Consider the following 57,038-nt stretch of genomic DNA (forward strand, 5'->3'; position numbering starts at 1 on the left):
GCGAATGCTCCGCGCCTTCGGCGGGCGCACTTCGTCCACCGGCTGGCTGATATCGTCGCTGTCGGCCGTCTCGCCGGGATTGCTCGCGTCCATCGGGGCGGGACATAAGGCGGGCCGCGTTGGAAATCCACCGCATCCGCGGATCGCGGGATCGGTCTTCCCCGATTGTGCGTTGCACAACGAAACGAATGCAGGCACGGTGCACTGCAACAAGCGCTCGGGAGAAGCGCCCAGCAGGGGAATACGGTTGCTTTACCACGCTTACGAACTGCAGCGCGCCTGGCTCACCGGAGTCAGCGCCTGGGCCTCGATCGGGTCCGAACTGATGGCCAATCCGCGCTTTCCGATGGGCTACATGGGCCTCGGCCCGATGGCTTCCAGCGCGCTCGAGGTGTTCGCCCACGCCACCCAGCCGCGCGGCAAGCCCACGTTCGGCATCGACGCTGTGACGGTGGACGGCCACCCGCGGGCGGTGACCGAGGCGATCGTCCTCAACCGGCCCTTCGGCGACTTGCGCCGGTTCACGCACGACGCGCTCGCGTCCGATGCGCCGAAAGTGCTGATCGTCGCGCCGATGAGCGGCCATTTCGCCACCCTGCTGCGCGGAACCGTGGAACGGATGGTCCAGGGGTGCGAGGTTTATATCACCGACTGGGCCGATGCGCGGCAGGTGCCGACGCGCGAAGGTCGCTTCGACCTCGACGACTACATCGACTACCTCGTCGATTACCTCGAATTCATCGGAGAAGGCACGCACGTCATCGCGGTGTGCCAGCCTTCGGTGCCCGCGCTGGCTGCGACTGCGGTGATGAACGCCGCACGGCATCCGGCGCGCCCGGCAACGCTGACCATGATGGGCGGACCGATCGACACCCGCTGTTCGCCCACGTCGGTCAACGACCTGGCGATGGAGCGCCCGATCGCGTGGTTCCGCCAGAACGTGATCGCCACCGTGCCGATGCAGTATCCCGGCGCCGGACGCCGGGTCTATCCGGGCTTCCTGCAGCTTGCGGGTTTCATGAGCATGAATCTCGGCAACCACCTCATGAGCCACTACGAGATGTTCAAGCATCTCACCGTCGGCGACGAGGCGAGCGCCGACGCGACCAAGGCGTTCTACGATGAATACCGCTCGGTCTGCGACATGACCGCCGAGTTCTATCTCCAGACGGTCGAGGAAGTGTTCCAGAAGCACTCGCTGCCCAACGGGACGTTCGTCCACCGGGGTAAGGCGGTCGATCTCGGCGCGATCCGCGATACCGCGATTCTCGCGATCGAGGGCGAGCGGGACGATATCTCGGGCATCGGCCAGACGAAGGCGGCGCTCGATCTCGCCACCGGATTGCCGAAAACGAAGAAGCAATACCTGCTTGCCGAGGGCGCCGGGCATTACGGCATCTTCAACGGCAGCCGCTGGCGCGACAAGATCGCGCCGGTCGTCGAAGGCTTCATCGAACGTCACGCGGCCCGCAAGCTCAGGGCCGCCGCCTAACGGTAGGCGGCTAGACCGGAGGCGGCGGGATTTCGGTCGCCGCCGGTTTGGGCCGCCCGAACAGGCTCAGGAAAACGCGGCGCGCCATCAGCAGCAGCACGACGGTCAGCGCAAGCAGGACCGCTGCGATCCCCGCCGCCGCATAGGGGTATTCGAACGCGGCCCACAGCAGGCCCGCCGACGCGACGTCCTCGACCGAAGAGACCGCGACGTTGCTGAACGGTTCGGGACTGGTATTGACCACCGCCCGCGCGCCGGCCTTGCCGCCGTGCGCCGCCAGGGCAGCGCCGCCGCCCAGGATGAATGCGACCGCCTGCGTCGCCGGATCGCCCGGATCGACGATCGCGAGCGCCAGCATCGCGCCGCCGACCGGACGCACGAACGTGTGCACCGCGTCCCACACGCTGTCGAACCAGGCGATCTTGTCGGCGAAGAACTCGGCGACCGCGGCGATGCCGGCGATCCCCATGACCCAGGGATTGGCCAGGACGTCGAGCGCGGCGAGATGTTCGGGAAGGGGCAACGCGCCGAGCCGCATCGCCATGCCGGTCGCGAAGATCGCGAGGTAGAGCCGCCAGCCCGCCAGCAGACTGACGCTTCCGGCAACGCCCAGGATTTCGATCAGACCCATCGTGCGCCCTCTCCTCCGGCTATCGACCGGAGGAGAGATTGCGCTTCATTTCAGGCGATGACAACCACGTCCGGCGGGGCACCCATCGCTCAGGGACCAGATCCGGCTTCAATTAGCTAAGCGGTAGGCCGTTCAGAATACCTCGAACAGGCCTGCCGCGCCCTGACCGCCGCCGATGCACATCGTGACGACGGCATACTTCACGCCGCGGCGCTTGCCTTCGATCAGCGCGTGGCCCGCGCAGCGCGCGCCGGTCATGCCGAACGGGTGTCCGATCGAGATCGAGCCGCCGTTGACGTTCAGCTTGTCGTTGTCGATGCCGAGCTGGTCGCGGCAATAGAGCACCTGCACCGCGAACGCCTCGTTCAGTTCCCACAGGCCGATGTCGTCCATCTTGAGGTCGAACGCCTTGAGCAGCTTGGGGATCGCGAAGACCGGGCCGATGCCCATCTCGTCGGGCTCGGTACCGGCCACCGCCATGCCGACATAGCGGCCCAGCGGCTCCAGCCCGCGCTTGGCGGCGACGCCGGCTTCCATGACCACGCAGGCCGAGGAACCGTCGGAAAGCTGGCTGGCGTTGCCGGCGGTGATCACGCCGCCTTCGCCCATCACCGGCTTGAGGCTCGCGAGACCTTCGAGCGTGGTGTCGGGACGGTTGCAATCGTCCTTGTCGGCGGTGACGTCCTTGTACGAGACTTCCTTGGTCTCCTTGTCGACCACGGCCATCGTCGCGTTGCAGGCAACGATCTCGTCGTCGAACTTGCCCGCGGCCTGCGCCGCGGCGGTTCGCTGCTGCGACTGGAGCGAGTATTCGTCCTGCGCTTCGCGGCTGATGTTATATCGCTTGGCGACGACTTCGGCGGTGCCGATCATCGGCATGTAGATGTGCGGGTGCATCTCGAGCAGCTCGCGGTCGGGTTCGACGAACATCTTGCCCGCACCGACGACCTTGGAAATCGATTCGAGGCCGCCCGCGACGCAGATGTCCATCCGGTCGATCACGACCTGCTTGGCTGCGGTCGCGATGCTCATCAGGCCGCTCGAGCACTGCCGGTCGATGGTCATGCCGGGGACCGTAACCGGAAGACTGGCACGAAGCGCGGCGAGCCGCGCGACGTTGCCTCCGGTCGAGCCCTGCTGGACCGCGCAGCCCATCAGCACGTCGTCGACTTCGGCGCCGTCGATCCCGGCCCGCTCGACCGCGGCCTTGATCGACCATGCGCCCAGCGTCGCGCCGGTGGTGTTGTTGAATGCGCCGCGCGCTGCCTTGGTCAGCGGGGTGCGGGCGGTGGAAACGATGACGGCGTCACGTGACATGATGAAATTCCTGAATTGCGTTGGGTTGATGCGGTCCCGGGGAGGGCGTCGATCAGACGAAGAACTGGCTCATCCACTCGGCGATCAGCGCGGGCTTGTCCTCGCCCTCGATCTCGATCGTGGTTTCCATAGTTTCCTGCCACTGTCCGGGGCGCTTCTCGACGAGTTCGAGCAGCTTGAAATGGCCGCGCACCCGCTTGCCGGAGCGGACGGGAGCGAGGAAGCGGACTTTGTTGCCGCCGTAGTTGACGCCCATCTTTACGCCTTCGGGGCGCGGGCAATCGGACTTGGCGCGCATCATCGGGATCAACGACAGGGTCAGGAAGCCGTGGGCGATGGTGCCGCCGAACGGCGTCATCTTGGCCGCTTCCTCGTTGACGTGGATGAACTGGTGATCGCCGGTCGCATCGGCGAACTGGTTGATGCGTTCCTGGGTCACCTCGACCCACTCGCTGGTGCCGATCGTCTCGCCGACCTTGGCCTGCAGTTCCTGCGGGGTCATGCGCCTCTCCTTTGGCTTGCCGTTAACGTAAAGCAGCCAGCCTCATGGCGCATGTGGAGCCTCAGCGCAACGGCGCAACCGGTGCCGTTACGGCATCCCCTGCACGAGGTGGGGCCAAATGTCGGCGCGGGCGCTTGCGGCTGACCGAATCGGCGTTGCGGCACCAGCTCCACAGCGCGCACTGCACGCCGACGAGCGTCAGGATGAACGGCTGGTACGCGATTCCCTGGAACAGCGATCCGACGAGGTAGATGACCTGCGCGAACTGCAGCGCCATCGCGAGCGGCGCCTGCCACTGCTGCCCCGCACCCGCGCGGTCCTTCCAGCGGCGGCGGATGCGCTCCATGTGCCACAGGCCCAGCGCGTGGATCCACAGCCACAGCAGCAACCCGGGCCAGCCCTGCTCGCCCAGCATCTCGAAGATCGCCGAGTGATAGGCGCGGGCCTGGTCGGTGTGATCCTGATAGGTGACCGACCGGGTGTTGCCTTCCCCGGTGCGGATTGGAACCTTGTAGGCGAATTCGTTGCCGCGATAGGCATCGAAGCCGCCGCCCATCGGATGGCTGTTCGCGTAATCGATCGTCCATTCCCACACCGCGACGCGGGTGGAGGCGGAGGTATCCTCCTCGTGGCTTTCGAGCGTGGCCATCCGTTCGTACCAGGTCTGCGGCAGGAACGGCAGCGCGACGAGGCCGAGCGCGCCGGCCGCCGCGATATAGACGAACCGCCGCTTCACTTCGCGCAGCATCAGCACGCCGAGCACCGCGATGCACAGCAGGCCGGTGCGCGCCTCGGTCCCGACCGGAATCAGCAGGCACGCGAAGATCAGTGCATAGCCGAAGGTCTTCACCCGCCAGTCGGGCGCGAACACCGTGCCGTGCCGCATGGCCCACAGGATCAGCGGGATGATCGCGATCGCCACGGTCGACAGCGTCGAGCTTTCGTACATCCCCGTGTTCGTGTTCACGAGCAGGTAGAGCGTGCCGTAGCCGCCACCGCCGGTTGCGGTCTTTATCCCGCCGCCGATGATGATCGCGCTGGCGGTCAGCACCATCGTCAGCACCGTGGCCTCGATCCGCAGCCGCGTGGTCAGCGTCAGCGGCAGGAAGATCGCGAACACCATCGCCTTCCACACCCAGTCCCACTTGGCCGCCGCTTCCACCGGGAAGTCGGCATTGGCAGTCGTGATCGCGCACCAGACCAGCAGGATCGTCATCAGCCACTGGCGAAAGCCGAACGTCGCGCCGCGCTTGGGATCGGCCAGCAGCCATCCAGCGAAAGCCGCGCAGAACGCGATCAGCGATACGGGCAGCGATGCCACGATCCGCCAGCCGATGTCCTGCGGGCTCAGCGTGTCGATGTAGATATAGGCCAGCACCCACACGAACGGACGGCGCAGGCCGAGCAGCATGACGACCGCGATGAACAGGAACAGCGCGGCGTCGGTCACGCCGGATCGTCCTGCGATTCGGCGCGCGGGGGATCGGTATCGAGATCGTCACGGCCCATCAGCCGCAGAACCATCAGCAGCAACAGGCCATGCGACAGCGCCAGGGCGAACAGGTCGATCATCGGTCCCAGCGCGCCTACACCCCGGCGGTTGACGCGCCGTTAAGCCTGTCGTGCGACAACCTCTGCATGACCCGCGTGCTCCACGTCCTCGACCATTCGCTGCCGCTCCACAGTGGTTACACGTTCCGCACCCGCGCGATCATGGCCGCGCAGTCGGCTTCGGGACTCGACGTGCGCGGCATCACCGGGTTGCGGCACACTGCTACCGGAATCGAGGACGGCGGCCCGGTGGCCGAAGTCGCCGAAGGTCTGCTGTTTCACCGCACCGACGGCGGGGCGGCGAGCGGCCCGGCGGGAATGCGCGAGTGGCGCGAAATCGGCCGACTGTCGGACGCGATCGCCGGGCTGGCGCGCGAGTGGCGGCCCGACGTTCTCCATGCGCACTCACCGGCGCTGTGCGGGCTCGCCGCGGTCCGCGCCGGCAAGGCGCTCGGCATCCCGGTGGTCTACGAGATCCGCGCCTTCTGGGAGGATGCGGCGGTCGGCAACGGCACGGGCAGGGCCGGATCGGTCAGGTATCGCCTGACCCGCGCGCTCGAGGACCGGGTCGTCGCAGATGCAGACGCGGTCTTCACCATCTGCCACGGCCTGCGGGACGACCTGATCGCGCGCGGCCATCCGGCCGGCAAGATCGGGCTTTCGCCCAACGGCGTGGACCTGGCGATGTTCGGCGACCCGCCACCGCGCGACGATGCCCTCGCCAGCCAGCTCGGCGTCGAACCCGGCGATCCGGTGGTCGGCTTCATCGGGAGCTTCTACGATTACGAAGGCCTCGACATCCTGATCGATGCGATGCCGCTCCTGCGCGAAAGGCATCCGGGCGCGCGCCTGTTGCTGGTCGGCGGCGGACCGATGGATGCGGCGCTGCGGACGCAGGCCGCCGCTTCGCCCGCCAGCGCGGCGATCCATTTCACCGGACGCGTGCCGCACGGCGAAGTCGAACGCTACTATTCGCTCGTCGATGTCCAGGCCTATCCGCGCAAGGCGAGCCGTCTGACCGAACTCGTGACTCCGCTCAAACCGCTCGAGGCGATGGCCCAGGGTTGCCTGGTCGCCGCAAGCGACGTCGGCGGCCACCGCGAGCTCATGGTCGACGGCGAGACCGGCGTGCTGTTTCCGCCCGACGATGCCGAGGCCTGCGCCGATGCGCTCGCGGCGCTGCTAGACGCGCGCCATGCGTGGCCCGCCCTGCGCGAACGCGCCCGCAGCCACGTTCGCGACCGGCACGACTGGGCGCGCAATATTCGTCGTTATCAGGACGTTTACCAACTGCTGCTAACTCGACGGGCTGACGGGAAGCTGTCGGCCGCCGCGTGAGGCACGGGCCGGCACGATGCTTCCGCAACAGCGGGGTGGTTCAGTGACCGACAAGCGTAAGCGCACTTCGAGGGCCAAAGCCCCGGTCAGCGCGCATCCGGCGTTTCCGGCGATCGTGGCGCTGTGGTTTGCCGCCCTGCTCGGTATCGGCACGCTCGTGCTACCGGTCGTGCTGCTGGAGCGAATGGCCGAAGCGAGTGGACTGTCATCGCTGTTCGTGGCCGCGCAGGCACCGCTGGGCATGACCGCCAAGATCGTGATCGCCCTCGTCGCCGCGGCAATCGGAGGACTAGTCGGCATTGCCATCGCGGCGCGCATCGCCGCGTCTCATAAAGCTGGCGAACAATCGTCGGCCACGTCCGCGTCCGCACCGTTCGAAGGCCAAGCGGCCAAACGTCCGATCTCGGCGCTCGAGGAACTTGGCCCCGACGGCATCGATGCCGACGCCGCCGACGCAACGCCGACCGATGTCGAACGCTGGATCGCCGACACGGAACAAGCGACTCCCGTCGCTGATCACGCGCCCTTCGACGATAGCGACCGGGCGCCAGGCCATCAGCCGCAGGATAGCGAAATCGAAGCCCACTGGCATTCCTCGACCGAAGACGCGCTCGAGCAAACCCGCGCACCGCTACCGGTGGATGAGGAATTCCCGGTCGAGCAGGTTGGCGAATATCGAGAGCAAGGCTTCGGCTACGCCGCGATCGACGACGGCCAGCCGGGCACCGCAATGCCGGGCGCCGCGCGCGAACCGTCTATCGTCGAACTGGTCGAACGCTTTGCGAAGGCCCTCCAGCAGCATCGCGAAACCACGCGGCTGGAACAGGTCCGGCCCCCGCTTGCCGTTTCCGAGTCCGACGACGACGAAACGTTCGACGGACCCGCAGCGACTGCCGAAGAAGGATACTCGTCCCTGCTGGCGATGACCGGTTCGGGGCCGTCGCAGCGCGATGCGGTCCGCCTTGCCGGTTCCGGCGATGAACCGGTCGTTCCTTTCCCTAGCCAACGACCCGATCGCGCCCAGACCGAGGGTGCGCTGCGCGACGCGCTCGAAAAACTCCGGAAACTCAGCGGCGTGGCCTGAGCGAGAGGCGCGGCGATAGCCGTGCTTTAGCCCGCTCAAATCCCTTCGCGGTTGCGGAAAACCGTTCGTTTCGCCATTGCCGAACTTCGCGACAAATTGCTGCGCGGGGTGACGTGACGAGTCGTGCTTCATTGCCCGGCGGTTCGCCCGGCGCGGCCGAACGACGGGATGGATCAGAAGCACGATGGGTTTTCCGCCTGCCCAGGGCCTGTACGACCAGCGCAACGAGCACGATGCCTGCGGCGTCGGGCTGCTCGCGCATATCAAGGGCGTGAAAAGCCACGACATCGTCACTCGTGCGCTCGAAATCCTCGCCAACCTCGATCATCGCGGCGCGGTCGGCGCCGATCCCCTGCTGGGCGACGGCGCAGGCATCCTGATCCAGATTCCCGATCCGCTGCTGCGCAAGTGGGCGTTGGCCGAGGGGCACGACCTCCCCTCGCCGGGCGAATACGCGGTCGCGCAGTGCATGATGCCGCAGGACGAACGCGCACGCGCTTTCGTGACCGAGCAATTCGAAAAGTTCGTCGCCAAGGAAGGCCAGCGGCTGGTCGGCTGGCGCGACGTGCCGGTCACCCTCGACGGCCTCGGCAAGGCGGTCGTCGCCTCGATGCCCGTCATGCGCCAGTGCGTGATCGCGCGCGGACCCAATTGCGCCGACCAGGATGCGTTCGAGCGCAAGCTGATCGTCATCCGCAAGCAGACGCAGAACCCGCTCAAGAGCCAAGAGGAAAAGCTCGGCATCGCGGGCCTGACCCAGCTCTACATCCCCAGCTTCTCGAGCCGCACGATCGTCTACAAGGGGCTGCTGCTGGCGACCCAGGTCGGCAGTTTCTACGACGACCTGCGCGATCAAGACTGCGTGTCGGCGCTGGGCCTCGTCCACCAGCGTTTCAGCACGAACACCTTCCCGAGCTGGCGGCTGGCGCACCCCTATCGCTTCATGGCGCACAACGGCGAGATCAACACCGTTCGCGGCAACGTGAACTGGATGAACGCCCGAAGGCGCACGATGGAATCGCCGCTGCTGGGCGCCGATCTCGACAAGCTGTGGCCGATCATCCCGCATGGCCAGTCGGATACCGCCTGCCTCGACAACGCGCTCGAGCTGCTGCTGCTCGGCGGCTACAGTCTTGCCCATGCGATGATGATGCTGATCCCGGAAGCGTGGGCCAAGAACCCGCTGATGGATCCCGAACGGCGCGCGTTCTACGAATACCACGCCGCGCTGATGGAACCGTGGGACGGACCGGCGGCGGTGTGTTTCACCGATGGCCGCCAGATCGGCGCGACGCTCGATCGCAACGGGCTGCGCCCGGCGCGCTATGTCGTGACGAAGGACGATTTCATCTGCCTCGCCTCCGAAAGCGGCGTGTTGCCGTTCGCCGAGGAAGACATCGTGCGCAAGTGGCGGCTCCAGCCGGGCCGGATGCTGCTCGTAGATCTGGAACAGGGCCGCATCATCGAGGACGAGGAGCTGAAGGCCGAACTCGCCAGCGCCGAGCCCTACGCCAAGTGGCTCGAGGCGGCGCAGTACAAGCTCGAAGACCTCGACCATGTCGAGCCCGAGCTGTCCGCCGTGCCCGCACCCGCGTCGGACCTGCTGCAGCGCCAGCAGGCCTTCGGGTACACCCAGGAAGACGTGACCAAGTTCCTCGAGCCGATGGCGCAGGCGGGCGACGATCCGATCGGGTCGATGGGCACCGACACGCCGATCGCGGTCCTGTCGCAGCGGCCGCGGCTGCTGTTCGACTATTTCAAGCAGAACTTCGCGCAGGTCACCAATCCGCCGATCGATCCGATTCGCGAGGAACTGGTGATGAGCCTGCTCAGCATGATCGGCCCGCGCCCCAACCTGTTGGGTCACGACGCCGGCACGCACAAGCGGCTCGAAGTCAGCCAACCGATCCTGACCAACGACGATCTCGCCAAGATCCGCTCGGTCGAGGCCGCGCTCGACGGCGCGTTCCGCTGCGAAACGATCGACATCTGCTGGGATGCCAGCGCCGGGGTCGAAGGCGTCGAGCTCGCGATCAGGGAGATGTGCTGGGCGGCGACCGAGGCGGTGCTGCAGGATCACAACATCCTCGTGCTGTCCGACCGCGCGCAAGGCCCCGACCGGGTGCCGCTGCCCGCCGCGCTCGCCACTGCCGCAGTGCACCACCACCTCGTCCGCCAGGGCCTGCGGATGCAGACCGGCCTTGTCGTGGAAACCGGCGAGGCGCGCGAGGTGCATCACTTCTGCGTGCTCGCGGGCTACGGCGCCGAAGCGATCAATCCCTACGTCGCGTTCGAGACGCTTGAGCAGATTCGCCAGACGAAACTGACGAATCTCGACGCGAAAACAGTGCAGAAAAACTACGTAAAGGCGATCGGCAAGGGCATCCTCAAGGTCATGTCCAAGATGGGCATCAGCACCTACCAGTCGTATTGCGGCGCGCAGATCTTCGACGCGGTCGGCCTGTCGAGCGCGTTCGTCGACCGCTATTTCACCGGCACCGCGACCACGATCGAAGGCGTCGGCCTGGCCGAAGTGGCCGAGGAAGCCCTGCGCCGCCACGCGATCGCGTACGGCCACAATCCGATCTACGAACACATGCTCGACGTCGGCGGAATCTACCAGTTCCGCCTGCGCGGCGAGGACCATGCCTGGACCGCCGGCACCGTCGCCGATCTGCAGCACGCGGTGCGCGGCAACTCGCAGGACCGCTATCGCCACTTCGCGAAGGCTATCAACGAACAGTCGGAACGCCTGCTCACGATCCGCGGACTCATGGAGCTGAAGCCCGCCGACTCCCCGATCGACATCGACGAGGTCGAGCCGGCGGTCGAGATCGTCAAGCGCTTCAGCACCGGAGCGATGAGCTTCGGTTCGATCAGCCGCGAAGCGCATACCACGCTCGCGATCGCGATGAACCGCATCGGCGGCCGCTCCAACACCGGCGAGGGGGGCGAGGAACCCGACCGCTTCGTACCGATGGCGGGCGGCGACAGCATGCGTTCCGCGATCAAGCAGGTCGCCAGCGGGCGCTTCGGCGTGACCACCGAATACCTAGTCAATGCCGACGACATCCAGATCAAGATGGCGCAGGGCGCGAAGCCCGGCGAAGGCGGTCAGCTGCCCGGGCACAAGGTCGACAAGGTGATCGGCAAGGTCCGCCACTCGACCCCCGGCGTGGGCCTGATATCGCCGCCGCCGCACCACGACATCTACTCGATCGAGGATCTGGCGCAGCTGATCCACGACCTGAAGAACGTGAACCGGCAGGCGCGCATCTCGGTCAAGCTGGTGTCCGAAGTCGGCGTCGGCACGGTCGCCGCCGGGGTTAGCAAGTGCAAGGCGGATCACGTCACGATCTCGGGCTACGAAGGCGGTACCGGCGCCTCACCTCTGACCAGCCTGACGCACGCCGGCAGCCCGTGGGAAATCGGCCTAGCCGAAACGCAGCAGACGCTGCTGCTCAACGACCTGCGCAGCCGGATCGCGGTGCAAGTCGACGGCGGCCTCAGGACCGGTCGCGACGTCGCGATCGGCGCGCTGCTCGGCGCGGACGAGTTCGGCTTCGCCACCGCCCCGCTGATCGCGGCGGGCTGCATCATGATGAGGAAGTGCCACCTCAACACCTGCCCGGTCGGCGTGGCGACGCAGGACCCGGTGCTGCGCAAGCGCTTCACCGGCACGCCCGAACACGTGATCAACTACTTCTTCTTCGTCGCCGAGGAACTACGCGAGATCATGGCGGAGATGGGTTTCCGCACGGTCGAGGAGATGGTCGGCCGGGTCGACCGGATCGACATGAACCGTGCGACCCGGCACTGGAAGGCGCACGGCGTCGACCTGTCGCGCCTGCTCCACCGCGTCGAGCCGGTCGCGGGGCACACACTGTTCCAATCGCAGTCGCAGGACCATGCGCTCGACGGCGCGCTCGACGTCGAGCTGATCACCGCCTGCCGCAACGCCATCGACAAGGGAGAGCCCGTCCAGCTCGCCCGCCCGATCCGCAACGTCAACCGCACCGTCGGGGCAATGCTGTCGGGCGAAGTCGCGCGCAGGCATGGCCACCAGGGTCTGGCGCCCGAGACGATCCGGATCGAGTTCACCGGGGTCGCCGGGCAGAGCTTCGGCGCATGGCTGGCGCACGGGATCACCCTGCGACTGACCGGCGACGCCAATGACTATGTCGGCAAGGGCCTGTCGGGCGGGCGCATCGTGGTGCGTCCACCCGCCGGCGTCGACCGCGATCCGGGCAGCAACATTATCGTCGGCAACACCGTGCTCTATGGCGCGATTGCGGGCGAGGCGTATCTGGGCGGCGTAGCTGGCGAGAGGTTCGCGGTCCGCAATTCGGGCGCCATCGCGGTGGTAGAAGGCTGCGGCGATCACGGCTGCGAATATATGACCGGCGGCGCGGTCGTCGTGCTCGGCAAGACCGGGCGCAACTTCGCGGCCGGCATGAGCGGCGGCGTGGCCTACGTCTACGACCCCCACGGCACCTTTGCCCGGTTGTGCAACACCGCGCAGGTCGATCTTGCCCCGGTTTCAGCCGCGCGCGACGAGGAAGACGGGACCGGCCGGCCGCTCCAGCGCCCGCGCTCGGTGGACGACTTGGGCCTGGGCGACATGCTGCGGCACGACGCCGAGCGGCTGCGGATACTCATCGAACGGCACAAGCTGCACACCGACAGCGCGAAAGCTGCCGCGATCCTCGACGACTGGGAAAACGCGGTCGGCGGGTTCGTGAAGGTCATGCCGACCGACTATGCCCGTGCACTCAAGCAGCTCGAGGCGGAACGTAACGAAGCAGCGATGGAAGCGGCAGAATAATGGGCAAGGAAACCGGCTTCCTCGAATACGAGCGCAAGGACCGGACATACGCCGATCCAAAGGAGCGCGTCCGCCACTACAAGGAATTCGTGGTCCCGCATCCCGAGCCCGACCTGCGGCTGCAGGCGGCCCGGTGCATGGATTGCGGCATCCCGTACTGTCACAACGGGTGTCCGGTGAACAACCTGATCCCCGACTGGAACCACCTCGTCTACGAGGCGGACTGGAGGAATGCGCTCGACGTCCTCCATTCCACGAACAACTTCCCGGAATTCACCGGACGCATCTGCCCCGCTCCGTGCGAGGCGGCGTGCACGCTCAACATCGTCGATCAGCCGGTGACCATCAAGTCAATCGAATGCGCGATCGTCGACCGGGGATGGAACGAGGGCTGGATCGTGCCCGAGCCGCCAGTCGAACGGACCGGCAAGCGCGTGGCGGTGGTCGGCAGCGGTCCGGCCGGCCTTGCCTGCGCCCAGCAACTCGCCCGGGCCGGGCATTCTGTAACCGTGTTCGAAAAGTCAGATCGGCTGGGCGGCCTGCTTCGCTACGGCATCCCCGATTTCAAGATGGAGAAGCACCTCGTCAACCGGCGGGCGGTCCAGATGGAGGCGGAGGGCGTTACTTTCCGCACCAGCACCGAGGTCGGCGTCGACGTCTCGTTCGCCTCGCTGCGCGAGAACTTCGACGCGGTGGTGCTGGCCGGCGGCGCGGAAGAGCCGCGGCGTCTGCTGATCCCTGGCGCGGAACTGCCGGGCGTGCGGCTGGCGATGGAATTCCTGACCCAGCAGAACAAACGCAACGCCGGGGACGACGAAGTGCGCGCCGCCCCGCGCGGCAGCCTCGTGGCGACCGGCAAGCGGGTCATCGTGATCGGCGGCGGCGATACCGGGTCCGACTGCGTCGGCACCAGCAATCGCCAGGGCGCCACCAGCGTCGTCCAGCTCGAGATCATGCCGCGGCCTCCCGAGAAGGAGGACAAGGCGCTGACCTGGCCAGACTGGCCGCTGAAGCTCCGCACCTCGACCAGCCACCAAGAAGGTGCGGACCGCGACTGGTCGGTACTCGCCAAGCGAGTCATGGGCGAAGGCGGCGAAGTGACCGGCCTCGAATGCGTGCGCGTCGAATGGCGCGGCGGGCAGATGGAGGAAGTGGCGGGAAGCGAGTTCGTGATCCCGGCCGACCTGATCCTGCTGGCGATGGGTTTTACCGGACCGGTAAAGGCCGGCTTGCTGGACCAGTCGGGGGTGGCCTACGACGCACGCGGCAACGTGGCCGCGGACACCCTGCGCTATGCCACCAGCGAGGAAAAAGTCTTTGCCTGCGGAGACATGCGGCGCGGACAGAGCCTCGTCGTCTGGGCCATCCGCGAAGGCCGCCAGGCTGCCCGCGCGGTCGACGAAGCGCTCATGGGGGTCAGCGAACTGCCGCGCTGAAGCTTTGCGATCGGCCTCAAAGGACTTGCGGGCCGTTCGCAATAACGGGTAGGCGCGCGGCTCCGCCTGCAACCGCGCGGGCACAGGTCTGGACGGGAGTGTCGCTGCGTGCGCCGTAAAGTTGGTCTAATGCTGAGTGTGGCGGCAAGCTGCACACTGGTCGCAGCGTGTTTCGGCGGAGGCGACGACGGCGATCCGGCACCCACGCCGACCCCTACCCCGACCGCGAGCCCCTCGCCCACCCCCACGCCGACCCCCGCACCGGTCGAGTTCGATTTCGGCAAGGCTTTCTCGGATTCGGTCACCAACGCGTCGTACGTGTTCGCCTATTTCATGCCCACCGGGGGCAGCGAGACTTGGAGCGACGGTACCCGGCAGGCGGGCAACAGCACGATCACCTATGCCGTCGCGCCGGAAGGCGTGACCTTCGTCTGGCCCGACGGTTCGACCCTGCCGAGCTTTGCCGCCGCCGACCGCCAGACCGCGACCGCCACGCTGCGTACCTATCGCAAGGGTACCGATGCGATCGCGCTGGAACTGCCGTTCAAGAACGTCTTGCGGGTGACCTACGAGCGCGTGCAGAGCTTTACCAGCGAGACCGTTCCCGGCATGCTGCGCAGCAACCGCGTGACCGTTTTCTTCAACGAAGTGACGACGACCGCCGCGATCGCCGCCAACATCGTCTACAACGGCACCGCGCAAGTGGCGGGCGGAACTCCGAAAGCGACCGCGCCGGGCGTCTTCAGCGCGGCTCCCACCACACTGACCGTCACCGCCAGCGACAAGAAGATCACCGGTTCGATCCAGATTCGCGAGAACGTCAACGGCACCCAGGTGGTGCGCGCCACTCTTCCGCTGTCCGCGACAATCGGTACCGGCGAGGCCTTCAACGCGACGATCGACGACACCGCTAGCGGCTTCAAGGGGACCTTTATCGGGGCGCTCGCCGGGCCGAACCGCGAAGAAGTTTTCATCATCTTCAACGTGACTCACACCGACGGACGCGAGCTGATCGGATCGCTGATCGCCGGATAAGCCGGCCCGTCTGGACGCGGTCAGGCGGGTGGCACCTCGCCGCCCGCCTGACCGGTCGGGCTAGGCAAGCTATCGAAGCCAGGTGACGCCTCGTGCGTCGACGCGTCGATGGCCAACTGGTCGAGATCGTACTTCACCACGTAGGCCGGCGTCGCGTTGGCGCAGGCACCGGCGGCAAGCGATGCGGCGAGGACGATCGTGACGCGGTGCATGGCCGCACGATATGCCGGGGACGATGGGCCAATCGTTCGGGCAATTGGTTAATGGCGTCGCAGGCAAGGTCAGGTCATGCGGGCGACCGCGGCTTCCAGTTCATCCTGCGGCACGACGATCAGACCGCCGCGGGGATGATCGAGATCGAGCACGGTAACGAAAGCCAGCGAAAGAAGGCAGAAGAACAGGACGGCCGCGGTCCGATGACGGGCGTTCGTGGCCGCGACCGAGTATCCAAGCATGGCCGCCCCCGCGAGGCAGTAGATCGCCAGCAGCCACAACACGGCAACCGGGAGCTTCGCGCCGCGCGCGGCATGGCGTGCCGTCGCGATGTCGCCCAGCTCATCCTGCGCCTCGACCACCAATGCGGCACGGGGATCGCTCGGCATCCGTTCGACCGTGTCGTAGATCCGGCGTTCTATCGCATTGGCGAGAGCGCGTCCCTCGGCCCACTTGGCCGGGTCTTCCACCGCCGCGATACTCGTGGCCAGCCGTATCTTGCCATAGGTCTTCAGCATCGGCGCGATCGCAGCGCGATCGGCCTCAGGGAGAAGCTCCAAGCGCGACGATAGCGTGTCGAAAGCCATCGCCTCGACCGTGACGAGCTGGCGGCGATCCTCGTACCGGTCGAGCGCCATGCCGAAGGCGAACGCCATTAGAAGCGCCAGCAGTCCGAATACGCCGGAAAGGGAGAAACCCTCGTCGCTGGCGTCGTCGTTGTCTTCGTCCGCGATGCGGCGAACCCGGGCATGAAACCGGATAACCAGTTCGTAACAGATTGCCATGGCGACCACGAGCAGCGCGGCCAGCAGCCAATGTGCAAGTGCATCGGACATCGAGTCACCCCCTCTTCCTCGACCGCGCCTTGATTACCCGGTGGTGCCGCCCGCCGAAAGGGCCATTCAAACGCCCCGCTACAGCGACCAGTCGATCTCTTCGCGCTCTCGCGACGAAAGGAAGTGGTTGGTCCGGCTGAAAGGCCTGCTCCCGAAAAAACCCCGGTGGGCGGAAAGCGGGCTGGGGTGAGGGCTGGAAATGACGAGGTGCGGGCTCTCACGCAGAAGCCTGGGGATGCGCGCCGCCTTGGCCTGAGCGTGGCTGCCCCAGAGGATGAAGACAGTCGGCTGGCTGCGCGCTGCGACCGCGGCGATAGCGGCGTCGGTTACCGCTTCCCACCCCTTGCCGGCATGACTTCCGGCGCTCCCGGCCTCGACTGTCAGGCTGGCATTGAGCAGCAACACGCCCTGCTCGGCCCAGCGATGAAGGTCGCCGTGCCGCGGGGGTGCAAGTCCGAGATCGCTTTCCAGCTCCTTGTAGATATTCCTGAGACTTGGTGGGATGCGCTCGCCGGGCGGCACCGAGAACGCCAGTCCCGTTGCCTGCCCAGGTCCGTGATACGGATCCTGCCCAAGGATGACAGTCTTTACCGCGTCGAGCGGGGTCAATTCGAACGCCCGCAGGCGACTGCCGCGAGGAGGGTAGATCGTCTTGCCGGCGTCTTCCTCGGCTCGCAGCCAGCCGCCCAGCCGACGCGCCTCCGGACTCGCAAGCGCGCTTTCGAGCGCTGGCCGCCAGCTTTCCGGGATCGCATCGCCGCTCATGGCAACCGGTTACGATGGGGCGCGCCGCCTCGCCAGCGCCCCTTTCCCTCTATCCCCGATGCGCCTAAGGGCGAGGTCGCATGACAGTCCATTTCCATGAAGAAGACCTGCCCGAAGGCGTGACTTTCGCCGACGGGCCGATCGCGGTCGATACCGAGACGCTGGGCCTTATCACCCACCGTGACCGGCTGTGCCTGATCCAGCTCAGCGACGGGCATGGCGACGAGCACCTCGTCCGCTTTGCGCCGGGCAGCGCCTACGATGCGCCGCGGCTCAAGGCCCTGCTGGCCGATCCTCAGCGGCTGAAACTGTTTCACTATGCCCGGTTCGACCTGGCGGCGATCTACTTCTACCTGGGCGTGATGGCCGCACCGGTGTTCTGCACCAAGATCGCCAGCAAGCTGACCCGCACCTACACCGACCGCCACGGGCTCAAGAACCTCGTGTCCGAACTGCTGGCCGCCGACATTTCCAAGCAACAGCAGCTCAGCGACTGGGGGGCGCCCGAGCTCAACGAAGCGCAGCGGGAATATGCTGCATCGGACGTACGTTTCCTGCACCGCTTGCGCGAAGTGCTCGCCCAACGGCTGGAGCGCGAGCAGCGGACCGACATGGCGCAGGCCTGTTTCGATTTCCTGCCGACCCGCGCGCGACTCGACCTTGCCGGCTGGGCCGACAAGGACATGTTCAGCCACGATTAGGCCCGCCGCGCGTTAGAGCCCTGCCATGACCCTTTCCGCCCGCATCGAGACCCAGGAGGCCAAGGAGCTGCGCAGCGCGCGGCAGCACTTCGCCGCGCCCGGCGGGACCCACGACAAGGTCGTGTCATTCCTGTCGAAAGCGCTGCCGATGGCCATCGGGGTCATCGCCGCGCTGATGATCGTCACGCCCCTCAGCCCGCGCGGCGAGGTCAGCTTCCTGCTCGACCGCAACAAGGTCGAGGTGATCGACGAACGGCTGCGGGTGGACAACGCCATGTATCGCGGCGCCGATGCCGAAGGGCGTCCCTTCTCGCTCACCGCGGGCGAAGCGGTCCAGCGTTCGGGCCGTGAAGGCATCGTGCGGATGCAAGACCTCGTGGCGCGCATCCTGCTGGCGGAAGGTCCGGCCAGCGTCACCGCGCAAGCCGGGCAATACGAAATACGGGACGAGACCGTGGCCGTCCCCGGCGGTGTGCTGGTGACCGCGTCCGACGGCTATCGCATGATGGCCCGCGGCGTTTCGGTGGACCTGCCGGGCAAGCGCCTTGTGGGCGCGGGCGGCGTCGAAGGCACCATTCCGGCAGGTACGTTCTCCGCCAACCGGCTTGAGGCCGATCTGGAAGACCGCACGGTCACCCTGGACGGAAATGCCCGGCTCAACATGATTCCCGGCAAGCTGAGGATGCCTTGATGATGCGTCAGTCGATCACCGCCGCCCGTTGGGCCCTGTCGGGATTTGCCGTCACGCTCGTCGCGATGGCCGGAATCCAGGTCGGCGCGCAGGCGATCGCGGGACACAATTCCAATGCGCCGGTCAACTACGCGGCGGACCGGATCGAGCTGCAGGACCGGCAGAACCGGGTGGTACTGTCGGGCAACGTGGACATCACCCAGGCCGGCCTGCGCCTCCAGGCTGCCCGCACCCAGGTCAATTACTCGGATGCCGGATCGCTGAGCATCCAGCGCATCACTGCTACCGGAGGGGTGACGGTGACCCGCGGAACCGAGCGCGCTGCGGGCGAAGTCGCGGTGTACGATTTCAACCGGCGGGTGATCACCATGGCGGGTAACGTGCGCCTCAACCGCGGGGGCGATACGCTAAACGGCGGACGGCTGGTGATCGACCTCAGGACCGGTATCTCGAGCGTCGACGGCCGCGCCAACGGGTCCTCGTCGGTCACCGGCGCGGTCGGCGGCAGCGGCAACGGGCGCGTCAGCGGTTCGTTCAGCGTTCCACAGGGGAACTGACCTGCGCCTCAGTAGGCGCGCGGATGGATCACGACCCCGATCGTCTTGAGCACGATCATCGCGTCGCCCGAAAGCGACCAGTTGGCGATATACTCGAGGTCGGCTCCCAGCCGGTCGGTCAGGTGCTTCTCTTCCTCGGTCGCACCGCGATGGCCGCGGACTTGTGCCAGTCCGGTCACCCCGGGCTTCAACGAGTGTCGGTTCCAGTACTTATCGTCGACTTCCCAAAACAGCTTCTCGCCTGCCTGCGAACCGATTGCGTGCGGACGGGGTCCGACCACACTCATCGTTCCCGCCAGCACATTGAATAGCTGGGGGAGTTCATCGATACTCGTCCGGCGAATGAACCGTCCGACGCGCGTCGTCCGCTCGTCCCCGCGTGCTGTCGAGCGAGCGCCTGATTCGTCGCTGCAATCCAGCCGCATCGAACGGAACTTTATCATGTCGAAGAAGCGGTTGCCGCGACCCAGGCGGCGCTGGACGAAGAAAACGGGACCTCCGTCCTCCAATTTAATCGCCAGTGCAGTGAGCAACATCAACGGGCTCATGATCGCAAGCGCACCCACGGCCACCACGATGTCGAACACGCGCTTCAGGGCGCGCTGGCGCAGTGCCAAGGGACCGGTCGATACGATCAAGGATCGCCAGCCGTCTTCCACGGCCAGCCCGATCGGGGCGAGTTCGTCGAGACGATCGGTCACGACTTCTCCCCGCACACCCGCTGCGCGCAGCGCCTTGGACCATTCGTTGCGGTCCTTGAAAGCGCAGCTCACCACTACGCGGTCCATGTTGAGGAGGTAACGGCCTAGCCGGTCGAGAGACTGGGGGTCGTTGGCATCTGGCAGGATGCCGTGCTCCATCGCATCGACACGCATGGTCTCCGGCCAGTCGATCTCCGGTCCGCCGGCGGCAATCAACAGCCTGTTGGTGACACTTCGCCCCCACCTGCGTCGGACTTCTTCGACCAGCAGTTTGCGCGACACGATTACAAGAAAGCCGGTCAGAAAAAGACCGCCATTAAATACCACGCGGGAGAATTCGGCGGTGGTCTTCGCATAGAACGTAATGAAGACCAGCAGGGTTGCCGACAGGATCAGCGCCTTTATCGCCTGGCGGGCCGCGAACCGCCAATCCTGTAACGAGCGGATCGAATATGTCGGCTCGTACAAGGCGATCGTGAAATACAGCGGAAGCAGAAGCTGCGCCTCCAGCATACGCAGCCTCGACAGGTAGAGGTACTCCACCAGTCCGTACGCTCCCAGCATGAGAGCCGCATCGAGCGCGAACATCAGTGCGTAGAGCCTGACACGCCGCCGCTCCAGGGATGGAGCAAACGGTTGCCCGAGTTCGGAAATTTTTCGGCTCAAGTCCATCGGCTCGTTCATCCTCGGCTCCGCGACAGGCCGGGGCGCTGCTGATAGGGAGCCGATAAATCCGGGCGCCCTCCGCCGCGCCCTGCAGAATTCTCGCGAGATGGGCAAGCACTTGTTTTTGCGACAGAACGTATTGGCGCGAGCGCCTTTCGACCCCTTTGAACGCGACCACTCACCGCCGGCCAGCGGCCGCCACGCCGGCAAGCGCCTGCGCAAGGAGAATTTCGCTGGCAGGACTGTGCGCCAACAGGTCACGATGCAGATCGACCAGCCGGGAAACGAGGCGCTCGAGCTTGCGACCGCGCCAACGCCTCAATTGCACCGAGATGTCCCGGCTGTCCTTGAAGAAGACCCTGCGCGCCTTCGTCTCTGCTTCGACGAAAGCCTCGATCTGGTCGCTGCGACCAAGCTTGGCATTGAGCTGGGCCAGTTGTGCAGTGCGGCGCTCGAATGCCAACAACAGCCCGACCGGATTTAGCGACAGCTCGCGCATCCGCGCCAGTTCGCCCGGTAAGCGCTCGGTCTGCCCCCCCAGGACCGCGTTGACGATGGGCATGAACCCGTCGTCCTCGGTCCGCGCGCCGATCGCATCGAGCGCTTCGGCATCGGGTGTGACCGGCGCTTCGGGGCTGGCATCGAGGTACAAAGCCAGCTTCTCGACCTCGGACCGCGCGAGGCGGATATCGAAACTCGTCCCCCGGGCAATCCGCTCGGCAAGCGGTCCGGACATCCGCAGCCCGCGTTCTTCACCCGCGGTGCGGATCGCGTCGCGCAGTTGGGCGAGATCGGGCGGATAGAACATCGCCACCAATGCATCTGCCCGGCCGTCCAGCAGCTTGGCGGTCCGCGACTTGTCGGTGGCTGCGGTCGCGACCACGAGCACGGGACAGGCCGCCCCTTCGCCGGCATCGATTGCGGCCAGGTGATTGGCAAGCGCGTCGTGCGCTTCATCGCCGGCGGCACGGACGACGATATGGCGAACCCCGGCGAAAAGTGAGGTGGAGCGCGCCTCGTCAGCCAGCAGCACGGGATCGCGCCGCAGATCTGCCCCGGCGATTTCGACCTGCTCGCCTGGCTCCTCCAGCATCGCGGCGATCCGCTGAGCTGCGGCGGCGGCTCCAGCCTCGTCCGGGCCGCAGAAGAAAAATGTCTTGCAAGCGCGTACTGCTCGCGGGGCGACTGCGGCGAAATCCTTCTGGGTCGCCTTCACCGGCTCACCCTCATAGGGCCACGCTCATTGACGCTCGCGCAGTGCGAGCGCGAGCCTCGTGGTGATCTGTGCGGCCACTTCCCGCGACAGGTTTTCCAGGGCCGACTGCTCGGCCGCGATCGTCGCATATTCGCTCGATACGACATCGATGCCGGCGTCCGACCCTGCAGTCGCATCGAGGATGATCTCGTCATTCGAAATGTCGACCAGTTGGAAGCGAGCCCGCAGCGTCCGCCGCTCGCGCCCCGTCGTGTCGTCGCTCAACACGCCGAGCCCTTCGAGCTTGTCGTCGAGCCGAACGTCAAGGCGGTAGCGCGCCGCCGAACCGCCGCCAGCGCCCAGCCTGTCGACCAGCGCGTTGCGGACCAGCCAGCCTGCCTGCCCCTCGATCGCGGGCACGTCGATCGCTGCGAGCTGGGTGGCAACGATGCCGCTGGACCCACCGGCGTACATCGGCTGGAGGCCGCAGCCGGTCAAGGCAAGCGCGAAGGGTGCAAGGATCGCCAGTCGGTTCATGCGACGATATTCACCAGTCGGTCGGGTACCACGATCACCTTGCGAACCTCTGCTCCGTCGATCGCACGCTGGACCTTGTCCGAAGCGAGCGCAAGCGCCTCGAGCTCAGTATTGGACAAGCCTTTCGCGACCGTCAGTGTGTCGCGCAGTTTGCCCTTCACTTGCACCGCGATGGTCACCTCGTCCTCGACCAGCAGCGCCGGATCGACCGTGGGCCAATCGGATTCCGCGACAAGGCCTTGTTGGCCCAAATTGGTCCACGCCTCTTCGGCGAGATGGGGCATCATCGGCGCCACGAGCTGGACGAGCGTGCGGATCGCACCGGACCGGCTGGCCGAGGGCGGCGCTTTTTCGATCGCGCTGGTCAGTTCGTAGATTCGCGCCACCGCCTTGTTGAAGGCCAATGCCTCTATGTCCCGCGCGACCGCGTCGACTGTCTGGTGCAGCTTGCGGTCGAGGGCCTTGTCCTCGCCGGTTGCCGCCGTGTCGTGCTCGGCAAACAAGCGCCACAGGCGCTGGACGAAACGCCAGCAGCCCTCGATGCCAGATTCGGACCAGGGCAGGTCGCGTTCGGGCGGGCTGTCCGACAACATGAACCAGCGTACCGCGTCCGCACCGAAGCGGTCGACGATCGTGTCGGGATCTACGACGTTCTTCTTGGACTTCGACATCTTGACGACCTTGCCGATCGTCACCGGCCCGCCATCGGCCCGCAGCGTCGCGCCGTGGCCGGTCCGCTCCACTTCTTCAGGGCCGAACCAGATGTCGCGTCCGCCTTGGGGGCGCGAATAGGTTTCGTGCGTCACCATGCCTTGCGTGAAGAGCGAAGCGAACGGCTCGTCGAGATCGATCAGTCCGATGTGCCGCAGCGCGCGGGTCCAGAACCGCGCGTAGAGGAGGTGAAGGATCGCGTGCTCGACGCCGCCGATATACTGTTCGACCGGCAGCCACTTGGCGACCTCGTCCCGATCGAACGGCTTGTCCGTCGGCTGACTTGCGAAGCGCAGGAAGTACCACGAGCTGTCGACGAAAGTGTCGAGCGTGTCGGTTTCGCGCTGTGCGGACCCTCCGCATCCCGGACAGTCCACCTGTTTCCATGTGGGATGTCGTTCTAGCGGGTTGCCGGGCGTCTTGAAATCGACGTCTTCCGGCAGGACCACGGGCAGCTGGCTTTCGGGCACCGGCACGATGCCGCAGGCAGCGCAGTGAATGAACGGGATCGGCGTGCCCCAGTATCGCTGGCGCGACACGCCCCAGTCGCGCAGCCGCCACTGGGTTTCGCCCTTTCCCCATCCCTCATGCTCAGCCCTGGCGATGACGGCAGCCTTCGCTTCGTCGACGGTCATGCCATCGAGCCAGCGCGAATTCACGATATGGCCAGGTCCGGTATAGGCTTCGTCGCCGCGGAATACCTCTCCCGTTTCGTCGCCGTCAGCCACGACCCGGTGAACGGGGAGGCCGTACTTCCGAGCGAAATCCAGGTCGCGCTGGTCGTGCGCCGGGCAGCCGAAGATGGCTCCCGTGCCGTAGTCCATCAGGACGAAATTGGCGACGTAGACCGGCAGATGCCAATGCGATTCGAGCGGGTGGGAAACCGAAAGACCGGTGTTGAACCCGCGCTTTTCCTGGGTCTCGATCTCCGCGGCCGTGGTTCCGCCCTTCTTGCACTCGGCAACGAATGCAGCGAGGTCCGGAACGGTGGCCGCCATCCGTTGCGCAAGCGGATGATCCGGCGCAATCGCGACGAAACTGGCGCCGAACATCGTATCGGGACGGGTTGTGAAAACCTCGATGCCGCTGTCGCTGTCGACCAGGCGAAACGTACAGCGCAGGCCCTTGCTCTTGCCGATCCAGTTCTCCTGCATCAGCCGCACCTTATCGGGCCAGGTGTCCAGCGAGGACAATCCTTCAAGGAGCTCGTCGGCGAATTGCGTGATCCGCAGGAACCACTGGCTGAGCTTGCGCTTCTCGATCTCCGCGCCCGACCGCCAGCCCTTGCCGTCGATCACCTGCTCGTTGGCGAGCACGGTCATGTCGACCGGGTCCCAGTTGACCTCGCTTTCCTTGCGATAGACCAGCCCGGCCTCGTGAAGCTTCAGGAACAGCGCCTGTTCGTGGCCGTAATATTCGGGTTCGCAGGTGGCGAGTTCGCGGCTCCAGTCGAGCGCGAAGCCGAGGCGCTTCAACTGCGCCTTCATGTGTTCGATGTTCGCGCGGGTCCAGCCGCCGGGATGGACGCCCTTTTCCATCGCCGCGTTTTCCGCCGGCATACCGAAGGCATCCCACCCCATCGGGTGGAGCACTTCATGCCCCGTCAGCTTCTTGAAGCGGGCCAACACGTCGCCCATGGTGTAGTTGCGCACGTGGCCGATGTGGATGCGTCCCGAAGGATAGGGAAACATCTCGAGCACGTAGCTCTTCGGCTTGTTCGAATCGCTATCTGCGCGAAACGAGCCCGCCACCTCCCAGGCGCGCTGCCAGCGGCCGTCCGCCGACGACGGATCGAAACGCTGGTCTGTCATGCCGGAACCCTTGTTTCGATCAGCTCGCGATGGCCTGGCGGCGAAGCGCGCGAGCCTTGGTCAGGATGATGTCTTCCAGCCTTTGCACGGTAGCGGCCTGCACCGGTGCATCGACCCACTGACCCGATTGGGCGACCTGACGGCTGGCGGCAACGCGCACCGCATCGGCACGGAGATCCTGATCGAGGATCGAAACGGTTACCTTCACGCGCTCGTCGGGATTGCGGGGATTGGCATACCAGTCGGTCACGATGACCCCGCCGTTGCTGTCCGATTGGAGCAGCGGAGCAAAGCTCACCGTCTCGAGAGCCGCGCGCCAGAGATAGGCGTTGACGCCGATCGTGGTGACCTGGCTGGCCGCGAGGTCGGCCTTCGGACGCTCAGGCCCGCCGCAAGCGGCGAGCGCTGCGATGGCGGTAGCGGCAAAGGCCGTACGGGTCAGGCGGGCGGAACGCGAAATGGCGGTCATGCTCAAGGAAATGTCCTCGGATTGGAAGTTCGTCACCGCCTCTAGTGCGCCCAGGCGATGCGGGCAAGGCGTCGTCTGAACACTAACGCGTTCGGGCCGTGAACCGTCGCTTAATCGCATGGCCGCCGGGCGGTTGTTGGCTCTGTGCAACAGCCCATCCAGAAAGGGAGCAGCACCGTGGAAAAGCTGGAAAAGCCCTTGATTTGATTCTACCAATTAAATCGAACTACACGAACGCGTCCGAGTCGGTTGAAACTGAAACCGGATTGCTCATCGCGCGTTAAGGTGCACGGCCGATAGTTTTGGGCCGTATGCCTGAGGGACAGGGGGTTGGAGCGCTTCGCATGAAGCAGGCACGGATCACGGTTAAACGGAAGGAAGGCGGCTCTTCGCGCGCTGCCCTTGTGCTTGCCGGCTGTGCGCTTCTGTTCGGCGCGCCGACCGCGGTCCTTGCGATCCCTGACGATTCGCCCGCGATGCCGATCGCTGCCGGGTTCGCACCCTTTACTCCGGCAAACGTCGACCCTGCCCTTACCCGCCGCGTAGCAGCCAAGATCGCGGCACGCGGACATTCGATGCGCTTCACGCCCGCAGGCTCTTCGCTCGAGGGTCAGCGCACGGTCACGGTCGCGATCCGCGTGACGCCTGACCAAGCTCGGGCGGTATCAGTCCGCCGGGCAATTACGGCTGCCCGTTTCGAAGTCGGCACAGGTCCTTCGATCGCGACCCTTGCCAAGAGCCGCTACAACCTGGGCGTCTCGCGCGGATACGAAACCTTTGCCAAGCCGGTGGCTCCCTCGATCGACTTGAAGCAGATCGAAATGCCCGATCTTGCCAGCTTCCGCCCGCGGGAGGGTGTGAAGGAAACTCCGGGCCGCCTGCAGCCCCGACTTGCCCTGGAATCCGAGCGCCGGACGGGTCGCAGCGACCGCACTCTCGAAGGTGCGGGCGAACAGGCCGTCGATCTGGGTGCCGGCTATCGCCTGTCCCGCAACCTGAACGTGACGGCGGGCGTCCGCCTCAGCCAAGAGCGCGACAGGCTTGCCCCGTTGACCGACGCCGTGCGCGACGATCAGGCGGTTTACGTCGGCACGCAGTTCCGCTTCTGACCTTACGGAATTGGTATACAGCAACCCGGCCTCGCGCCGGGTTTTTCTTTGCGCGTCGGCGGCGTTGGCCTAGTCATGGAAACGAAGAGTGGAACCTGACAGGTCAGAGGAGATGGAATGACGCGCGTTGCAATCGTGACGGGGGGAACCCGCGGGATCGGCGAGGCCATCAGCCTTGCACTCAAGCAGCAAGGACGCACCGTCGTCGCCAACTATGCGGGGAACGATGCCAAGGCCAAGGCCTTCTCCGACGCGCACGGCATCAAAATCCATAGGTGGGACGTGGGCGATCACGAGGCGTGCCTGGCCGGATGCAGGCAGATCGAGGACGAAGTCGGCCCGATCGACATCGTAGTGAACAACGCGGGCATCACCCGCGACGGCACCCTGGCGCGGATGACGTTCGACGACTGGAACGACGTGATGCGGATCAACCTCGGCGGCTGCTTCAACATGGCCAAGGCATGCTTTCCCGGCATGGTCGCGAGGGGATGGGGCCGCATCGTCAACATCGGATCGATCAACGGGCAGGCCGGCCAGTACGGTCAGGTGAACTATGCCGCCGCGAAAAGCGGCATCCACGGCTTCACCAAGGCGCTGGCCCAGGAAGGCGCAAAAAAGGGCGTGACCGTCAATGCGATCGCGCCCGGCTACATCGATACCGACATGGTTGCCGCCGTGCCGGAGCCGGTGCTGGAAAAAATCATCGCGAAGATCCCCGTCGGACGCCTGGGGCACGCGGAAGAGATCGCGCGCGGTGTGGCCTTCCTCACGAGTGACGAGGGCGGTTTCGTAACCGGCTCGACGATGAGCATCAATGGCGGGCAGCACATGTACTGACGAAAAATGGGGCGGGCCGAACACCCGCCCCACTTGTCCGATTACATTCCGTCGACAGCCTTGCTTACGAGGATGTTCACCGCAACGCGCCGGTTCTGCGCCTTGCCTTCTTCGGTCGTGTTGTCCGCCGCAGGATCGGCTTCGGCCATTCCGGTCGGGGTCAGCATACGATAGGGCTTCCATCCGCAGGCTTGCTGGAGATGATTCACCACCCGGGTCGCGCGCTTCTCGCTGAGCTCCTGGTTGAACTCGTAATCGCCGGTGGAATCGGTGTACCCGACGACCAGAAGCAGCGCGTTGTCGGTCGTGCCGGCCTGGCTCGCAGCCGCGCAAAGATCGCTCTGTGCCTGACTGGACAGGGCGTGCTTGCCGGTGTCGAAATAGACGTTGGTCGTGCCTTTGACGTTGTAGTTGTCGATATCGGCAACACGGCTGCGCAGCGCCTCGGTAGCGGCGCTCTGCTCGGCAAAGCCCTGCGCGGTACCGCGACGGATCATCGAAGCGGTCTTGAAATCACCGTTGCGGAACTTGACCGCGCTGGCGATCAGACCGCCGCCCCACTGGACCGTCTTCACCGTAACCGGAAGACCGTTGAGCAGCGAGTCGGTGCCCAGCTTCTTGCTGCCGAGGCCGAGGAAGCCGCCGGCACCGGTAACCTCCGTGCCTTGGCTGATTGCCAGCGAGGTTGCCGTCCCGGTTTCGTCGGTCACCTGCATCCGGTCGCCCTTGCGGGCGGAGATGAACCCTTCGACTTCCGGACCCTCGGGAAGGCCTTCGAAATCGCTGGGCGGCGTTCCGGTCACGGTCATCGCATAGGGGTCTTCGGCAGGCACCTGATAGTCCTGTGCGGCGATCATCGCCGGCGTCGCCGCGGCAAGCATCGCTGCCAGCGCGATCGCACTTCGTTTGGTGTGAATGGCCGTCATCGCAAAACTCCTTCAAAAAGCTTCTGACCGGTCCACGCGTTCACGGTCGAATGCTCGACCGCCCCTGCGATGGCGTGCCCGGTTTTCTTCGAAGCCCCCATCAACGTACATCAATGAAGCCGATCGCGCGACATGCGCGGCCTGCTATCCTCGGCGCGCCTGTTCTGACGAACCTGTCGCGCAAATGAACAAGGGGGTGAGCAGGCTGTGGGGTCCGGTTGGCCAGAGTGCCCCATGCGGCGAAACGTTGCCTGCGCTTAGCGGGGGAGATAGGCGAAACCCAGTTCAGACGCACAGTTAACCCAGGGTACGACTCATGACGACGCCGTATCATCCCCCGATCAAACGCTCGGTCGAGATCGCCGGACACAAGACCTCGATCAGCCTAGAGCCGCTGTTCTGGGATATGCTGCGCGCGGTAGCCGCCGCTGAAGGACTTCCCGTCAGTGCCCTCGTCGCTCGGATCGATGAAGAGCGGATCGCGAGCGAGACGCCATGCGGGCTGGCAGGGGCGATCCGCCTCTGGCTCGTGTCAGAAGGGCATGTAGGCAGTCGCGAGTCCTGAGGCCGCGCAAACAGCCAGGGTCGTGAGAATTCCCCTTCGGAACACGAATAACAGCAAGCCGGCGATGACCGCGATCAATCCCGCACGCCAATCGAAACCCCAGCCCGGAACCGAGGTGTCGAATGTGGGGAACAGGACATGCCCGGCAAACCAGAGGGCGAGGTTGGCGATGACGCCGACGACGGCTGCGGTAATTGCTGCCAGAGCGCCCTGAAGCGCGGGCGAGCGCTCAAGTCGGTCCATCCATGGGGCACAGGCGAAGATCCACAGGAAGCAGGGGGCGAACGTTACCCAGGTCGTCAGCGCTGCCGCGGCGATCGCTCCAGCCAGCGGGGCGAGCGGTTCCGCTTCGCGCCAGCCAGCCAGAAAACCCACGAACTGCGTGACCATGATCAGCGGTCCGGGAGTCGATTCCGCCAAGCCGAGTCCGTCCGCCATCTCCCGGGCCGACAGCCAGCCGAGCGGGCCCGCGGCCTCCTGCGCCATGTATCCGAGGACAGCGTAGGCACCGCCGAACGTGACCACGGCCAGCTTGGAGAAGAACACCCCCACATCCCACAGCACGTGTCCGGTGCCCAGTGTCGCCGCGACGAGGGCCATCGGAGCGGCCCAGATTGCGCACCAGACCGCGATCGTCCGGATCGTCGATCGAGCAAGCGTGCCGGCGCTGGGACCGCCGGTCGTGAAGGGAGGCGGGGCGTGTGCACCGATCATCTTGGGTCGCCAGCGGCTAATTCCTGCGCCGATCAGAGCTGCCGCGCCGATGACCAGGGGGAATGGCGTGTCGAACAGGGCGAGCAACAGGAAGGAAGCGAATGCAAGCCCGAGCATGAATCGCGTCTTGAGCGCCCTGCCCGCCACGCGCACCAGGGCCTGCGCCACGATCGCAAGCACGGCTGCCTTGATCCCGAGAAAGATCGCTTCGAACCAGTCGAGGCCCGCTGCGGTGACGTAAAGCATCGACAGCGCCAGCATCACGAATGCGCCCGGCAGCACGAACAGCAGTCCTGCCGCCAGACCGCCACGGACGCCGTGCAGCCTCCAACCGATCCACGTCGCTAGCTGCTGCGCTTCGGGGCCGGGAAGCAGGTGACACAGATTGAGTGCTCGCAGGAAGGCGCCGCCTTCGACCCAGCGGCGATCGTCGACGAACTCGCGATGCATGAGCGCGATCTGCCCGGCGGGACCGCCGAAGCTCAGGGCGCCGATCTTCGCGGATACACGGACAAGCTGCCCAAAAGAGGGTTCGGGGTTGGGGGAATCCATGCGCGCTCCTTCGGGCGAAATCCACCCGCTGAACCGCGACGCTTGAGCGGACGAAACCGCTTGGACGGGAGGCCGCTTCGCCCCGTTGAGCACGAGATACCGAACCGATCGACAAACTGAAAGGGGGGCGAACGCGAGATGAAAAAAAAGCGGGCGGTCCCCTACTTGGGTTCCGCCCGCCTCTCGCCCCGTCAGGAGCGATCCAGTCCCGTTGCTCCTTTAATAGGTCGCCGGGGGATCGCTGGCGGGGAAGCTCTCGTCGCTCGCCTGATCGGTCTTGTCCCACGAACGAGCGGTCTTGTCACGCATCGCTTCGGGACCGGAATCGCGGACCTGGTGCGTCGCGCCTTCCTCTCCCTGGCCGCGCGCGAAGGCCGCGCGGCCTTCGTGTTTGAAATTCTTCTGGTAATATTGGTAGCCGACGTAACCGAGTGCGCCGAGCGCGGTGAGTTTAAGCAGCATTTGCGGACCTCTCTTTCCCCCGCTCAACGCGGCAGATCGCAGTGAGGTCCCGGCTAATCGACCTATTCGTCGCCGACTCGTTCCACCTGCGCGCCGACCAGCGCGAGCTTCTCTTCCAGCCGCTCGTAACCGCGGTCGAGGTGATAGAGCCGGCGAACCTCGGTTTGGCCTTCCGCCCGCAGTCCGGCGATCACGAGGCTCATCGAGGCACGCAGGTCGGTCGCCATCACTTCGGCGCCATGCAGCTTTTCGACCCCGTGGACGATCGCGGTCCGCCCCGACGTCTCGATGTGTGCTCCCATCCGGCCGAGCTCCGGCACGTGCATGTAGCGGTTCTCAAAGATCGTTTCGGTTAGGACGCTGGTCCCTTCGGCGACCGTCAGCAGAGCCATGAGTTGCGCCTGCATGTCGGTGGCAAGACCTGGATAGGGCGCGGTGGTCAGGTTCGTCGCCTTGAGCTTGCCCTCGGCCGCGACGCGCACGCCCTTTTTCTCCGCCTCGACGTACACGCCGATATTGCGCAACGCGTGGAGTGTCGAAGCCATTTCCTCGAAATTGGCCCCGTCGAGCAGAACGTCGCCTCCGGTGATCGCTGCGGCGCAGGCATAGCTGCCTGCTTCGATCCGGTCGGCCATCACGCGGTAGGTCGCCCCGTGCAACCGCTTCACGCCGTGGATGGTGAGGTCGCTCGTGCCGATTCCCTCGATCTCCGCGCCCATCGCGACGAGAAGATTGCACAGGTCGACGATCTCCGGCTCGCGGGCGGCATTGAACAGCCGGCAGGTTCCGCTCGCCAGCACCCCGGCCATCAGCGCGTTCTCGGTAGCGCCCACCGACACCACGGGAAAGTCGAACTCGCCCCCCGGCAATCCGCCATCGGGCGCATGCGCGCGGACGTAGCCCTGTGCGAGTTCGATCGTCGCGCCGAAAGCCTCGAGCGCCTTGAGGTGCAGATCGATCGGGCGGTTGCCGATTGCGCAGCCGCCGGGAAGCGAAACAGTCGCCTCGCCCATCCGCGCCAGCATCGGACCGAGCACGAGGATCGAGGCGCGCATCTTCCGTACCAGGTCGTATGGCGCGACCGTGCCGGTGATGCGGGTCGCCTCCAGAGTCATGACGCGGCCGAAATCCTCGGGCCGGTTGCCCTGAATCACGGTAGTAACGCCGAACTGGTTCATCAGGTGCTGGAACCCGTCGATATCGGCCAATCGCGGCAGGTTGCGCAGCGTCATCGGCTCGTCGGTCAGCAACGCGCACGGAATCAGCGTGAGCGCGGCGTTCTTGGCGCCGGAGATCGGGATGGTTCCGGAAAGGCGCTTTCCGCCCTCGACGATGATCTTGTCCATCGGCTCGCACTAGCGCGAAACGGGCCAGCCGCAAGGTTGCGCGTACCGGCACCTCTGCTATCCCCGCTCGCATGAGCAGCCGCAAACCCATCCGCAAAGCAGTCTTCCCGGTCGCGGGGCTTGGAACGCGCTTTCTTCCAGCGACGAAGGCCATCCCCAAGGAGATGCTGCCGATCGTCGACCGGCCGCTCATCCAATACGCGGTCGACGAAGCGCGCGAGGCCGGGATCGAGCAGATGATCTTCGTGACCGGGCGCGGCAAGAGCGCAATCGAGGACCATTTCGACATCGCGTTCGAGCTTGAAAAGACGATGTCGGACCGCGGCAAATCGCTCGATGTTCTGGCACCGACCCGGCTCGGCCCAGGCAATTGCGCTTATGTGCGCCAGCAGGAACCGCTGGGCCTCGGACACGCCATCTGGTGCGCGCGCGGGATCGTCGGCGACGAGCCGTTCGCGATCCTGCTGCCCGACGAACTGATGCACGGCCAACCCGGATGCCTCGCGCAGATGGTCGCCGCGTACGACGAAGTGGGGGGCAACCTCATCAGCGTGATCGAAGTGCTCGACGAAGAAGTCAGCAGCTACGGCGTGATCGCACCGGGAGCGAAGATTTCGCAGGCGCTGACCGAAGTCACTGGCCTGGTAGAAAAGCCGAAGCGGGGCGATGCTCCATCGAACAAGATCATTTCGGGTCGATACATCCTGCAGCCCGAAGTCATGCGCACGCTCGAAGACCAGGAAAAGGGCGCGGGCGGCGAAATCCAGCTTACCGACGCGATGGCGCGCATGATTGGGGAGCAGCCGTTCCACGCGGTCACGTTCGACGGCAGGCGATTCGACTGCGGCAGCAAGACCGGTTTCGTCGAGGCGACATTGGCGCTGGCGCTCGAGCGCGAGGATATGGGCCCCGAAGTCCGCCGGATCGCAGAGCGCCTGCTGGCCGACTAGCGGGCAGTCATTCGCGCCGAAGTTCGCGGTGAGATTCTCAAGGGCAAGGTCTTGAGCCCGCCAACGAACGTCGATTTCGAGCGGGCCCATTGACCGGCGAGTTCGACCGAATCGATGCGGTCGAGCAGTTCCTCGAAAAGTATCTGCATCTCCAGCCGCGCTAGGTGAAGCCCGAGGCACTGGTGCGCGCCTGCGCCGAAGGCCAAGTGCCGATTGGGGCTGCGCGACGCGTCGAACCGACGGGGATCGGGAAACTGCTCCGGGTCGTGGTTTGCCGCGACGTAGTTGATCATCAGCCAGTCGCCCGCCGCGATCGCCTGACCGCCCAGCTCCGTATCGCAGGCGGCCGTACGCATGAAGTGCTGCACCGGACTGGTCCAGCGGATCGCTTCCTCGACGATGCCCGGCAGCAGGCTGCGGTCCGCCCTGACCCGCGCCCACTGGTCCGGGTCCTGCGCCAGTGCAAGCATCGCACCCGCCGTGCTGGCGCTGGTGGTATCGTGTCCGGCGGCGGCGACGATGATGTAGTAACCCATCATGTCCCGGTCGTTGAGCGGCTCGCCGTCTACGGTGGCGTTGGCGATCGTGCTGGCGACGTCGCCCGTTGGTCGGGCACGTTTTTCGGCAGTGATCGCGGCGAAGTAGGCTTCGAAGTCCCTTACCGCGCCCGCGACGATCTGTGTGATCATCTCGGGCGGCAGATCCTTCATGCCCGACTGGTTCAGGTCCTCGTCCTGGCCGCCGAACATCTGCTGCGTCAGCATCAGCATCCGCGGCTCGTCTTCCTCGGACACACCGAGGATCTGCATGACGACGTGGAGCGGATAAGGCGCTGCTACCGCCCTGCAGAAATCGACCGTGCCGTTTTCCGCGGCATCGGCGAGCAACCGGTCGACCGATCGGCTCGCGATCCCCCGCACCTCGTCTTCGATCGCCCGCAGGTTCCTCGGCATGAACCAGTCCTGCGTCAGCTTGCGATACTTCATGTGGACTGGCGCGTCGAACGTGACGAGGCTGGCGACCATGTGTTCGCTGCCGCCGCTGAAGGCCTTGGCGAATTCGATGCCCTCGGTCAGCGAGAAGACCACGGTCCGCGGATTGTTGAGGAAGGTGGTATTGTCCTTCGACACCCGCATCACGTCGTCGTATCGGGTCACCAGCCAGAACGGGGGGAACAGTCCCGGCGCCTCGGGCCCCGGCTCGATTCGCGCCACGGGCATGTTCTCGCGCAGCCAGTCGAACGTGTCGAGCAACCCGCCCCACTGAGCATAGGCCTTGGGATCGATGACCTGCCGCGCCACGTGAGGCGGGGCGACCTGGTCCGACATCCTCACGCTTCCTCGCGCGCCCTGGCCGCGAACTCATCGCGCAGCTCGCGCTTATAGAGTTTGCCGTTGGCCTCGCGGGGAAGTTCGGGCCGGAAATCGAACTGGCGGGGCATCTTGATCCGCGCGAGTTGCGGAGAGAGGTAATCGCGAAGCTCCTGTTCGAACGCTGCGCCCCCGTCGGTCGCGACCTCGGCCATGTCCACCGGCTGGACGACCGCCACCACGCGCTCGCCCAGATCAGCATCGGGCGCGCCGATCACCGCGGCGTCCATCACCTTGTCGTGGCTGACCAGCAGGTTTTCCACCTCCTGCGGATAGATGTTCACGCCGCCCGAAATGATCATGTGGCTCTTGCGGTCGGTGAGGAACAGGTACCCCTCCTCGTCGACATGGCCGATGTCGCCGATCGTCATCCAGCCCTTGGGATGCATAGCCTCGGCGGTCTTGTCGGGATCGTTGTGGTAGGTCGGCAGGATCGTATTCTCGAAATAGATCAGCCCGTCCTGTCCGGCGGGGAGCTCTTCCCCGTCCGGACCGCAGACGTGGATCGTGCCGAAAATCGCCTTGCCCACGGTCCCCGGCCGCTCGAGCCATTCGGCTGAACGGACCAGAGTCATCCCGATGCCCTCCGAACCGGCATAGTATTCGTTCACGATGTCGCCCCACCACTCGATCATCGCCTGTTTGATGGGGACGGGACACGGGGCGGCCGCGTGAAGCGCGCGCCGGTGGCTCGACAGGTCGTAGCGGGTGCGTTCTGCCTCATCGAGCTTCAGCATTCGGACGAAGTGCGTCGGGACCCACTGGCTATCGGTCACGCGATACTTCTCGATTGCCGCCAGCGCTGTCTCGGGCTCGAACTTCTCCATCATCACGACCGTGCCGCCGAGGCGGTGTACGGTGGACGACCAGCCGATCGGTGCAGCGTGATAGAGCGGCGCGGGCGACAGATAGACCATCGAGCCGTCGGTGGGCATGCCGGCGCCCATCACCGCGAGCCCCATGAGCGCCACGGGTGCGGTCGGCGATGGGTCTTCGGGCGGACGCGGGCGGACGCCCTTGGGCCGTCCAGTGGTGCCCGAGCTGTACAGCATTGTCAGCCCTGCCGATTGATCCGCGATCGGCTCGGTCGGCTGTGTGGCCAGCGCGGCGGCGAAATCCTCGGCGCCTTCGCCGTCCATCACCAGAACGTCGATTTCGGGGCAGCGCTCGCGAATGGCGGCGAGCACGTCGGCATACTTGCGCGATGTAATCAGCAACCTCGTCTCGCTGTCATCGAGGATGTAGGCGATCTCGGGCGCGGTCAGGCGCGTAGAGACCGGCACCATCAGGGTGCCAGCGCGCTGCGAACCCCAGATCAGCGTGTAGTATTCCAGCCTGTTCTCGAGCAGGACGGCGAAGGCATCGCCTGGCCCAAGCCCGCGCGAGCGCAAAAGCTGCGCGAAGCGGTTGGCGGCATTGTCCATTTCGCCATAGGTCATCTGCGCGCCGCTGCCGGCCATGATGACTGCGGGATGCTGGGGACGGGTGCGCGCGTGTTCGATCGGATGCATCAGGTCGCTCTCTCCCGGCGGCTCGTACGGCCGCCCTCGTTGCATCTCGAAACCTATCGTCTCGGGTCCGGCGGGCAAGCGAAAAGGGACAGTTCGGTATCGAGGTGCCAGGCAGCGCGCACAAAAGGAAAGGGCGGCAGGCCCTGCGGCCGCCGCCCTTTCCCGGCACCCCTCCCGAAGTGTCCGGTTACCGCCGCTATCGGGCGGTGAAATCTGTCTGAATCAGCCGCCGCCCAGCGCGATGCGCGAAGCGCTGGCGTCGGTTTCGGCCATGTAAGGGATCGGGTTGACCGGTCGGCCCGCGACGCGGACCTCATAGTGCAGGTGCGGTCCGGTCGAGCGACCGGTCGAGCCGACATAACCGATCACGTCGCCCTTCTTCACGCGCTCGCCGGCGGCAACCGCCAGGCGCGACATGTGGGCGTAACGGGTTTCGAGGTCTGCACCATGGCCGATCGATACGAACAGGCCGTAGCTGGAAAACCACTCGGCCTTGCCGACTACGCCATCGGCGGTGGCATAGACCGGGGTGCCGGTCGGCGCGGCAAGGTCGATGCCGTTGTGCGCGCGGGTGCCGCCGAGCACCGGGTGAGTGCGCAGGCCGTAACCGCTGGACGTGCTGCCGATCGCGAGCGGGGCACGCGAGGGAATGGCGACGCCGGTGGTCGGCGCGACCGGGTTCGGTGAGCGACCGTTATCGAGCGACTGCCAGCTGGCGAAGAGTTGCTTGAACTGCTCGTCACCAGCGGTCACGCCGGTGGCCCGGGCATCGCGCACCGGGGCGGCGATGTCGGCCGAAGCGGCGGAGCTGGAGTTTGCGAGAGCGGGCGAAGCGCCCATCGAGAAGAAAGCACCTGCGGCGGCGAGTACTGCGACGAACCGACGCTGGATGAGCTTTGCGACCAAGATTCCCGTCCTTTTTTTCTTGCGACACCCCCCGGTGCCGCAGCGAACCGATGTGCGATAAACCGAACTTCGGCCCTCGCGACAATTTTGCAGAGACTGTCGGAACCCCCCGCCGTCTCGTGAGTTGGGGGTTAACCGGTGAAAGATTTACGAAGCAAGTGCGGCGCACGCTTCGAGCGATAAACCGGCTGACGAACGCGCTGAGTCGTTGAACGGAGGCTTTAGGCCACCCGGAAAATGCCTGCGGACCAATGAAATCCAGAGATTTTTGGGGTCGAGCCCCTCCCGTTTGGCGAAGGCGTTAAGATATTTGACGCCGACCGCAACGTGGCGAATCTCGTCGTCAAGGATTCGTTCGAGGATCCGCACCCCCGCCGCATCGCCCTGGCTTCGAGCCCGCTCGATGGTTGCCGGCGTGACGTCAAGGCCGCGTGCCTCCAGCACCATGGGCACGACTGCGAGCCTCGCCGCGACGTCATGCGCGGTCGCTTCCGCCGCCTGCCACAAGCCGTCGTGCGCCGGGTGCGCACCGTAATGGCTACCCAAAGCAACCAGATGGCGGTTCAGAATCGCGAAGTGCATCGCCTCGTCGGCGGCGATCGCTAGGAAATCGCCGACGAACGCAGGCCCCATCTCGCCGCCGAATCGCCCTGCCATGTCGAGCGCGAGATCGATCGCCACGAACTCTATGTGCGCGAGCGCATGCCAGAGCGCGATCCGGCCGCGATCGGAGCCGCCCTTCCCGCGTCGGGGCATCTCTTTCGGAGGTAGGAGTTCGGGTCTCCCAGGGCGCGCGGGCTGCGCGGGCATGGCGTCTTCAAACGCAAACGCCAGCCTGCCGAGCCGCCAGTCGCGCGCGACCCTGCGCGCGGCCATGACCTTGGCGGCAGGATCGGCAGTCAGCAGTGCGCCGCGGATCGCACCGCCGACATCAGGCTTCGCGATCAAAGCGATCTGGCCGCCTCCAGCACTTCCTCGGCGTGCCCCTTAACCTTCACCTTGTCCCACAAGCGGGCGATGCGCCCCTCGGCATCGAGCAGGTAGGTCGTTCGGACCATGCCCATGAACTTCTTCCCGTAGAGCTGTTTTTCGGTCCAGATGCCGAGCGCATCGGATAGACCACCTTCGGCCGCGTCGGTCGCGAGCGGAACCGAAAGACCCTGCTTGTCGATGAAGTTGCGATGCTTCTGCGGCGAATCCTTGCTGACGCCAAGCAACGCCACCCCAGCCTTGGCGAAGTCGGGCGCCAGCGCCGAGAAATCTTTGGCCTCTACCGTGCAGCCCGGTGTGTTGTCCTTGGGATAGAACCAGATCACCGCGGGCTTTCCCTTGAGATCCGACGGCAGGATCGAGCCACCGTCGGTCGCCTCCATGGCAATGTCGGGCATCGGATCGCCCACGCCGGGACGCCGGGCTTCGGGGTTCGTCATTCCATGTCTCCCAGTGGCTCGCCCAGCGAATCGGCCCAGGCGGCGGCAACCTCCTGCCGCGCCTCTGTAAAGGCGCGCAAGAGCGCGTCGAGGTTCGCCATACCGCATGTTTCGGCAAGGGCGGCTGTCGCGGCGGACGACGGCTCGGACAGGTCAGGTGCCAGCAATCGTCCCGCGATCAGCAGGCGGGTCATGAGCGCCAGCGCCTCGCGCAATGCGCCGGGCACCAGACCCGCCCCGACAAGCGCATCCACCGCGACGCCCAGGTCAGGGTCGAAGCCCACCCGCTCGCGCAGTTGCAGGTAATGGACCAGGAATTCGAGGTCGACGAGTCCGCCGCGCAGCAGCTTGGCGTCCAGCGGCCCACGCGGCGATTTGTGCGTTGCCATCTCCGCTCGCATCCGAAGGACGTCGCTCCGCAGGGTATCGGGATCGCGGGGGCGGCTCAGCACTTCGGCGATGATTGCGCGCAGCGCATCCTTCGCTTCCTGCGATCCGGTCAGCGGTCGCGCCCGGGCGAGCGCCATGTGCTCCCAGGTCCAGGCCTCCTCGCGCTGGTAGCGCGCGAAGCTGTCGAAGCTGACCGCGAGCGGGCCCTGCGCTCCCTGCGGACGAAGGCGCGTATCGACTTCGTACAGTGCGCCCTCGGCAGTGGGTACGCTCAGCGCGGCGGTGACCCGCTGGGCGAGCCGGTTGAAATAATGCGTGACGCCGAGCGGCCGGCGTCCGTCGGATTCACCCTCGAAATTGCCGCTGAACAGATAGACGACGTCGAGATCGGAGGCGTGCGTCAGAGTTCCGCCGCCCAGCCGGCCAAGCCCCAGCACGACAAGCTCGCTATCGGGAACCCGGCCATGCGCGCGCTCGAACTCCGCGACCGCGGCTTCCTGCGCCACCTCGAGTGCACCTTCCGCCGTGCGCGACAGCGCGGTCCCGATTTGCAATGGATCATGAATTGCCGCGATCGTCTGCAGCCCGAGGGCAAACCGAAGTTCGCCGGTCACGCGGCGGATCCGGTCGAGACGGCGCTCGTAATCGTCGCCGTCCTCGTCGGCGGACATCCGCCGGGCGATCTCGTCCACGGTGCCCGGAAGATCCATCGCCTGGCGTGCGATCAGGATGTCGAGCAGTTCGGGCCGGCGCCCGAGCTCGTCCGCCAACGTGGGCGCGAGAACCAGGATCCGCGCAAGCTGATCGAGCAAGGCTGGCCTCTGGAGCAGGAGGTTGAACAGATTGAGCGCGCTGGGTGCCGCGGCCAGCACGCGTTCCCACCGGTTGAGCGCCTGGTCGGGATCGTCTGCAGCGGCAAAGCGCTCGAGCAGAACGGGCAGCAACGCGTCGAGCGCGGCACGCGCAGGTTCGGACCGGAGAGCGCGGATCCGGCCGTCGCTCCATCCTGCGATCCGTTCTGAGAGGCGCGCCGGATCGGCAAACCCTAATTCGGCCAGCCGCTCCGCCAGCTTGTCGCCGCCCGATACCATGACCGCAGGCGCACTATCCTCCTCCGCGATCAAGGCGTCGTAGTGAGCCGCGACTTTCTGGGTGACCTCGCGCAATTCGGCCACCAGCTCGGCGCCGCATCCCAATCCGTCGAGCCGCGCCACCGCGTCCAGCGCCGCGCCGTCGGGGAGTGTGTGGGTCTGCTTGTCCTCGACCATCTGCAGGCGGTGCTCGACGGTCCGTAGGCGCTCGTAGGCACCGCAGAGAACCTCCGCCGCATTCTCCTCGATCACTCCGGCAGCCGCCAGCGCCTTCAGCGCAGCGCAGGTCGCGCGCACTCTGAGCGAGGGATCGCGCCCGCCGTGGATGAGCTGGTGCGTCTGCGCGAAGAATTCGATCTCGCGGATGCCGCCTCGTCCCAGTTTCACGTTGAAGCCCGGGCGCGGTTCGCGCGGTCCCGCATGGCTGGCGCGAATGCGAACGGACAATCGCCGGATGTCGCCGATCGCACCGAAATCGAGGCTGCGCCGCCAGACGAAGGGGCGGATCGCGGCCAGGAACCGCTCGCCAGCGGCCACATCGCCAGCGGCGGACCGCGCCTTGATGAACGCAGCGCGCTCCCAGGCGAGCGCGGAGCTTTCGTAATGAGTCAGTGCCGCCTCGATCGGGATCGCCGGCGGGCTCACTTCGCTTGCCGGACGCAGCCGAAGGTCGACACGGAAGACGTAGCCTTCCGGCGTGACCTCGGTCAGCAAACGCACCGTCTCGCGTGCATACCTCTGCGCCGCCTCGGCGGGTTCGTCGCGATCGCGGCGGGGAAGGAGCGCGGGGTCGTAGAGCAGGATAGGGTCGATGTCTGAGCTGTAATTGAGCTCGCCCGCGCCCTGCTTTCCGAGCGCCAGCGCGACCATCCCCGCGGGTTCCTCTTCCGACACGCGTGCGAGCATCGCGGCCGCCATCGCGGTACCGAGGGCCCGGTCGGCGAATTCTGACAGATCACCCGTCACCTTTCCGAGGGGAAAGGCGCCCGCGAGGTCGCCCACCGCCAGCGTCGTCGCCAGCGCGAGCCGCTCGCGCCGAAGGGCAACGCCGGCCGCCTCGGCCTGTCCGACGCTCCGCGACCAGGCCAGCGCAGCGTCGCCGTCGCCAGCTTCAAGCAAGACGGAGAGGTTGGGCTGGCGTTCGAGCGCGCGGGCGAGAAACGGCGCGTGTTCGCGCGCGCGCCTCAATCCCGATGTCCAGTCCGCCGCCATTGCCGCAGCCCTGCCCGCAAGTTCGGATCGGCGCAACTATGCGCCCTTGCCGGGTTACACAGGCTTTGCGAGAAGCGCGCCGCCAAGAGAAGGATCATCAGTGACAGACAGAGCAACCGCGCCGATGCCGGCCGAATGGGCGCCGCAGGACTGGCTCTGGATCGGCTTTCCCCATGATGCCGATGAATGGCCCGATTATCTTCCCCTCGCCCAGGAGCAGATCGCCGCCTTCGCCAACGCCGTCGCAGAAAGCGGGCAGGTCGTGCGCCTTCTGGTGCGCGACGCGGCGAACGAGGCGCGGGCGCGGAGCTTGGTGTCGGGCGCCGTGACTGTCGAGAGGGGGGTGTTCGGCGACGTGTGGCTGCGCGATACCGGCCCGCTCGTCCGTGCCGACGGCACCGCGCTGCGCTGCCGGTTCAACGGCTGGGGCGGCAAGTATCTGATGGACGGCGACCAGACGATCGGGGCCGAGCTTGCCCGCGATGCCGGCCTGACTGTGGTGGAAAGCGACTGGATCCTGGAAGGCGGCGCGATCGACGGCGACGGCACCGGCCTCGTCGCGACGACCGAGCAGTGCCTGCTCAACCCCAACCGCAATCCGGCCCTCTCGCGCGAAGACATCGAGGCGCGGCTAGAGCGCGACTTGGGATTCGACCGCGTACTTTGGCTCGGCGACGGGCTGATTAACGATCATACCGACGGGCATGTCGACAATCTTGCGCGCTTCGTCGGACCGGGCCGGTTGGCCCTTCCCCGAGCGACCGGCCCCGGCGATCCCAATGCCGCGATCTATGCCGACGCCAAAGCGCGCGCAGAGGCGTTCGGTGTCGCGGTCGAGGACATCCCCTCTCCCGGCCTCGTCACACGCGGCGATTTCGTCGAACCCGCAAGCTATGCCAATTTCGCGATCACGACGCACCTTGTCGTCGTCCCGACGTTCGATACGGTGCACGATGCGGACGGCGTGGCGGCAATCGCCGCGCTGTTTCCCGATCGCGCGACCATCGGACTGCCCGCCGATGCGGTGCTTGCCGGCGGCGGCGGATTTCATTGCGCCAGCCAGCAGATGCCGCGCCTCTGATTCGGTGCGGCAGGGCCGGTAAGGACGTCGGCATGTCACACATGTCACACTGTCCAGGGCGACTTGTGTTACCTTGCGCTCGATTGCGTCACCTTGCGGCACAAGAGCGTCCCCTTGCGCGTATCCGTGTCGCCTTGAGCCGGCATGGTGTCCCCTTGTGACAATTGCGGCGCAGCGGATCGAGGCCTTGAGAGCGAGCATGAGGTCATCGGGCTAGCAAGCCCTCGCCAAGTAGGAAAACGTCGGCCTGTAAGGACTCGCCGCCTTTACCGTCCGTTAGTTGGTGCGCCCGCATCATGCGTGCATGACCAAGGCAGTTGCCCTCGCCCGGACATTGGAAACGCGTGCGATCGATTTTGCTCGGACCGCGATCGTTTGCTCGTGCGCGATCGCGCTCATCGCCGCCGGACCGTTCCTACCCCTGTAGCATTAGTTTGAGCAGCGCGGCCAGGGCAGCGGCTCCCAGTACCACGGCCGCGAAGGCGCGCCACGTGGTGTCGCCGACTCGGCCCGACATCCGCGCACCCAGCCAATTGCCCACGAGGACCACTGGGAACAGCGCCATCGCGAGCAGTGCGAGGCGCCAGGTGACGATCCCCATGACCAGGCCCGATCCGATCCCGGCGAAACTGGCGCAGGTGAATATCAGCACCATCGATGCCTTGGCGGTCGCGCGCGGGATGTGGCGGCGAACATAAAAGGGAACCACGGGCGGACCGGGCATTCCGGCAAATCCGGTCAGCAACCCGCTCGCGAGTCCCGTGGTGACGGTCGCGGCACGCCCCGGCGGAGCACTCGCGCGCATCGGCCAGAGCATCGCGGCGAAGGCCGAGAGCGCAACCAGTGCGATCAGCAGGCGGGCCAGCGGAACGGGGGTCAGCGACAGGACGTAAAGCCCCGGCGCGGTTGCCACCAACACGAGCGCGGCGATGGTGTATGCCGAGCGTTCAGACTCGCGCAGCCATCGCGCGATCTCGCTCGCTCCGATCATCAAGCCCAGCATGTTGGCGACCAGCACCGCTTCGACCGGCGACAGCGCGAGCGCCAGCACCGGTACCAGCAGAATCGCCATTCCGAACCCGGCCAGCCCGCGCACATAGGCGGCGGCGAGCGTGGCGATCAGTGCGACGGCGATCTGAAGGAAGGTGAAACCGGCGAGCAGGTCGATCTCAATGACCGGCGTGTGGGTCGGTCGCTCCGGCGGTGTTGGCCCCGGTGGACGAAGATGGCTTGCCGCGCTTGGCGAGCCACGCCTCCATCTGCGTGATCTCCTTGGCCTGCGCCGCGATGATCGCCGTGGCGAGCGCGCGCGCTTCCGGATCGTCGGCGTGTTCGAGCGCGACTTCGCTCATCTCCACCGCACCTTTGTGATGCGCCAGCATCCCCTGCATGAATGCGACATCGGGATCGGCGTCGACGCTTGCCATGCCGGCGTGCATCCGGTCGTTCGCTTCCTTGTAGGCCTGTTGCGCTGGCGTAAGGTCGGCTGCGGCCTCGCTCGTCGGTCCGGCGGGTTCGCCTTGGTTCGGGGCAGGGTCCTGCGCGCACGCAGTCAGGGCCAGAAGCAGCGTCGCGGCCAGCAATCGCATGGATTCGTTCTCCGTCAGTGAGTGGAAGTGGACAGGTCCGGCGGGGTCGCTTCGCCAACCAGCATGGCGAGCGCCTCGTCCAGCGTGATCACCTTCTGGTGTTCCGCGCCCAGCGTGCGGACGGCGACCTTGCCCTCCTCCGCCTCGCGCTTGCCGACGACCAGCAGATGCGGGACCTTGGCCAGGCTGTGCTCGCGCACCTTGTAGTTGATTTTCTCGTTCCTGAGATCCGCCTCGACCCGGATGCCCGCGGCCTCCAGCTTCGCGACCACTTCGCGCGCATAGTCGTCGGCGTCGGAAACGATCGTCGCAACGACCGCCTGCGTCGGGGCGAGCCAGACCGGCAGCTTCCCGGCAAAGTGTTCGATCAGGATGCCGATGAACCGCTCGTAACTGCCGAAGATAGCCCGGTGAAGCATGACCGGGCGATGCTTTTCGCCGTCCTCGCCGACGTAACTCGCGTCCAGCCGCTCGGGCAGCACGCGGTCCGACTGGATCGTGCCGACCTGCCAGGTCCGCCCGATCGCGTCGGTGAGGTGCCATTCGAGCTTCGGCGCATAGAATGCGCCTTCGCCCGGCAGTTCTTCCCAGCCGTATTCCTCGGTTGCGAGTCCGGCGTCGACCACCGCCTGTCGCAGTTCGGCCTCGGCCTTGTCCCAATCCGCGTCGGAGCCGTACCGGTGCTCGGGCCGGAGCGCGAGCTTGACCGAATAGGTGAAGCCGAAGTCGCGATAGACCCTGTCGGCGAGTTCGCAGAACGCGCGCACTTCCGACACGATCTGGTCCTCGCGGCAGAAGATATGCGCGTCGTCCTGAGTGAACTGGCGCACGCGCATCAGGCCGTGGAGCGCACCGTGCGGCTCGTTGCGGTGGCAGCAGCCGTTTTCGTATAGCCGTAGTGGAAGCTCGCGGTAGCTCTTGAGCCCCTGGCGGAAAATCAGCACGTGCGCCGGGCAGTTCATCGGCTTGAGCGCCATCCAGTCGGCCTCTCCGCTGATGACCGGTCCCTCGTCCTCGGTATTGGGCACTTCGTCGGGGATGACGAACATGTTCTCGCGATACTTGCCCCAGTGGCCGGATTGCTCCCACTGACGCGCGTCCATCACCTGCGGAGTCTTGACCTCCTGGTAGCCGGCGCCGTCGATCGCGCGGCGCATATAGGCTTCCAGCTCGCGCCAGATGCGGAAGCCCTGCGGATGCCAGAATACGCTGCCGTGTGCTTCTTCCTGCAGGTGGAACAGATCCATCTCGCGGCCCAGCTTGCGGTGGTCGCGCTTGGCGGCTTCCTCCAGCCTGTGGAGATGCTGGTCAAGTTGCTTCTTGTTGAGCCAGCCCGTGCCGTAAATACGCGTAAGCTGGGCGTTCTTCTGGTCGCCGCGCCAATAGGCGCCCGCGACCCGCATCAGCTTGAACGCGGCGGGATCGAGCTTGCCGGTCGAGGGCAGATGCGGCCCGCGGCACATATCGAGCCACGCGCCTTCCGAACCCGGCTGTCCCGAATGATAGACCGTCAGTTCCTCGTTCTCGGGAAGTTCGGTCGCCCATTCGGCCTTGAAGCTCTCGCCATCGGCCCGCCACTTGTCGATCAGCTGCTGGCGGCTCCAGACCTCGCGCACCAACGGCTTGTCGGCGCGAATGATCTCACGCATTTTTTCCTCGATCGCGGGCAGGTCGTCCATCGAGAACGGCTCGCGCCCGGCGGGTGCCATCACGTCGTAATAGAATCCGTCGTCGGTCGCCGGGCCGAAGGTGATCTGCGTGCCGGGCCACAATGCCTGTACAGCCTCGGCCAGAACATGGGCATAGTCGTGGCGCGCAAGTTCCAGCGCATCCGCTTCGTCGCGCGCGGTCACCAGCGCCAACTGGGCGTCGCCGTCGAAGGCGCGGTTGAGGTCGCGCAGTTCCCCATCCACTCGCGCGGCGAGCGCGGCCTTGGCGAGACCCGGCCCGATCGCGGCGGCGATATCGGCGGGGGTGCTGCCCCGCGGCACTTCGCGCACCGAACCGTCGGGCAGGCTGATCTTCAGAAGTTCCGTCATCGTGTCACCGCTTTCGCTTTCGCGGCGCATTGGCACAGGTGCGCGCGCGCTTGAAGTGCGGCGTTGGGGTTACCCGAAATTTCGGGAGGAACGCCGCACCGCCCGAAACCGGGCTGCGGCGAACGCGACTAGCGCGCGTCCGACCGCCCCCGGGTGAACCGGGTGGTAGTGGTAGTCGTAATCGCAAAAGCGTTCATGGCAGGCGACATAGCCAAGCGAGGCGCCCGCTTCAAGCGTGAGCGAATGACAAGCTCCTTATCCATTTTGTCACGGTCGCTTGACATCTAACCTTCGAATGTCTAGTACCCTTTACATCAGATCAAGGGAGCTTGACCAAATGACCCGACCAATTGCGCTTCTTTGGGCCGCCGCGATCATGGCCGTGGCCGCTCTCAAAATCGCCGGCATCCTGCCCAACTGGACGACGATCGCCGCGATCCTGACCTTGCCGCTGCTCGCCGCCGGCAGCGCCCAACGTTGCGGAGCGGCACGGTGACCGTCGCCGCCGCCGAAGATGGCGCGCGCCGCTCCTCATGGTTCTGGGCCGGGATGATGATAGCCTCTTTCGCAATCATCTCCGCCCTGCGGATCACCGACGCAATCGGCGAGACGACGGGTTTCATCCTAATGGCGTGCGCGATGATGCTCATCATCCCGCTGACCCGTGCGGGACTCGCCCGGCAGCGGGCGACGGGCCACCTGAGTCCGGCAGTGGTGCGATACACCCGGCGGTTCATGATCGCGACGTTCGGCTACGTTCTCGGCCTCGGGTTGGCGGTCTGGCTACACGAACGCTTCGGACTGGACGGCGCGGAGGCCTTTGCGATCGCCCTGCTCCCCATCGTGCCGATCTTCGCGATGATCTGGGCCATGGGCCGCTACCTCGTCGAGGAGGAAGACGAATTCCTGCGCCACCGCGCGATGATGGCTTCGCTGTTCGGGCTTGGTGTGGTGCTGGCGGCGGGCAGCTTCTGGGGATTCCTGGAGACGTTCGGCGTCGTGCCGCACGTGTGGGCATGGTGGACGTTTCCTGCCTGGGCGATCGGCATGGGCGTGGCGCAGTGCTGGATGGCCTGGCGCGACCGCAGCGGGGACGAGGCGTGAAGAACCGCCTTAAGGTCCTGCGCGCCGAACGCGACTGGAGCCAGGAGGACCTGGCGCGGCAGCTCGAGGTTTCGCGCCAGAGCGTCAACGCCATCGAGACCGGGCGTTACGACCCCTCCCTGCCGCTCGCCTTCCGCATCGCCGAACTGTTCGGGATGCCGATCGAGTCGATCTTCTTGCGCGATTGAGCGCGCGAGGTCTCCGTCAGGTGGTGTCGAAGCGGTTCGCTCCGGCCGTTGCGCTCATCCGGTGGGTCCCGGCCAGCTCCGCCGAGCGCTGGCGTACCGTCGGAGTAAACCGCCATTCGCAGATCGCGCGCTGGGGCGTCAGCTCGACCGCCATGTAGCCGCGCCGGCTGGTATCGGTCCAGGCGAGCTGCGGATTGTGCCGCACCAGCGATGCGGCAAGATCGGTCGGGGGCAGCTTGCCGAGCGTTCCTTCGAACCCGGGCGAGGTGACCGACTGGCCGGCGAATTCCACGCCCGCCGCTTCACCGCCGTGCGCCAGCTGGAACGCCCAGGCATTGTGCGTATCGCCGGTCAGCGTGACGAGGTTGGCGTTCGCCTCGCGCGCAGCCCGCAGCAGCCGCTCACGCGCCGCCGGATAGCCGTCCCAGGCGTCCATGTTGGCCGGCAAGCCCGCCCGCCCCGCAGCCACCGCAGCCGCCAGTCGCCGCCGGACGTAGTCGGGAGCATCGCTTCCCACTCGCTCGGCGAGGTCCGGCGGGGTCGAGAGCCGGCCCATCACAACTTGTTGCGCGAGAACCTGCCACTTGCGGCCCGATCGCACGGAGGCGGCCATTCCGTTTGCGAGCCAGCGTTCCTGCTGCGCGCCCATCATCGTGCGGGCCGGATCGGCCCAGGCGCCCTCGCGCAGCGAGCGCAGCGCGGATCCAGCCGCGTCGGGAGACATGCCCCGCGTGATATCCGCCAGGTCGAGCGGCTTGTCGCGCGCGGTCAGCCGGGTCTCCAGCCGGAACAGCGTGGCAAGGTCGCCGATGTCGTAGCGCGCCCAGGGGTCGTCCGACACCGGCATCCATTCGCTGCGCGCCTTCAGCGCGGCGCGCTTGCGGGCGGACCATGGTCCCTCGGTCTCGGAGGAGTGGTTCTGCGCACCGCCCTTCCACGAATCGTTGGCCGATTCGTGATCGTCGAACACCGATACCATCGGGTAGAGCTGGTGGAGGCGCAACAGGTCGGGATCGCGCCGATAGCTGGCATAGCGCAGCCGGTAATCGGCGAGGCGGACGATCTCGCTCACCGGCTCGACGTCGCGCCCGGGAAGCCGCTGGTCTTCGGACGGATAGTTCGCCGAATCGTACTCGTAGAGGTAGTCACCGAGGTGGACCGCCAGCTCGAACTCGTCCGCCTGCGCGGCGTGCGCGTAGCCGTTGAAGTGGCCGAATCCCAGGTTCGAGCAGCTGAACACCGCCATCCGGAACCGGTCGGTCTGGCCTTCGGGCAACGTGCGCGTGCGCCCGACCGCCGAGAACGAACCGTCGGGTGCGACGAAGCGGTAGTGATACCACCGGCCCGGCTCCAGCCCGGTCGCGACCGCTTTTACACACCAGTCGTTGCTGGGAGCCGCGCGCACCGAACCGCCGCCGACGACGCGGGCGAACTCGGCGCTTTCCGAGACTTCCCACCGCAGTCGCGCCGGGCGGCTGCCGACGAAGCGCGTCCACAGCAGGACCGATTTGGGCGAAGGCTCTCCACTCGCGACACCGTGCGTGAAACCGCCCCCCACTTGCGCAGCAAGGGGTGCGGACATGAGCCCAAGGCCAAGCAGGCCGCCCCCCAGCAGCGAGCGGCGATCGAGCACGGGAAGGCGGATCGTCTGGGGCGGCATGCGGGCGGTCATGAACGCGTTTCTCCTCAATTCGATAGGTGCATTTTTCGCACCGCTATGTCACGCCTCGATTGCCCTCGCAGGCCGACGGGGCCATGTCCCCCTTGCATGGACACTTTGCAGTATCACGACGCCCACGGCCGCCGGATCGCCTTCCGGCATTTGGCCGGAGAAGGCCCGACGATCGTTTTCCTGCCCGGCTACAAGTCCGACCTGACCGGCAGCAAGGCGACGGCAGTGTTTGAGTGGGCGAGGAAGAGCGAGCGGGGGTGCCTCTTGCTCGATTATTCCGGCTGCGGGCTGTCTTACGGCGATTTTGCCGAGGGCACGCTGTCGCGCTGGCGCGACGAGGTGCTGGCGCTGATCGAGGCGCGGGTGGAGGGGCCGTCCATACTCGTCGGCTCTTCGATGGGCGGCTGGCTGATGCTGCTTGTCGGAGAGGCACTCGGTGCGCGACTGCACGCGCTCGTCGGCATCGCCCCCGCGCCCGACTTCACCGAATGGGGCTTCGATCCGGAGCAGAAGGGGCAGCTCGCAAGGGGCGAGACGCTCCTTGAGGACAACCCCTACGGCCCCGAACCGACCCCTACCCATCCCGGCTTCTGGTCGGACGGGCAGGCCAACCGGCGGCTCGACAACCCGATCGCGCTCAGTTGCCCGGTGAGACTGATCCACGGGATGGAGGACACGGACGTTCCCTTCGAGGTGTCGCAACGCCTGGTTGCCGCGCTCCATTCGCCCGACGTTCACCTGACGTTGGTCAAGGACGGCGATCACCGGCTGAGCCGCGAGCAGGACATCGCCCTGCTGCTGCGAACGGTCGAAGCGCTGTAGAGGCCCGATGCTGACTCTTCCCTTCCTGATCCCGCTTGCCCTGATGCAGGTCGGCCCCGCGCCGACCGCGTCGCCGATCACCGCGGTGCCGCCTGAACTCCAGAACCGCCCCCCGCGCGAGGGAGTGCGCACCGCGCCGCTGCTCGACCGGTCCCCGAACCGTCCCGCGATCGAACTGTGCCTCGACACCGCGCGCAGCGACCCGGCACGGGCTCGCGATTTCGCCGCCGAGTGGATTTCCCGCACCGACGGCCTTCAGCGGGCGACCGGGCGGCATTGCCTGGGTGTCGCAGCAGGCAATCTGGGCGACTGGGCCGGGGCGGCGGACGCCTTTATCGCCGCGCGCGAAGGGGCGACGGACCCCACGTTCCGCACGCGGATGGGCGCGTTGGCGGGCAGTGCGCTCCTGTCGCAAGGCAGGGCCGCCGAGGCGCTGACGCTGCTGGACACTGTGCGCGGCGAAGACCCGGGCGATGCCTACCTGCGCGGCGCGATCGCGCAGGATCGGGCCACCGCGCTGGTCGCACTCGGTCGCGAAACGGAGGCGGGCAAAGCGCTGGCCGAGGCCCGCACACTAACGCCGGACGATCCGCAGGCGTGGCTGCTGTCGGCCACGCTAGCAAGGCGGTTGGAAGACTTTTCGGGCGCTCAAACTTACATCGAGCGCGCTGCAACCATCGACCCGCGCGATCCGGCAATCGGGCTCGAGGCGGGCGTCATCGCCGCGCTGGCGGGCCGCGACGATGCGGCGCGCCAATCGTTCCAGTCGGTCCTTGCCGCCGCGCCCGACAGCCCGCAGGCTGCTGCCGCCAAGTCCTATCTGGAGCAGCTTGCCCAATGACGCCCCTTTCGGTCCTCGACCTCGTTCCCATTCGCGAAGGCGGCACCCTGCCCGAAGCCTATGCCGCCACCGCCAGCCTCGCCCAAGCAGCCGAGCGGCACGGATATCGCCGCTTCTGGATCGCCGAGCACCATACGATGGACGGGATCGGCGGGGCGGCGACCGCGGTCGTGATCGCCCACGTGGGCCACGCCACATCGAGCATCCGCATCGGATCGGGCGGGATCATGCTGCCCAACCACAACCCGTTCGTGATCGCCGAACAGTTCGGGACGCTCGACGCGCTGTTTCCGGGCCGCATTGACCTCGGCCTCGGCCGGGCACCCGGTGCTGGGCCCGAGCTTGCCCGCGCGCTGCGCAAGAACCTGCATCAGGCCTCGGAATTTTTCCCGCAGGATGTGCTCGAACTGCGCGCGCTGTTCGATGGCGATCCGGCGCTGGGCGTCCAGGCGACCCCCGGTCGGGGATCGCGAGTCGAAATGTGGATGCTCGGATCCAGCCTGTTCGGCGCCGATCTCGCCGCGCAACTCGGGATGCCGTACGCCTTCGCATCACACTTCGCGCCCGATCATCTCGACGCCGCGCTGGCGCATTACAGGCAGCGGTTCCAGCCGTCCGAATGGCTCCAGAAGCCCTACGTCATGCCCGCCATGACCGTGTTCACCGCGGAAACCGATGCCGAGGCCGAACTGATCGCATCGAGCCAGCAGCAAAGTTTCGTCCGCCTGCGGACCAGCCAGCCGGGCAAGCTTCCCCCGCCGGTCCCGGGGTATCGCGATACGCTACCCGTTTCGGCGCAAGGGTTGCTGACCCACATCGGACAGGCGAGCGCGGTGGGATCTCCGGCAACGGTGCGTGCCGCGATCGGACGCTTCGTCGATCGGACCGGTGCCGACGAGATCATCGTATCGGGCGCTACTTACGATCCGGCGGCTCGCGAGCACTCGCTTGCGCTGACGGTCGAGGCTTTGGCTGGATAAATCCGCAGCCGAGAGCGTATAGCTTCTAAGCCGGTGCAGTGCGGGGTTGCTACCCCCAGCGCATGGCGGTAACGGGCGTCACATTGCTGCGAAACGCGGCAACATTATAACAGGCCCGCGTGGCACCGACGGGCTGACGGAGCACGCAGGATGGCCGCCGGAAACCGCGATTCGAAGACGACCGACACCCGCCGGAAAAGCGCGGCGGCTACCGCGAAGGCGCTCGCGGCGCGGATGCGCGAATCGCTCCTCCCCGGCGACCTCGTCTTCGAAGCAAGCCGGCTGGAAGAAGCCGCTTCCTTCGTGCTCGAATCCGCCGCCGTGCGCGAACCGGGCGAAGCGACCATCGTGATCGCCTCTGCCAGCGACGAGCGGCGCTTCATGCGGATCGCGTTGATTAACGACGACATGCCGTTCCTGGTCGATTCGGTCGCCGCGACGATCGCCGCGCACGGACTGTCGATCGACCGCCTGCTCCACCCAGTGGTGCCGGTACAGCGCAACGAATCCTTCGAACTGCAGAACCTTCCCGATGGCGCCTCGGCGAACGGCGAGCCGCGCGAATCGATGATTTATATCGAAACGCCGCGCACCGACGCCCGCCAGCGCCGCGAACTCGAACACGAGCTGCGGGTAACGCTGAGTGATGTGCGCGCGGCAGTGACCGACTGGCCCAAAATGCGCGAAGCGATGCTGGAAGACGCGGCGCGCCTGACCGACAGCGAGGGCGCCGCGCTGCTCCGCTGGCTCGAGGGCGGGATGTTGACGCAGCTCGGTCACGTCACTCGCAAGCGCGACGGCAGCCACAGCAACGTGCTGGGCGTATGTCGCAAGAGCGCGAAGAACATCCTTGCCGACCCCAGCATCGAACGCGCGTTCGCCTGGTTCGACGATCCGAAAAACGGGGGCGGTCGCGCACCGCTGATCGTCAAGGCCAACCGGATGTCGAACGTGCACCGCCGCGTGCCTCTCGACCTGTTCATCGTTCCCGTGATCGAGGCGGGAAAGATCGCGGCGCTGTCGATCCATGCAGGCGTGTGGACGAGCGCGTCGCTCGCCACGCCGCCCGCGCAAGTGCCCCGTCTGCGGACGCAACTGGCCGATCTCAACACCCGGTTCGGGTTCGATCCGCACGGCCATGCGGGCAAGTCGCTGGTCCACGCGCTCACCGCACTGCCGCACGACCTCGTCATCGGTTTCTCCGACGCCGACATCGAGCGCGTGGCAACCACGATGATGAGCCTGGTCGACCGCCCGCGCCCGCGCCTCGCGCTGGTCGAGGCGCCGCTCTCGCGCCACCTGTTCGCGTTCGTCTGGCTGCCGCGCGACATGCTGTCGACGCAGGTCCGGATGCAGATCGAGGACCTTCTGGAAGAAGGCGCCGGGGCCAAGGCGCTCGACTGGAGCCTGCAGGTCGAAGGCGGCAACCTCGCCATGCTGCGTTACGTTCTCGATTTCCGCGAGAACACCGGGTCGCCCGATGCCGAGGCGATCGAGGCTGCGATCCTCGCATTGTTGCGCGGCTGGGGTGAAGCGGTCGAGAGCGAACTGGCTGGCGGAGGAGAAGATGCCTCGCGCGCCGCCGCGCTCGCCGCCCGCTATGCCGACAGTTTTCCCACCGCCTACCGCACCGCCTATGGCGCTGCCGAAGCCGCGCGCGACATCCGCCGCCTGCGCGGGCTCGCCGGAAACGAAGCGGGCAACGCGGAACTGCGAGACGCGCGGCTCTATCGACTCGAAGGCGATCCGGCGGGCAACCTGCGCCTGAAAGTCTATCAGCACGAAGGCGTGCTGGCCCTGTCCGACGCCGTCCCCGCGCTCGAGAACTTCGGTTTCCGGGTGCTCGAGGAAGTGCCGACCGCGCTGGGCGGCGCGGATCTGCATGGCGGCGACCTCGGCACGATCCACGATTTCACCCTTGCGCTGCAAGGAGGCGGCGAGGCTGAGGCCTTGCTCGACCGGGCGACCCAGATCGAGGAGGCGATCGTCGCGGTCCTCAATGGGCAGGCGGAGAACGATCCTTTCAACCGTCTAGTCAGCGGCACCGGCCTGTCGGCGCGCGAGGCGGACCTGCTGCGCGCCTTCTATCGCTACCTGCGCCAGGCGGGCATGGGCTTCACGATCTATACCGTGGTCGATGCCCTCGAGCGCGCACCGCAGGTCACCATGCCGCTCGTCGCCCTGTTCGCGGCACGCCACGATCCTGCGTTCAAGGGCGACCGCGCAGCCGAAGCGGCTCGCCACGATGAGGCGATCAAGCGCGGCCTGGGCCAGGTCGCGGCGATCAACGACGACCGCCTGCTGCGGCTCTACCATGCCGCGATCGGCGCGGTTCTGCGGACCAATGCCTTCGCGCCCGCGGGGCGCGAAGCGCTGGCTTTCAAGATCGATTCCACGCTGGTCCCTGGCCTGCCCAAGCCGGTGCCGTGGCGCGAGGTGTTCGTCTATTCGCGGCGCGTCGAGGGTATCCACCTGCGCGCGGGCCCGATCGCGCGCGGCGGCTTGCGCTGGTCCGACCGGCGCGACGACTTCCGCACCGAGATCCTCGGTCTGATGAAAGCCCAGCGAGTAAAGAACGCCGTCATCGTGCCGACCGGCGCGAAGGGCGGGTTCTATCCCAAGCAGTTACCCGATCCCTCGCGCGATCGCGAAGGCTGGGCCGCCGAAGGGCGTGCCAGCTATGAAGTGTTCATCCGCACGCTGCTGTCGATCACCGACAACATCGTGAAGGACAAGGTCCTCCATCCCGCAGGCGTCGTGATCCATGACGGCGAGGATCCGTACTTCGTGGTTGCCGCGGACAAGGGCACCGCGACCTTTTCCGACATTGCCAACGGGATAGCCGAAGACCACGATTTCTGGCTGGACGATGCGTTCGCCAGCGGCGGCTCGAACGGTTACGACCACAAGGCGATGGGCATCACCGCCAAGGGTGCCTGGGTCAGCGTCCAGCGCCACTTCCTCGAAATGGGCACCGACGTTCAGACCGAGACGGTCCGCGTGGTCGGTTGCGGCGACATGTCGGGCGACGTGTTCGGCAACGGTATGCTGTTGTCCAAGGTGATCAAGCTGGTCGCCGCATTCGATCATCGCCATATATTCCTCGATCCCGATCCCGATCCGGCGGCGAGCTGGAAGGAGCGGAAGCGCATGTTCGGCCTTCCGCGGTCGAGCTGGGAGGATTACGACAAGGCCTTGATCAGCAGGGGCGGCGGCGTCGTCGCCCGCTCGCTGAAGCGCATCCCGCTGACCAAGGAAGTCCGCAAGGCGCTCGATCTCGACGTCAGCGAGATCGAGCCCGAGGCGCTGATCTCGGCCATCCTCAAGTCGCCGGTGGACCTCATCTGGTTCGGCGGCATCGGCACGTACCTGAAGGCCAGCCACGAGGCGACCGCGCAGGTCGGCGATCCGGCGAACGATGCGCTGCGCGTCGATGCCAACGAAGTGCGCGCGAAGGTGATCGGCGAAGGCGCAAACCTGGGCGTGACGCAGGCCGCGCGCATCGAGTTCGCGCTCGGCGGCGGTCGGATCAATACCGATTTCATCGATAATTCGGCGGGCGTCGATTGCTCGGACCACGAGGTCAACATCAAGATCGCGCTCGCCGCGGCGAAGCGTGCGGGCAAGCTGAGCGAGCCCAAGCGTGTTGCGCTGCTTGAATCGATGACCGACGAGGTCGCTCACCTCGTGCTCGAAAACAACCGTCTGCAGGCACTCGCGCTGTCGATCGCGAAGGCTGGCGGCGCGCCCGCCGTTGCGGCCCAGTTGCACTTGATCGAGGCCCTCGAGGCGCGCGGCGCGCTCGACCGCCAGACCGAGGGGCTCGCATCGGGAGAAACGCTCAGCCGCCGCGCGGGCGACGGCTTCGGCCTAACCCGGCCGGAACTCGCCGTCCTGCTGTCCTCGACCAAGCTCGTGCTGCAGGATGCCATCGAAGCGTCGTCGCTGCCCGACGATGCTGCGCTGACCGACCTGCTTGTCGATTACTTCCCATCGGCGATGCGTTCGACTTACCGGCGCCAGATCGAGGGGCACCAGCTGCGCCGCGCGATCGTCGCCACCGGGCTGGCCAACCTGATCGTCAACCGCATGGGTCTGGTCCATCCCTTCGAACTTTCCGAAGAGGAAGGCGTGGGGCTGGCCGACATATGCGCGGCATTCGTGGCCGCGGAGAAGCTGTTCGGCATGAACGCGCTGTGGGCAGAGATCGAAACGGCGAAAATGCCCGAAGAGGCGCGGATTTACCTGTTCCGCCACGCCGCCGGTGCCTTGCGCAGCCAGATGGCCGACCTTATCCGCGCAGGAGCCAGCACCACGGCGCCCAGCGTACTGATTGCCGCTCTCGACAAGCGGGTGCAGCAACTTTCGGGCGCAACCGGAGACCTGCTTACGGTGGCTTCGCGCGACCAATCGGCTCGCTTGGTAGCCGAGTTCGTCCAGTTGGGCGCACCCGAAAAGCTCGCAGCGAAAGTCGCCCATCTTTACGACATCGACGGCGCGGTCGGCCTGGCCTTGCTGTCAAAGGATGCCGGGATCGAGGCGCGGTCTCTCACCGCCGCGTTTACCGATCTGGGCCACCGCCTCGGGCTCGATTGGGCGCAGAGCACTGCCGCGATGATGAACCCGTCGGACGTGTGGGAGCGGCTGCTCGTGGCCGGCCTGTCGCGCGACTTCCAGCAGATGCGACTCGAGTTCCTGCACCGGCTGTCGCGGCGCAAAGGCGCGAAGGACGATCCATCGTCCGCGGTCGCGACTTGGGCGGACGATCATTCGGCCGCGATCCGGCAATTCCGCACGATGATCGGTCGCGCGCAATCGCAGGGATCGGTCGCGCCGGCCATGCTGGCGCAGATCGCCAGCCAAGCGCGCAACCTGCTGGCCCGGTAGCGCCCTGCCTTGACGAGCGCCGCGATTACGGCAAGTCCGCCACTCATGGATAGCGCGGACGTCGTCATCGTCGGATCTGGCCACGGCGGCGCGCAGGCGGCAATCGCCCTGCGCCAGCAAGGCTTCGAAGGCTCGGTCATCATGCTGGGTCGCGACAACGATCCGCCCTACGAACGTCCGCCGCTGTCGAAAGAATACCTCGCCCGGGAAAAGCCGTTCGAGCGCATCCTGATCCGCCCGCCCGCATTCTGGGAAGAGCGACAGATCGCGTTGCGGCCTGGTGCAGCCGTCGTCTCGGTCGATCCCGAGGCGCACACTCTCAAGCTCACCGATGGCAGCGAGATCGGATACGGCAAGCTGATCTGGGCGGCGGGCGGCAATCCGCGCCGCCTGTCGTGTCCGGGCGCCGACCTGTCGGGCATCCACGCAGTGCGCGACAAGGCCGATGCCGACCGCATCATGGCCGAGCTCGACAACGGGGCGAAGCGGGTCGTCGTGGTGGGGGGCGGTTACATCGGGCTCGAGGCGGCGGCCGTGCTCACCAAGCTGGGATGCACCGTCACGTTGCTCGAAGCCCTGCCGCGCGTACTGGCCCGCGTCGCGGGGGAGGCGCTGAGCGATTTCTACACCGCCTATCACCGCGAACAGGGGGTCGATATCCGGCTCGAGGCGACGGTCGATAAGCTGGAAGGAGAAAACGGCTGGGTCCGCCGGGCGATCCTGGCCGACGGGACAGCGATCGACTGCGACATGGTGGTCGTCGGGATCGGCATCGTGCCCGCTGCCGGTCCGCTTATCGCAGCCGGCGCGGCGGGTGCGAACGGCGTGGACGTGGACGAGTTCTGCCGCACCGCCCTGCCCGATGTCTACGCTATCGGCGATTGCGCCGCCCATGCCAGCCCTTGGGCAGACGGGGCGGTAATCCGCGTCGAATCGGTGCAGAACGCGAACGACATGGCGAGCACCGCCGCCAAGCACATCACCGGCATCGAAGAGCCATACCGCGCGTTCCCGTGGTTCTGGTCCAACCAGTTCGACCTCAAGCTGCAGACCGCTGGCCTTTCGCTCGGCCACGATACCGCCCTCGTGCGCGGCGATCCGGCGCAAGCGAAGTTCTCGGTGATCTATCTCAAGGAAGGGCGCGTGATCGCGCTCGATTGCGTCAACTCGACCAAGGATTACGTCCAGGGACGCAAGCTGATCGAGGCGAAGGCCGCGCCCGACCTCGACGCGCTGGTCGATACCGAACGTCCGCTCAAGGACCTGCTCTGAGCTCCCCGAGCGCCCAACGGGCCGCCTCGGCAACCACCGGGTCGGGATCGCTGCAGAGTGCTTCGACCTGTCCGCTCAGCGCCTCGTCGCCCGAATTGCCCGCCGCGATCAGGCAATTGCGGACG

General features: G+C 66.3%; 51 protein-coding genes (2 of these 51 cut by a window edge). 22 read left to right on the forward strand and 29 right to left on the reverse strand.

The features are described from left to right. On the reverse strand, window positions 1-93 hold the start of the coding sequence (locus AR323_RS00850; RefSeq protein WP_057882056.1) for an ABC transporter transmembrane domain-containing protein. It extends 1,740 nt beyond the left edge of the window; only the first 93 of its 1,833 coding nucleotides appear in the window; its start codon is at window positions 91-93; the stop codon falls past the left edge of the window. 154 nt (window positions 94-247) lie between these two features. Here AR323_RS00850 and AR323_RS00855 point away from each other — a divergent pair, with 154 nt between their 5' ends. Continuing rightward, window positions 248-1,492 (forward strand): polyhydroxyalkanoate depolymerase, encoded by a 1,245-nt coding sequence (locus tag AR323_RS00855; RefSeq protein ID WP_057882057.1) that lies wholly within the window; start codon window positions 248-250, stop codon window positions 1,490-1,492. Window positions 1,493-1,502: 10 nt separating this feature from the next. Here AR323_RS00855 and AR323_RS00860 read toward each other — a convergent pair whose 3' ends face one another. From AR323_RS00860 to AR323_RS15235, 5 genes are all read right to left on the reverse strand, one after another. Next, window positions 1,503-2,123 (reverse strand): DUF4126 domain-containing protein, encoded by a 621-nt coding sequence (locus AR323_RS00860; protein WP_057882058.1) that lies wholly within the window; start codon window positions 2,121-2,123, stop codon window positions 1,503-1,505. 132 nt (window positions 2,124-2,255) lie between these two features. After that, window positions 2,256-3,440 carry an acetyl-CoA C-acyltransferase gene (locus AR323_RS00865; RefSeq protein ID WP_057882059.1) on the reverse strand — a complete coding sequence of 395 codons (1,185 nt, stop codon included), beginning with the start codon at window positions 3,438-3,440 and terminating at the stop codon, window positions 2,256-2,258. Window positions 3,441-3,492: 52 nt separating this feature from the next. Further along, window positions 3,493-3,942 (reverse strand): MaoC family dehydratase, encoded by a 450-nt coding sequence (locus AR323_RS00870; protein WP_057882060.1) that lies wholly within the window; start codon window positions 3,940-3,942, stop codon window positions 3,493-3,495. A 61-nt stretch (window positions 3,943-4,003) separates the two neighbouring features. Next, window positions 4,004-5,392, reverse strand: a complete 1,389-nt coding sequence (locus AR323_RS00875; RefSeq protein ID WP_235510409.1) for a DUF5935 domain-containing protein — start codon at window positions 5,390-5,392, stop codon at window positions 4,004-4,006. Then, entirely contained in the window at window positions 5,389-5,514 is a 126-nt protein-coding gene (locus AR323_RS15235) for a hypothetical protein (RefSeq protein ID WP_268810490.1), read from the reverse strand. The genes AR323_RS00875 and AR323_RS15235 overlap by 4 nt, the downstream gene beginning before the upstream one ends. 66 nt (window positions 5,515-5,580) lie before the next feature. Here AR323_RS15235 and AR323_RS00880 point away from each other — a divergent pair, with 66 nt between their 5' ends. The 5 genes from AR323_RS00880 (at window position 5,581) to AR323_RS00900 (ending at window position 15,211) form a co-directional block, all read left to right on the forward strand. Then, a complete protein-coding gene (locus AR323_RS00880; RefSeq protein WP_057882061.1) occupies window positions 5,581-6,831 on the forward strand; it encodes a TIGR04063 family PEP-CTERM/XrtA system glycosyltransferase in 1,251 nt (416 codons plus the stop codon). Window positions 6,832-6,874: 43 nt separating this feature from the next. Further along, entirely contained in the window at window positions 6,875-7,915 is a 1,041-nt protein-coding gene (locus tag AR323_RS00885; protein WP_057882062.1) for a hypothetical protein, read from the forward strand. Window positions 7,916-8,099: 184 nt separating this feature from the next. After that, window positions 8,100-12,740, forward strand: coding sequence for a glutamate synthase large subunit (gltB, locus tag AR323_RS00890; protein ID WP_057882063.1), 4,641 nt, complete (start codon window positions 8,100-8,102; stop codon window positions 12,738-12,740). Further along, window positions 12,740-14,176, forward strand: a complete 1,437-nt coding sequence (locus tag AR323_RS00895) for a glutamate synthase subunit beta (RefSeq protein WP_057882064.1) — start codon at window positions 12,740-12,742, stop codon at window positions 14,174-14,176. Before gltB ends, AR323_RS00895 begins: the two co-directional genes overlap by 1 nt. A gap of 108 nt (window positions 14,177-14,284) precedes the next feature. Continuing rightward, entirely contained in the window at window positions 14,285-15,211 is a 927-nt protein-coding gene (locus AR323_RS00900) for a transferrin-binding protein-like solute binding protein (RefSeq protein ID WP_161808697.1), read from the forward strand. A gap of 20 nt (window positions 15,212-15,231) precedes the next feature. Here AR323_RS00900 and AR323_RS00905 read toward each other — a convergent pair whose 3' ends face one another. From AR323_RS00905 to ung, 3 genes are all read right to left on the reverse strand, one after another. Beyond that, a complete protein-coding gene (locus AR323_RS00905) occupies window positions 15,232-15,423 on the reverse strand; it encodes a hypothetical protein (RefSeq protein ID WP_057882066.1) in 192 nt (63 codons plus the stop codon). A 69-nt stretch (window positions 15,424-15,492) separates the two neighbouring features. Further along, a complete protein-coding gene (locus tag AR323_RS00910) occupies window positions 15,493-16,260 on the reverse strand; it encodes a bestrophin-like domain (protein ID WP_057882067.1) in 768 nt (255 codons plus the stop codon). 78 nt (window positions 16,261-16,338) lie between these two features. Then, window positions 16,339-17,025, reverse strand: coding sequence for a uracil-DNA glycosylase (gene ung / locus AR323_RS00915; RefSeq protein ID WP_057882068.1), 687 nt, complete (start codon window positions 17,023-17,025; stop codon window positions 16,339-16,341). Between the two features lie 80 nt (window positions 17,026-17,105). Here ung and AR323_RS00920 point away from each other — a divergent pair, with 80 nt between their 5' ends. From AR323_RS00920 to AR323_RS00930, 3 genes are read left to right on the forward strand one after another with little or no spacing between them, the layout of a single operon-like run. Beyond that, the gene (locus AR323_RS00920; protein WP_057882069.1) at window positions 17,106-17,726 is read left to right on the forward strand and encodes a ribonuclease D; all 621 of its coding nucleotides are present in this window, start codon (window positions 17,106-17,108) and stop codon (window positions 17,724-17,726) included. Window positions 17,727-17,751: 25 nt separating this feature from the next. Further along, a complete protein-coding gene (gene lptC / locus AR323_RS00925; protein WP_057882070.1) occupies window positions 17,752-18,417 on the forward strand; it encodes an LPS export ABC transporter periplasmic protein LptC in 666 nt (221 codons plus the stop codon). Window positions 18,418-18,419: 2 nt separating this feature from the next. Next, window positions 18,420-18,974 (forward strand): LptA/OstA family protein, encoded by a 555-nt coding sequence (locus tag AR323_RS00930; protein ID WP_057882555.1) that lies wholly within the window; start codon window positions 18,420-18,422, stop codon window positions 18,972-18,974. An 8-nt stretch (window positions 18,975-18,982) separates the two neighbouring features. On the opposite strand, the gene AR323_RS00935 is transcribed toward AR323_RS00930, so the two are convergent. From AR323_RS00935 to AR323_RS00955, 5 genes are all read right to left on the reverse strand, one after another. Further along, window positions 18,983-20,359 (reverse strand): sugar transferase, encoded by a 1,377-nt coding sequence (locus tag AR323_RS00935; RefSeq protein ID WP_057882071.1) that lies wholly within the window; start codon window positions 20,357-20,359, stop codon window positions 18,983-18,985. 160 nt (window positions 20,360-20,519) lie between these two features. Further along, window positions 20,520-21,557 carry a DNA polymerase III subunit delta gene (locus AR323_RS00940; RefSeq protein ID WP_057882072.1) on the reverse strand — a complete coding sequence of 346 codons (1,038 nt, stop codon included), beginning with the start codon at window positions 21,555-21,557 and terminating at the stop codon, window positions 20,520-20,522. Window positions 21,558-21,581: 24 nt separating this feature from the next. After that, the gene (gene lptE / locus AR323_RS00945) at window positions 21,582-22,073 is read right to left on the reverse strand and encodes an LPS assembly lipoprotein LptE (protein WP_057882073.1); all 492 of its coding nucleotides are present in this window, start codon (window positions 22,071-22,073) and stop codon (window positions 21,582-21,584) included. After that, on the reverse strand, window positions 22,070-24,595 hold the full coding sequence (gene leuS, locus AR323_RS00950; protein WP_057882074.1) for a leucine--tRNA ligase: 2,526 nt from the start codon (window positions 24,593-24,595) through the stop codon (window positions 22,070-22,072). The genes lptE and leuS overlap by 4 nt, the downstream gene beginning before the upstream one ends. A gap of 19 nt (window positions 24,596-24,614) precedes the next feature. Next, entirely contained in the window at window positions 24,615-25,064 is a 450-nt protein-coding gene (locus tag AR323_RS00955) for a DUF3576 domain-containing protein (RefSeq protein ID WP_057882075.1), read from the reverse strand. Between the two features lie 344 nt (window positions 25,065-25,408). Here AR323_RS00955 and AR323_RS00960 point away from each other — a divergent pair, with 344 nt between their 5' ends. Then, window positions 25,409-26,173, forward strand: a complete 765-nt coding sequence (locus tag AR323_RS00960) for a hypothetical protein (protein ID WP_057882076.1) — start codon at window positions 25,409-25,411, stop codon at window positions 26,171-26,173. Window positions 26,174-26,290: 117 nt separating this feature from the next. Beyond that, complete coding sequence (gene phbB / locus AR323_RS00965) at window positions 26,291-27,013, forward strand: acetoacetyl-CoA reductase (protein WP_057882077.1); 723 nt, start codon at window positions 26,291-26,293, stop codon at window positions 27,011-27,013. 41 nt (window positions 27,014-27,054) lie between these two features. On the opposite strand, the gene AR323_RS00970 is transcribed toward phbB, so the two are convergent. After that, window positions 27,055-27,939 carry an OmpA family protein gene (locus AR323_RS00970; protein ID WP_057882078.1) on the reverse strand — a complete coding sequence of 295 codons (885 nt, stop codon included), beginning with the start codon at window positions 27,937-27,939 and terminating at the stop codon, window positions 27,055-27,057. Between the two features lie 316 nt (window positions 27,940-28,255). On the opposite strand from AR323_RS00970, the gene AR323_RS00975 reads away from it, so the two are divergent. Next, window positions 28,256-28,504 carry a ribbon-helix-helix domain-containing protein gene (locus AR323_RS00975; protein WP_057882079.1) on the forward strand — a complete coding sequence of 83 codons (249 nt, stop codon included), beginning with the start codon at window positions 28,256-28,258 and terminating at the stop codon, window positions 28,502-28,504. On the opposite strand, the gene chrA is transcribed toward AR323_RS00975, so the two are convergent. From chrA to murA, 3 genes are all read right to left on the reverse strand, one after another. Continuing rightward, window positions 28,472-29,770: a chromate efflux transporter gene (gene chrA, locus AR323_RS00980; protein ID WP_057882080.1), complete on the reverse strand. Its 1,299-nt coding sequence runs from the start codon at window positions 29,768-29,770 to the stop codon at window positions 28,472-28,474. The two genes, AR323_RS00975 and chrA, sit on opposite strands and share 33 nt — an antisense overlap. A gap of 219 nt (window positions 29,771-29,989) precedes the next feature. Then, window positions 29,990-30,232, reverse strand: coding sequence for a hypothetical protein (locus tag AR323_RS00985; RefSeq protein ID WP_057882081.1), 243 nt, complete (start codon window positions 30,230-30,232; stop codon window positions 29,990-29,992). 62 nt (window positions 30,233-30,294) lie between these two features. Next, window positions 30,295-31,578 (reverse strand): UDP-N-acetylglucosamine 1-carboxyvinyltransferase, encoded by a 1,284-nt coding sequence (gene murA / locus AR323_RS00990; RefSeq protein WP_057882082.1) that lies wholly within the window; start codon window positions 31,576-31,578, stop codon window positions 30,295-30,297. Between the two features lie 71 nt (window positions 31,579-31,649). Between murA and galU the strand changes: the two genes are divergently transcribed. Beyond that, entirely contained in the window at window positions 31,650-32,528 is an 879-nt protein-coding gene (gene galU / locus AR323_RS00995) for a UTP--glucose-1-phosphate uridylyltransferase GalU (RefSeq protein ID WP_057882083.1), read from the forward strand. On the opposite strand, the gene AR323_RS01000 is transcribed toward galU, so the two are convergent. The 6 genes from AR323_RS01000 to AR323_RS01025 all read right to left on the reverse strand — a co-directional run bounded on the left by AR323_RS01000 (window position 32,525) and on the right by AR323_RS01025 (window position 40,438). Next, window positions 32,525-33,856, reverse strand: a complete 1,332-nt coding sequence (locus tag AR323_RS01000; protein ID WP_057882084.1) for a cytochrome P450 — start codon at window positions 33,854-33,856, stop codon at window positions 32,525-32,527. The two genes, galU and AR323_RS01000, sit on opposite strands and share 4 nt — an antisense overlap. Before the next feature lie 2 nt (window positions 33,857-33,858). Further along, on the reverse strand, window positions 33,859-35,409 hold the full coding sequence (locus tag AR323_RS01005; protein WP_057882556.1) for an acyl-CoA synthetase: 1,551 nt from the start codon (window positions 35,407-35,409) through the stop codon (window positions 33,859-33,861). 222 nt (window positions 35,410-35,631) lie between these two features. Further along, window positions 35,632-36,318, reverse strand: a complete 687-nt coding sequence (locus AR323_RS01010; protein ID WP_407701066.1) for a M23 family metallopeptidase — start codon at window positions 36,316-36,318, stop codon at window positions 35,632-35,634. A gap of 144 nt (window positions 36,319-36,462) precedes the next feature. Continuing rightward, on the reverse strand, window positions 36,463-37,260 hold the full coding sequence (locus AR323_RS01015) for a ferritin-like domain-containing protein (protein ID WP_057882558.1): 798 nt from the start codon (window positions 37,258-37,260) through the stop codon (window positions 36,463-36,465). After that, window positions 37,260-37,745 (reverse strand): peroxiredoxin, encoded by a 486-nt coding sequence (locus tag AR323_RS01020; protein WP_057882085.1) that lies wholly within the window; start codon window positions 37,743-37,745, stop codon window positions 37,260-37,262. Before AR323_RS01020 ends, AR323_RS01015 begins: the two co-directional genes overlap by 1 nt. Beyond that, window positions 37,742-40,438: a bifunctional [glutamine synthetase] adenylyltransferase/[glutamine synthetase]-adenylyl-L-tyrosine phosphorylase gene (locus AR323_RS01025; RefSeq protein ID WP_057882086.1), complete on the reverse strand. Its 2,697-nt coding sequence runs from the start codon at window positions 40,436-40,438 to the stop codon at window positions 37,742-37,744. Before AR323_RS01025 ends, AR323_RS01020 begins: the two co-directional genes overlap by 4 nt. Window positions 40,439-40,562: 124 nt before the next feature. Here AR323_RS01025 and AR323_RS01030 point away from each other — a divergent pair, with 124 nt between their 5' ends. Continuing rightward, window positions 40,563-41,519 (forward strand): agmatine deiminase family protein, encoded by a 957-nt coding sequence (locus tag AR323_RS01030; RefSeq protein ID WP_123321885.1) that lies wholly within the window; start codon window positions 40,563-40,565, stop codon window positions 41,517-41,519. A gap of 415 nt (window positions 41,520-41,934) precedes the next feature. Here AR323_RS01030 and AR323_RS01035 read toward each other — a convergent pair whose 3' ends face one another. From AR323_RS01035 to thrS, 3 genes are read right to left on the reverse strand one after another with little or no spacing between them, the layout of a single operon-like run. Further along, window positions 41,935-42,693 (reverse strand): sulfite exporter TauE/SafE family protein, encoded by a 759-nt coding sequence (locus tag AR323_RS01035; RefSeq protein ID WP_321164525.1) that lies wholly within the window; start codon window positions 42,691-42,693, stop codon window positions 41,935-41,937. Next, complete coding sequence (gene copM / locus AR323_RS01040; protein ID WP_057882088.1) at window positions 42,689-43,108, reverse strand: CopM family metallochaperone; 420 nt, start codon at window positions 43,106-43,108, stop codon at window positions 42,689-42,691. The genes AR323_RS01035 and copM overlap by 5 nt, the downstream gene beginning before the upstream one ends. 14 nt (window positions 43,109-43,122) lie before the next feature. Next, window positions 43,123-45,147: a threonine--tRNA ligase gene (thrS, locus tag AR323_RS01045; protein WP_057882560.1), complete on the reverse strand. Its 2,025-nt coding sequence runs from the start codon at window positions 45,145-45,147 to the stop codon at window positions 43,123-43,125. A gap of 337 nt (window positions 45,148-45,484) precedes the next feature. On the opposite strand from thrS, the gene AR323_RS14790 reads away from it, so the two are divergent. Genes AR323_RS14790 through AR323_RS01055 form a run of 3 tightly spaced genes read left to right on the forward strand, consistent with a single transcriptional unit; the run spans window position 45,485 to window position 46,439 of the window. Then, window positions 45,485-45,643: a hypothetical protein gene (locus tag AR323_RS14790; RefSeq protein WP_161808698.1), complete on the forward strand. Its 159-nt coding sequence runs from the start codon at window positions 45,485-45,487 to the stop codon at window positions 45,641-45,643. Beyond that, complete coding sequence (locus AR323_RS01050; RefSeq protein WP_057882089.1) at window positions 45,640-46,251, forward strand: hypothetical protein; 612 nt, start codon at window positions 45,640-45,642, stop codon at window positions 46,249-46,251. The genes AR323_RS14790 and AR323_RS01050 overlap by 4 nt, the downstream gene beginning before the upstream one ends. Further along, window positions 46,248-46,439 (forward strand): helix-turn-helix transcriptional regulator, encoded by a 192-nt coding sequence (locus tag AR323_RS01055; RefSeq protein ID WP_057882561.1) that lies wholly within the window; start codon window positions 46,248-46,250, stop codon window positions 46,437-46,439. Before AR323_RS01050 ends, AR323_RS01055 begins: the two co-directional genes overlap by 4 nt. A gap of 16 nt (window positions 46,440-46,455) precedes the next feature. Here the strand turns inward: AR323_RS01055 and AR323_RS01060 are convergent, their stop codons facing one another. Beyond that, window positions 46,456-48,111, reverse strand: coding sequence for an alkaline phosphatase D family protein (locus tag AR323_RS01060; protein WP_057882090.1), 1,656 nt, complete (start codon window positions 48,109-48,111; stop codon window positions 46,456-46,458). A gap of 96 nt (window positions 48,112-48,207) precedes the next feature. Between AR323_RS01060 and AR323_RS01065 the strand changes: the two genes are divergently transcribed. The 5 genes from AR323_RS01065 (at window position 48,208) to AR323_RS01085 (ending at window position 56,913) form a co-directional block, all read left to right on the forward strand. After that, on the forward strand, window positions 48,208-48,933 hold the full coding sequence (locus AR323_RS01065; protein ID WP_057882091.1) for an alpha/beta fold hydrolase: 726 nt from the start codon (window positions 48,208-48,210) through the stop codon (window positions 48,931-48,933). A 7-nt stretch (window positions 48,934-48,940) separates the two neighbouring features. Beyond that, window positions 48,941-49,774, forward strand: a complete 834-nt coding sequence (locus AR323_RS01070) for a tetratricopeptide repeat protein (RefSeq protein WP_057882092.1) — start codon at window positions 48,941-48,943, stop codon at window positions 49,772-49,774. Then, window positions 49,771-50,754, forward strand: coding sequence for an LLM class flavin-dependent oxidoreductase (locus AR323_RS01075; protein WP_057882093.1), 984 nt, complete (start codon window positions 49,771-49,773; stop codon window positions 50,752-50,754). The genes AR323_RS01070 and AR323_RS01075 overlap by 4 nt, the downstream gene beginning before the upstream one ends. A gap of 150 nt (window positions 50,755-50,904) precedes the next feature. Continuing rightward, window positions 50,905-55,641: an NAD-glutamate dehydrogenase gene (locus tag AR323_RS01080; protein ID WP_057882094.1), complete on the forward strand. Its 4,737-nt coding sequence runs from the start codon at window positions 50,905-50,907 to the stop codon at window positions 55,639-55,641. A 45-nt stretch (window positions 55,642-55,686) separates the two neighbouring features. Further along, window positions 55,687-56,913, forward strand: a complete 1,227-nt coding sequence (locus AR323_RS01085) for an NAD(P)/FAD-dependent oxidoreductase (RefSeq protein WP_057882095.1) — start codon at window positions 55,687-55,689, stop codon at window positions 56,911-56,913. Here the strand turns inward: AR323_RS01085 and queG are convergent. Then, window positions 56,897-57,038 carry the 3' end of a tRNA epoxyqueuosine(34) reductase QueG gene (gene queG, locus AR323_RS01090; protein WP_057882096.1) on the reverse strand. Its footprint extends 920 nt past the window's final position, so the window shows 142 of its 1,062 coding nt (coding positions 921-1,062); its start codon lies off the right edge, out of view; its stop codon occupies window positions 56,897-56,899. The genes AR323_RS01085 and queG overlap by 17 nt on opposite strands.

It is taken from the genome of Tsuneonella troitsensis, assembly GCF_001441535.1.
GTDB lineage: Bacteria > Pseudomonadota > Alphaproteobacteria > Sphingomonadales > Sphingomonadaceae > Tsuneonella > Tsuneonella troitsensis.

What these genes read in the sequence shown, in the direction of transcription:
- copM (WP_057882088.1), bottom strand. Translation starts at nt 43,108, where the DNA reads ATGCGATTGCTGGCCGCGACGCTGCTTCTGGCCCTGACTGCGTGCGCG.
- AR323_RS00870 (WP_057882060.1), bottom strand. Translation starts at nt 3,942, where the DNA reads ATGACCCCGCAGGAACTGCAGGCCAAGGTCGGCGAGACGATCGGCACC.
- AR323_RS01060 (WP_057882090.1), bottom strand. Translation starts at nt 48,111, where the DNA reads ATGACCGCCCGCATGCCGCCCCAGACGATCCGCCTTCCCGTGCTCGAT.
- AR323_RS01000 (WP_057882084.1), bottom strand. Translation starts at nt 33,856, where the DNA reads ATGTCGGACCAGGTCGCCCCGCCTCACGTGGCGCGGCAGGTCATCGAT.
- AR323_RS01080 (WP_057882094.1), top strand. Translation starts at nt 50,905, where the DNA reads ATGGCCGCCGGAAACCGCGATTCGAAGACGACCGACACCCGCCGGAAA.
- AR323_RS01075 (WP_057882093.1), top strand. Translation starts at nt 49,771, where the DNA reads ATGACGCCCCTTTCGGTCCTCGACCTCGTTCCCATTCGCGAAGGCGGC.
- murA (WP_057882082.1), bottom strand. Translation starts at nt 31,578, where the DNA reads ATGGACAAGATCATCGTCGAGGGCGGAAAGCGCCTTTCCGGAACCATC.
- AR323_RS00970 (WP_057882078.1), bottom strand. Translation starts at nt 27,939, where the DNA reads ATGACGGCCATTCACACCAAACGAAGTGCGATCGCGCTGGCAGCGATG.
- AR323_RS00905 (WP_057882066.1), bottom strand. Translation starts at nt 15,423, where the DNA reads ATGCACCGCGTCACGATCGTCCTCGCCGCATCGCTTGCCGCCGGTGCC.
- AR323_RS00985 (WP_057882081.1), bottom strand. Translation starts at nt 30,232, where the DNA reads ATGCTGCTTAAACTCACCGCGCTCGGCGCACTCGGTTACGTCGGCTAC.
- AR323_RS00935 (WP_057882071.1), bottom strand. Translation starts at nt 20,359, where the DNA reads ATGAACGAGCCGATGGACTTGAGCCGAAAAATTTCCGAACTCGGGCAA.
- AR323_RS00920 (WP_057882069.1), top strand. Translation starts at nt 17,106, where the DNA reads ATGACAGTCCATTTCCATGAAGAAGACCTGCCCGAAGGCGTGACTTTC.
- AR323_RS00880 (WP_057882061.1), top strand. Translation starts at nt 5,581, where the DNA reads ATGACCCGCGTGCTCCACGTCCTCGACCATTCGCTGCCGCTCCACAGT.
- chrA (WP_057882080.1), bottom strand. Translation starts at nt 29,770, where the DNA reads ATGGATTCCCCCAACCCCGAACCCTCTTTTGGGCAGCTTGTCCGTGTA.
- lptC (WP_057882070.1), top strand. Translation starts at nt 17,752, where the DNA reads ATGACCCTTTCCGCCCGCATCGAGACCCAGGAGGCCAAGGAGCTGCGC.
- AR323_RS01070 (WP_057882092.1), top strand. Translation starts at nt 48,941, where the DNA reads ATGCTGACTCTTCCCTTCCTGATCCCGCTTGCCCTGATGCAGGTCGGC.
- AR323_RS00960 (WP_057882076.1), top strand. Translation starts at nt 25,409, where the DNA reads ATGAAGCAGGCACGGATCACGGTTAAACGGAAGGAAGGCGGCTCTTCG.
- AR323_RS01020 (WP_057882085.1), bottom strand. Translation starts at nt 37,745, where the DNA reads ATGACGAACCCCGAAGCCCGGCGTCCCGGCGTGGGCGATCCGATGCCC.
- AR323_RS00975 (WP_057882079.1), top strand. Translation starts at nt 28,256, where the DNA reads ATGACGACGCCGTATCATCCCCCGATCAAACGCTCGGTCGAGATCGCC.
- AR323_RS00860 (WP_057882058.1), bottom strand. Translation starts at nt 2,123, where the DNA reads ATGGGTCTGATCGAAATCCTGGGCGTTGCCGGAAGCGTCAGTCTGCTG.
- AR323_RS00930 (WP_057882555.1), top strand. Translation starts at nt 18,420, where the DNA reads ATGCGTCAGTCGATCACCGCCGCCCGTTGGGCCCTGTCGGGATTTGCC.
- AR323_RS01005 (WP_057882556.1), bottom strand. Translation starts at nt 35,409, where the DNA reads ATGCATCCGATCGAACACGCGCGCACCCGTCCCCAGCATCCCGCAGTC.
- lptE (WP_057882073.1), bottom strand. Translation starts at nt 22,073, where the DNA reads ATGAACCGACTGGCGATCCTTGCACCCTTCGCGCTTGCCTTGACCGGC.
- AR323_RS00895 (WP_057882064.1), top strand. Translation starts at nt 12,740, where the DNA reads ATGGGCAAGGAAACCGGCTTCCTCGAATACGAGCGCAAGGACCGGACA.
- AR323_RS01030 (WP_123321885.1), top strand. Translation starts at nt 40,563, where the DNA reads ATGCCGGCCGAATGGGCGCCGCAGGACTGGCTCTGGATCGGCTTTCCC.
- phbB (WP_057882077.1), top strand. Translation starts at nt 26,291, where the DNA reads ATGACGCGCGTTGCAATCGTGACGGGGGGAACCCGCGGGATCGGCGAG.
- thrS (WP_057882560.1), bottom strand. Translation starts at nt 45,147, where the DNA reads ATGACGGAACTTCTGAAGATCAGCCTGCCCGACGGTTCGGTGCGCGAA.
- ung (WP_057882068.1), bottom strand. Translation starts at nt 17,025, where the DNA reads ATGAGCGGCGATGCGATCCCGGAAAGCTGGCGGCCAGCGCTCGAAAGC.
- leuS (WP_057882074.1), bottom strand. Translation starts at nt 24,595, where the DNA reads ATGACAGACCAGCGTTTCGATCCGTCGTCGGCGGACGGCCGCTGGCAG.
- AR323_RS01065 (WP_057882091.1), top strand. Translation starts at nt 48,208, where the DNA reads ATGGACACTTTGCAGTATCACGACGCCCACGGCCGCCGGATCGCCTTC.
- AR323_RS15235 (WP_268810490.1), bottom strand. Translation starts at nt 5,514, where the DNA reads ATGATCGACCTGTTCGCCCTGGCGCTGTCGCATGGCCTGTTGCTGCTG.
- AR323_RS00955 (WP_057882075.1), bottom strand. Translation starts at nt 25,064, where the DNA reads ATGACCGCCATTTCGCGTTCCGCCCGCCTGACCCGTACGGCCTTTGCC.
- galU (WP_057882083.1), top strand. Translation starts at nt 31,650, where the DNA reads ATGAGCAGCCGCAAACCCATCCGCAAAGCAGTCTTCCCGGTCGCGGGG.
- AR323_RS01025 (WP_057882086.1), bottom strand. Translation starts at nt 40,438, where the DNA reads ATGGCGGCGGACTGGACATCGGGATTGAGGCGCGCGCGCGAACACGCG.
- AR323_RS14790 (WP_161808698.1), top strand. Translation starts at nt 45,485, where the DNA reads ATGACCCGACCAATTGCGCTTCTTTGGGCCGCCGCGATCATGGCCGTG.
- gltB (WP_057882063.1), top strand. Translation starts at nt 8,100, where the DNA reads ATGGGTTTTCCGCCTGCCCAGGGCCTGTACGACCAGCGCAACGAGCAC.
- AR323_RS00865 (WP_057882059.1), bottom strand. Translation starts at nt 3,440, where the DNA reads ATGTCACGTGACGCCGTCATCGTTTCCACCGCCCGCACCCCGCTGACC.
- AR323_RS01085 (WP_057882095.1), top strand. Translation starts at nt 55,687, where the DNA reads ATGGATAGCGCGGACGTCGTCATCGTCGGATCTGGCCACGGCGGCGCG.
- AR323_RS00910 (WP_057882067.1), bottom strand. Translation starts at nt 16,260, where the DNA reads ATGTCCGATGCACTTGCACATTGGCTGCTGGCCGCGCTGCTCGTGGTC.